Below are 56,606 nucleotides of genomic sequence, written 5' to 3'. Positions count from 1 at the left end.
AATCGCATGAGCTTCAACCTGGCCAGGACGCGGGGCGATCAGCTGTTTCCGGTGTTCAACGTCGCCCAGCTGGATGTCATGCGCCGTTTTGCGTCGGCGTCGCCGAAACGCTTCGGGCCGAACGAGCTGCTTTACGCGGCGGGTGAACGGCAGGCTCCGGTGTTCGTCGTCACCGCCGGCGAGGTGTTGATCCGCCGCCCCCAGGCCAGTGGCAAGGACAATCTGATCGCGTTGCTGCCGGTCGGCGGCATCACCGGCGAGATCAGTCAGCTCGCGGGGCGCGCCACACTGGCCGAGGCGCGCGCCGGCACCAGCGGCTGCGAGGTGCTGACGTTCGATGGCGCCCACCTGCGTGCGCTGATCATCGGTTCGGCCGAGCTGGGCGAGATCGTGATGCGCGCGTTCATCCTGCGTCGCACGGCGCTGATCAGCGAGGGCGCCGGCTCGATCCTGGCCGGACGGGCGGGCGATCCGGCGCTGGTGCGGCTGGAACATTTCCTGTCGCGCAACGGCTATCCCTATTCGGTGCTGGATGTGGCGGGCGACGGCGAAGGCCATGCCCTGGTCGAACGTTTCGGGTTGCGGGACGACGACCTGCCGATCGTGCTGTGCCCCAACGGTGCGCTGCTCAGGCATCCGTCGGAAGTCGAGGTGGCGGCCTGCGTGGGCATCACGCCGGAACTGGATCCGCAGCGGATGTTCGACGTGGCCGTGGTCGGCGCCGGCCCGGCCGGCCTGGCCACCGCGGTGTATGCGGCGTCGGAGGGGCTGTCGGTACTGGTGCTCGATGCCCGATCGTTCGGCGGGCAGGCCGGTGCCTCGGCGCGGATCGAGAATTACCTGGGCTTTCCCACCGGCATTTCCGGCCATGCGCTGGCCGCCCGCGCGTTTGTCCAGGCGCAGAAATTCGGTGCGGAGATCGCCATCCCGGTCAGTGTCCTGGCGCTGGAGTGCGCCGGCGACCGGCGCGAACCCGACACGCCGTTCACGCTGCGCCTGGACAACGGTCAGGGCATGCGCGCACGCAGCGTGGTGGTGGCCTCGGGTGCGCGCTACCGCCGGATCGACATCGAGAACCTCGCCATGTTCGAGGGCGCGGGCGTGTCCTACTGGGCCTCGCCGGTGGAGGCAAAACTCTGCGAAGGCGAGGAGATCGCGCTGATCGGCGCCGGCAATTCGGCGGGGCAGGCGGTGGCGTTTCTCTCGCCCCGGGTGAAGCATCTGCATATGGTGGTGCGAGGCGCGGGGCTGGAAGCGTCGATGTCGCGCTATCTGATCGAGCGGATCGCCGCGTTGCCCAATGTCACCCTGCATACGCGCACCGAGGTGACCGCCTTGCGCGGCGATGCCATCAGCGGACTGGCCGGCGCCACGTTTCGCCACCGCGACGGCGGTTCGGAATGGAGCGGGCCACTGCGCCACCTGTTCCTGTTCGTGGGTGCCGAGCCGAACGCGGAATGGCTGCGGGGTTGCGACATCGAGGTCGATGCGCATGGCTTCATCTGTACCGGCCTGGCCGGCCGCGGCCCGCAATGGTCTGCGGCCAAGCGCGAGCCGCTGCCGCTGGAAACCAGCGTGCCGGGCGTGTTCGCGATCGGCGACGTGCGTGCCGGTTCGACCAAGCGCGTGGCCGCCGCGGTGGGCGAGGGTGCCCAGGTCGTCGCCGCGCTGCATCAGATCCTGGCACAGGACCAGCAACACAACGTGCGCAACGCCTGAGCGCACCGACTCGAGCCCGGCGTCGGGCGGTCTCTTGACGTCCTTGCGCGCATGGATGTTGCCGTGCGGCCGGGCGCGCCATCAGGCAAGCTGGCGCTCGACCGGTCGGCGGTCGTGGAAACGGAGATCTCGGATGGGGAAGGGCAGGCTGGAAGCGTTCAGCGATGGGGTCATCGCGATCATCATCACCATCATGGTGCTGGAGCTGAGGGTTCCGACCGGGCACTCGCTGGCATCGTTGCTGCCGCTGGCACCGGTGCTGCTCGGCTACGTGCTGAGCTTCGTGTACGTGGGCATCTACTGGAACAACCACCATCACATGCTTGCCACCAGCCACCGGATCTCGGGTGGCGCCTTGTGGGCCAACCTGCATCTGCTGTTCTGGCTGTCGCTGTTTCCGTTCACCACCGCATGGATGGGCGAAAACCATTTCGCCGCTGTGCCGACGGCGGTCTACGGTGCCGTGCTGCTGATGGCGGCGGTCGCTTACTGGATACTCCAGCAAACGCTGATGGCGGCAGAGGGACCCGGCTCGGTACTCCGGCGCGCGGTCGGGTCGGACTGGAAAGGCAGGCTCTCGCCCGTGCTTTACCTGGGCGGGATCGCGTTGACGTTCTGGCGGCCCTGGGCGGCGCAGTCGGTGTACGCGCTGGGCGCGCTGCTGTGGTTGATCCCCGACCGGCGCCTCGAGAAGGCGATCGAAGGGTCCGCCAGGGAGAGCACGGATCGCTGATCGGGCCGGCCCGGAGCGATCGGCCCGATCCGCTGCCGGCCGTTGTGGGCTACAGCCGGACCTGCTCTATTTGCGGCGCGGCAGTTTCCACTCCGGCCGGATGAAGTGGCAGGTGTAGCCGGTGGGAAACTGTTCGAGGTAATCCTGGTGTTCCGGCTCCGCTTCCCAGAAGTCGCCCGCCGGGGCCAGCTCGGTCACCACCTTGCCGGGCCACAGGCCCGAGGCATCCACGTCGGCGATGGTGTCCTCGGCCACCGCCTTCTGCTCTTCACTGGTGTAGAAGATCGCCGAACGGTAGCTGAGGCCGCGGTCGTTGCCCTGGCGATTGAGCGTGCTCGGGTCGTGGATCTGGAAGAAGAACTCCAGCAGGGTCCGGTAGCTGATCGCCTGCGGGTCGTAGGTGATCTCGATGGCCTCGGCATGCGTGCCGTGGTTGCGATAGGTGGCATGGGGCACGTCGCCGCCGGAATAGCCCACGCGCGTGGAAAGCACGCCCGGCTGGCGGCGGATCAGGTCCTGCATACCCCAGAAGCAGCCGCCGGCAAGGATGGCGCGTTCGGTGGATTCGGTCATGGAGTCAACTCCTGGAGATGGGTTTCTGATAATCGCTGATCGTTCGCCAGGCGTCGCTTTCGCCGGAATGATCCGGAGCATGGGCGCGTTGGCGTCCGGACCTACATGGGGCCAGCCGGCGGCGGCCCAAGGGAAGCTCGCCGGAGGGGAAGGGCGCGGCGTGCCTGCCGTGGACTTGCGGGCAAAAAATGCCGGACGCCGAGGCGTCCGGCATTTACGCTGGATCAGTCAGGCAGACTCATGCCAGCGCGGGTCGTGTTGCGCGACCACGCAAGCCGTCCAGGCTGTAGGCGCCGGCACCCAGTGCCACGACCTGCAGCAGGCCGCCGGCGATCGCGACGTTCTTCAGGAAATGGATCATCTGGTTCTGGTCGCCGAAATGGGCGTGGAAGGCGAACGCGGTGGCAAGCGTAAACACCGCCATGATCGCGGCCACCGCGCGGGTGCGATAACCGAGCACCAGGGCCAGGCCAAAGCCGACCTCGACCACCACGGCCAGCAGATAGGCCAGATCCGGCACGGGCAGGCCGGCCGACACGATATACGCCTTGGTGGCGGCGGGAGCGACGAGCTTGCCGAAGCCGCTGACGAGAAACAGGCCGGCCAACAGAACGCGGCCAACCAGAGCTGAGGATGAAACGGCGGAATGGTTCATGAGGAGCCTCCAGGAAAGTGATCGGTCGGCACCATGGCTGACCGTGGCGCGCACTTTAATGTCTACTCAGAAGCCGATAAACAGCCTACGATGCGTAACATCGTCGCCATTTGATTGACAATGAGCCAGCTCGAAGATATGCGCCTTTTCGTGGCCACGCTCGACACCGGCAGCTTCACGGCGGCGGCGGAGCGGCTGGGATTGTCCAAGCAGTTCATCAGCAAACGGCTGATCGCGCTGGAGGCCCAGCTGGGCGTGCGCCTGCTGGTGCGGACCACCCGCCATCTGCGGGCGACCGACCTGGGGCGCGCGTACTACGAGCAGGCGCGCACCATCCTGCAGCAGGTCGACGAACTGGAGCAGGCGATGACCGGCGCCAACCGCTCGCCGCGCGGGCGACTGCGCATCACCGCCCCGATGTCGTTCGGCACGATGCACCTCAGTCCGCTGCTGCCGAAATTCCTGGCCGAATTTCCGCAGGTGTCGGTCGAACTGGAACTCAGCGACCGCATGGTCGATCTGCTGGGCGAGGGATACGATCTGGCCGTGCGCATCGGCGAGCTGGCGGACTCCTCGCTGGTGGCGCGCCGGATTGCGCCGGTGCAACTGGTGCTGTGTTGCAGCCCCGACTATCTGAAAGGCCGCGAACCGCCACGCACGCTCGCCGAGCTGGCCGGGCACGACTGCCTGCTGTATGGGCACGGGCCCCACGTGGAATGGGCCTTCGGCGGCGAGGAGAGGAGCAAGGTGGTCACCGGTCGCTACCGCGCCAACAATGGCGAGTTGCTGCGCGACGCGGCGATCCAGGGACTGGGCATCACCCAGTCGCCCACGTTCATCGTCGCGCCCGCGCTGGCCAGCGGCGAACTGGTGACCGTGCTCGACGCCTTCCGGCCCCCTCCGGGGACGGTGCACGCGGTCTACCCGCAGCATCGCCAGTCGTCGATGCTCATCCACGTGTTCGTGGAATTTCTGCAGCGCAGCTTCGCGGCGGCGTGGCACGACGAGGGCTGAAAGACCGAATCCGTCGCGGGGGCTTCGGCAAGGTTGATCCGACTAGACGGCTGCGTCTCACTCGACCGGGTACTGCCGTTCGGCAAAAAGCGCGGTGGCCCAGTCGATGAACACGCGTACCTTGGTGCTCAGCTGCCGGTTGGGCGGATAGACGATGTAGACGTCCTGCGCGGCGGGTCGCCATTCCTTGAGGACGGCGACCAGTTCGCCGCGTTCGATATGCGCCCGCACCATGAAGTCGAGCGTATGCACCAGGCCGAGTCCGGCTAGCGCGGTAGCGACGTGGGCGTTGCTCTCGTTGACGCTGACGCGGTTGTGCGCCTCGACCTCGAACGGCTTGCCCGCGTCGAGGAAATGCAGCGCCTGGGTACGGCCGGTGCGCGCCAGGAAATAGCCGACCACGGTGTGATCGTCGCTGGCGATCTGTCGCGGATGGGAAGGTGAGCCGTGTCGGGCCAGGTAGTCGGGACTGGCGCAGGTGGTCCACTCCAGCGCGCCGATCCGGTGCGCCACCATGGCGGGATCATTCGCACTGCTGCGGATCGCGCAGTCGATGTTTTCGCCGATCAGATCCAGCGTGCGGTCGGTGACGCCCAGCTGGATGTCGATGTCCGGATAGCGCGTGCAGAATGTCTGCAGCGACGGAATCAGGATGCCACTGGCGACCGAGCCACCGGTATCCACCCGCAGCCGGCCGCGGGGACTGGCGTGGGCGCGGCCCAGCGTGGCCTCGACGTCGTCCAGTTCGTCGAGCAACTGGCGCATGCGCTGATAGTAGGCGGCACCATCCTCGGTGACGCTGACCCGGCGGGTGGTGCGTTCGAGCAGTTTTACGCGCAGCCGTTTCTCCAGCGCCTGGATCGACTTGCTGAGCGTGGCATAGGGTATCTGCAGCGATTCCGACGCGCGGATGAAGCTGCCCGCTTCCACGACCCGTACAAAGGCCCGGATGGCCTGCAGATGATCCATGGTCGCCGCACTTTTGGGGTTCGCCAGATTATCTCCCTGTGGAGATAAAGAAACCACAAAAGCCGTATTTATCATGAATATGTCGGCAAATAGACTTTGCTTCAATCCGCGATATTCGATCGCGCCCTGGAGACATCCAATGGATACGCCCACCAACATTCACAGCACCAGACACGCCGGCAAGATCGCCCTGGTCACCGGCGGCAGCTCGGGCCTGGGCCTGGCCACTGCGGAGCGCCTGGTGCGCGAAGGTGCCACCGTCTATATCACCGGCCGGCGACAGGTGGAGCTGGACGCCGCGGCCACCCAGATCGGCCCCGGTGCGATTGCGATTCGCAGCGACATCTCCGTGGCGGACGATCTCGATCGCATCTTTACCGTCATCCGCGAGCGTCATGGACGGCTCGACATCCTGTTCGCCAATGCGGGCGGCGGCGAGTTCGCGCCGCTGGGTGCGATCACCGAAGCGCAGTTCGACAAGTACTTCAACATCAACGTCAAGGGCACCCTGTTCACCGTGCAGAAGGCCCTGCCGCTGATGAAGGCCGGGTCCGCCATCGTGATCACCGGTTCGATCGTGTCGATCAAGGGCGCACCTGCATTCGGCGTGTACGCGGCGACCAAGGCGGCGCTGCGCTCGTTCGCGCGCACCTGGGCGTCGGACCTGAAGGGCACCGGGATTCGCGTCAACGTCGTCTCACCCGGCACGGTGGTGACGCCGGCCTACAAGAGCGAACTGGGCCTGAGCGACGAGCAGATCGAACAGTTCAGCGCGCAGGCTGCCGCCATCACGCCACTGGGTCGCACCGGTACGCCCGACGAGATCGCCGGCGCGGTGTCCTTCCTTGCCTCGGACGACGCCAGCTTCATCACCGGCATCGAGCTGTTCGTGGATGGCGGGCAAGCACAGATCTGAGTTGGAAATACGCGCTCGAACCGGAGGGCGAGTGATCGTCCCTGGTGCCGGAAGAATCGGGCTTCGCGGTTGCCGTGCCGGTGGCGACGAAAGCCGGCTTCCCGCGATCGGTGGGGAGGCCGGCATCGCCGGTGCACAACCGTTGCGACCGACCTGCGTGCTGCGCAGGCCGGTCGACAGCGATCAACGCAACTGCCTCACTTGATCGGTGCCATCAGGTGCTGGTACGGCGTGTCCGCCCACATCACGTACGGAGCGGAGGTATCCGGCTCGGCGCTCTTCGGGTACATGTCATAGAAACTCTGGTCCGCGCCCACGATCATGAAATGTGGTCCGGTCTTGATCCAGTGGTTGCCCGCTTCCGGTTTCGTCGCGTACGGATCGGTATTGCTTGCATCCGTGCCGCCTTGAAGCATGTACATCACGCCGAGCTTGCCGGCCGGCGGAGGCTGGTGCGCTATCCACGCATTCGCCCATGCCATGGCGTTGGCGTCCATGCACATGGGGTCGGGGCCCGGCGTGGCCGGGCTGTCCGGCATGCAGGTGAAACCGTTGCTGCCCTTGCGCAGCGTGCGCATCTTGCCGTCCGCACCTATTGCCACGATCGTCGCGTTCCTGGCCACGTGTGCGGGTGCGGCGTGCATCGCACTTGCGATCATTTGTGCGTCCGTCGGCGCCTTCTTGCCGGCGGCCTGAAGGCCACCGGCAGCGACCAGCATGGTGGTGGCGACGGTGAATCGGATGATCAGATCTCTTGTTTGCATGACAGCCTCCCCGCGTTGATGCAAGACGGCTCCCGGGCTCCCGTGTGGCAGTTTCCGCCTCTGTCCGGGTGCGGTCAATCGACCGGCTCACGAGCGTCGATCGGGGGAGAGCAGGGTCGACATCCCGTGTCGAATCCCGTTGATCACGCTGCCGATCGGCCTGCTCATCGGCGGCTTGTTGTTCGTGCGGTTCAAGAAGGCGTGAGCGAACGACAACCCTCGCTCGGCACGTTCCCGACGGCTGGACGATCGTCGCAGGCGCCAGCATCCGAGCGGCAGATTCCCAGCGGCAGAAGCCGCTGCCGCAGCGGGTCTGGCCAGCCCACTACAATCAACGGCTTTGGTCGCATTGTCGTGGCGGCCACGATCCGCTGCCGGGAGTCCGCCGATGTCCATCCAAGCCCCGCCTTCACCCGCCGACACGCCGGGCGACAATGGCTGCGTAAGCGTGCGCGGGGCGCGCGAGCACAACCTGGCGAATATCGATCTGGATATCCCGCGCGATGCGCTGGTGGTGTTCACCGGGGTGTCCGGTTCGGGCAAGTCGTCGCTGGCGTTCGGCACGGTGTATGCCGAGGCGCAGCGGCGCTACTTCGAGTCGGTGGCACCGTATGCGCGGCGGCTGATCGAGCAGGCCGGTGTCCCCGATGTCGATGCGATCGACGGCCTGCCGCCAGCGGTGGCCCTGCAGCAGAGTCGTGGCGGGGGCAGCGCGCGCTCCAGCGTGGGCAGCCTCAGCACCATCTCCAATGCCTTGCGCATGCTGTATTCGCGTGCCGGCGATTACCCGGCGGGGCGGGCGTTGCTGGAGTCCGACGCGTTCTCGCCGAATACCCCGGCGGGTGCCTGCCCGGACTGTCACGGGCTGGGCAAGGTGTTCGATGCAACCGAGGCCTCGCTGGTGCCCGATCCCGCGCTGAGCATCCGCGAGCGCGCCATCGCCGCCTGGCCGCAAGGCTGGCAGGGCAAGAACTACCGCGACATCCTGGTGACCCTGGGCTACGACGTGGACTGCCCGTGGCGCGAACTGCCGCAGGCGGAGCGCGACTGGATCCTGTTCACCACCGAGCAGCCCGTGGTGCCGGTGTACCGCGACGTGGCCCCCGAGGTAGCGCGGGCTGCATATGCGCACGGCGAGCCCGGCAACTACAAGGGTACCTATGTCGGCGCCCGCGAATACGTGATGCACACCTTTGCGCACAGCGAGAGCGCCGCCATCAAGCAGCGCGTGGCGCGCTACATGGTGGCCAGCGCGTGCCCCACCTGCGCTGGCAAGCGGTTGCGACGCGAGGCGCTGGCGGTGACCTTCGGCGGGATCGACATCGCCTCCGCCTCGCGGTTGCCGCTGCGCCAGCTCGCCGCGCGGTTGCGTGCGGCAGCCGAAGGCGCGGGCGTGGACGATGCGGCGCATCCGGAGAAGGCGCTGGTGGCGCGTCGCGTCGCGGCGGACGTGTGCGCGCGGATCGATACGCTGGCGGACCTGGGGCTGGGTTACCTGTCGCTGGATCGCAGCACGCCCACGTTGTCGCCCGGCGAGCTGCAGCGGTTGCGCCTGGCGACGCAGTTGCGGGCGCAGCTGTTCGGTGTGGTCTATGTGCTGGACGAACCCTCGGCCGGCCTGCATCCGGCGGATACTGAGGCGCTGCTGCGCGCACTGGCACGACTCAAGGCGGGCGGCAATTCGGTGTTCGTGGTCGAGCACGCGCTGGACGTGATCCGCGCCGCCGAGTGGATCGTCGACATCGGCCCCGAGGCGGGCGAGCAGGGCGGGCGGGTGCTCTACAGCGGTCCGCTCGCGGGCCTGCAGAATTGTGCCGCTTCGCATACCCGTCGCTACCTGTTCGAGGCGATGGGGCCGTCGCCGCGCACGCCGCGCGAGCCGCTCGGCTGGCTGCGGCTGGAAGGCATCGAGCGCAACAACGTGCAGGGTCTGGACACGGCCTTTCCGCTGGGCGCGATGACCACGGTCAGCGGTGTTTCCGGTGCGGGCAAGTCCAGCCTGGTCAGCCAGGCCCTGGTGGAGCTGGTCAGCGCCCACCTGGGCATGCGCCACGTCGCGGACGACGAGGGCGATGAGCTGCCCGGCGGGGAGGCGCCGGCACCGGCCGGCGGCCGCATCGTGGCGGGGATGGAGATCGTCACGCGGCTGGTGCAGGTGGACCAGAAGCCGATCGGCCGAACGCCGCGGTCCAACCTGGCCACCTATACCGGTCTGTTCGACCAGGTGCGCAAGCTGTTCGCGGCCACGATCGAGGCGCGCCGGCGCAAGTACGACATCGGCCGGTTTTCATTCAACGTGGCCAAGGGCCGCTGCGCCACCTGCGAGGGCGAGGGCTTCGTGTCGGTCGGCCTGCTGTTCCTGCCGTCGGTGTATGCGCCGTGCCCGACTTGCCACGGCGCGCGCTACAACGACGACACGCTGGCGATCCGTTGGCGCGAAAAGAATATTGCCCAGGTGCTGGCCCTGACCGTGGATGCCGCGGCCGACTTCTTCGGCGACGAGGTGCCGGCGTTGGCGCGCGCGCTGTCGACGCTGCGCCAGGTGGGGCTGGGCTACCTGCGACTGGGCCAGCCTGCCACCGAGTTGTCCGGTGGCGAGGCGCAGCGGATCAAGCTGGCCACCGAGCTGCAGCGTCAGCAGCGTGGCCACACCCTGTATGTGCTGGACGAACCGACCAACGGCCTGCATCCGGCCGATGTCGATCGGCTGATGACGCAGCTCCATGGCCTGGTCGACGCCGGCCACACGGTGATCCTGGTCGAGCACGACCTGCGCGTGATCGGCGCCGGCGACTGGGTCATCGACATGGGCCCGGGCGCCGGCGACGAAGGCGGTCGACTGGTGGTGCAGGGCACCCCCGCGCAGGTGGCGGCCTCGGGGCTGGGGGTGACCTCGGGCTATCTGTCGCAGGCCTCCTGAGGTGACAGGCGCATGCCTTCAGGCTCCGGCGCCGTCGCGCCGCATCAGTCGTTCGGCGTGTGCCGCAGCGTGCTGACGTCGGCCGGGGTGACCGCCGGTGCCTTGTTCGACCAGGATTGGCGGATGTAGCTGACGACGTCGGCGACGTCCTGATCGCTCAGCGGCCCGGCGTAGGGCGGCATCGAATAGGGCCGTCGATTGCCTGCGGTGACGGGCGGGAAGCCGCCGAGCAGCACGGTGCGGATCGCGTTGATGCCGGTCGGCTCGTTCACCGAGGTGTTGCCGTTGAGCGGCGGATAGATGCCGGCCACGCCGTTGCCATCCGTGCCATGGCAGTCCGCACAATGCCGCGCGTAGATTCTCTGGCCGTTGCGGGCACTCGTCGCGGACAAGGGCGTGACCGGGGCGGCTGCGGCCGGGGCCGGTGGCGGCAGCGATTGCAGGTAGATCGCCATCGCGTGCAGGTCCGCGTCGGTCAGGTGCTGGGTGCTCTGGCTCACCACGTTGGCCATCGGCCCGAACGCCGCTCCCCTGGCCGACTGGCCGCGCTTGAGCAGGTCGACGATATCCTGTTCGCTCCAGCCTTCCAGGCCACCGCCCTTGCGGGTGCTGAGGTCCGGCGCGTACCAGCCCTGCTGCGGGATACGGCCGCCGCTCAGCTGTCCATCGTTTTCGATGCCGCCGAGCGCATTGCGTGCGGCGTGGCATTCGTTGCAGTGGCCCAGGCCCTCGACCAGGTAGGCGCCCCGATTCCACGTGGCCGACCTGGCCGGATCGGGCCGAAACACGCCCGGCTTGAAGTACAGCGCGCGCCATGCGATTAGGCTGCTGCGCACGTTGTAGGGAAACTCCAGGCCCAGCGGCGTGGCTGGCTGTGGCGTCGCGGGCAACGACTGCAGATAGGCAAAGATCGCCAGCGCATCGTCGCGGGTGACGCGGGTGAACGAGGTGTACGAAAACACCGGATACAGCAGTTCGCCATGGCGACCCCTGCCTTCGTGCAGGGCCTGCCAGAAATCCTCGAAGCTCCACTTGCCGAGCCCGGTGTCCGGGTCCGGTGTGATGTTCGGTGCCGGCACGTCGCCGAACGGCGTGGTCAAGGCACGCCCACCGGCGTAGCGCGGGCCGCCCTGCATCGTGTGACAGGCGGCACAATCGCCGACCGTGGCCAGGTATGCGCCGCGGGCGATGCGTTCGGGATCGTGCAACGTGGCGGTCTCGGCCTGGCGTAGCGCCGGCGACGGTTGCTGCGGCCTGGCGCCGCCAGCGTAGTGACGCCACAGCAGCAGCGCCAGGGCAAGCAGCACCAGCAGCAGGACGGCTCGACGCAGCATCTTCATGGGTCCACTCCACTCTCGCCCATCACGCACCATCCCGGCAGCGGTTCGGTCTGTGCGCTGGCCGGGATCGGGTGCATGTCGGCGGGCGGCTCGCGGCTGGCCAGCCACGCGGCCACCGCGGCGACGTCCGTCTCGCGCATGCGATTGGCGACGATGCCCATGCAATAGGGCTCCTTGGCGGCGCGGGTATTCGTGCGCCACGACGTCAGTTCGGTGGCGATGTAGTCGTAGGACAGGCCCATCAGGCCCGGCATCATCGGCTGCACGCCAGTGAGCCGGCTGCCGTGACAGCTGGTGCACGCCGGCACCCCGATGCCCGGATCGCCATGTTCGACCAGTCGCTGTCCCCGTTGCAGCGTCTGTGCGGAGACCGCCGGGACCGGCTGCGGGCGGTAAGGCACCTGCTGGCTGGAAAAGTACTCGGCGAGCTCGCGCAAGTAGGCCAGGTCGAGCTGGCGCACCACGTATTCCATCGCCGCATGCTTGCGCTGGCCTTTCTGGAAGTAGCGCAATTGCTCGAGCAGGTAGCCGGCCGGTTTGCCGGCCAGGCGCGGCGCACCCTCGCTGCCGGCGGAACCCTCGCCATGCACGCCATGGCAGCTGGTACAGGCCATGGCGCGTTGCTGGATCGTGTCGGGAACCGGTGGATGGGTGGCGACGGCGGCCTGGGCTTCCATCGCCGATGCCGTCGGGCCGCCCAGGCCGCACGCCAGCAGGAGGGCAGCCGCCGGTGATGCAAGCCGGCGCAATGGGGATGACGTGGTCATCATTGCATTGTATGCCCGCCAGACAGGCGGCTCTGCGGCGAACCGGCTTCAAAGAGGCTGTCGCGACAACCTGCCGCATCAGCAACTGCGGCATGGAAGCGCAGGTACTGGACGGCAGCAGCGCGGCAAGTTAGCGCACGGGGGAGGATGAGTGCGCGGGGTTGCACCGACGGTGACGCTGCCCGATCTTTGCCACATCTTCGGCGTCGAAAGGTCCGCGGCAGTCGCCAGGATACGGTGGTTGGCGCACGCCGTGCGCCGTCATTCCCCGCTGCTGAAAAGGTGACCCGATGAATCGCCGCGACCTGCTGAAAACCGCCTTGACGGGTGCCTCGATGCTGGCCCTCGGCCCCGTGTTTGCAATGACGGTCGAGGCCGACGACGCGGTCACGCGGCTGACCGCGCTGGAGCGCCGCCACGGTGGGCGGCTTGGCGTGGCGATACTCGATAGTGGCAGCGGGCGTCGCATCGCGCATCGTGGCGATCAGCGTTTCCTGATGTGCAGCACGTTCAAGCTGCTGGCGGTGGCCGCGGTGCTGGCGCGCGTCGATCGTGGGGCAGAGCATCCGGATCGGCACATCGTGTTCGGACCGGACGCGCTGCTGGCCTATGCGCCGGTGACCCGTCGCCGCGTCGGTGCGCCCGGCATGCGCGTGGACGAGCTGTGCCAGGCGGCGATCACGCTGAGCGACAACACCGCCGCCAACCTGCTGCTGGCCAGTCTGGGTGGCCCGGCCGCGTTGACGGCATTCGTGCGTAGCCTGGGCGATCCGGTGACCCGGCTCGATCGCATCGAGCCCGATCTCAACATGGGCAGCCCCGGAGACCTCCGCGACACCACCACGCCGAACGCCATGCTCGACACCATGCAACGGCTGCTGCTGGACGGTGTGCTGTCTCCGGCCTCGCGCGCGCAGCTGCTCGCATGGCTGCGTGGCTGCAGCACCGGCAGCACCCAGCTGCGCGCCGGGGTGCCGGCCGGCTGGACGGGGGGCGACAAGACCGGCAGTGGCGCCCACGGCGAGACCAACGACGTCGCGATCCTGTGGCCGCCGCAGCGCAAGCCGTTGCTGGTGACGGCGTACTACGCGGAATCGCCGGCCGATGCCGACGGACGCCATGCCGTGCTGGCCGAGGTCGGGCGCATCGCCGCGTCGATCCAGGCCGGGCCGGGTGGTGCCCGCGTCGGTGCCATCAGCTCGTGACCGGCGGATCCGCCGGATGGAGAAACGCCAGCGTCTGGTCGCAGGGCGCGTCGATCTTCAGGGTGAGCAGTGGATCGGCGCGGGTGCGCCCGAGGGTCACCGCCGCCACCGGCTTGCCCGCGCGCGCCGCGGCGTTCACGAAGCGGTAGCCGGAATAGACCATCAGCGAGGAACCCAGCACCAGCACCGCGTCGGCCGCCTGCCACGCGCGTGTCGCTGCATCCACTCGCTCGCGCGGCACGTTCTCGCCGAAGAACACCACGTCCGGCTTCACGATGCCGCCGCAGAACGGGCAGGGCGGCACATCGAAATCCGCAAAGTCCGCGTGCTCCAGATCCGCGTCGCCGTCGGGTGCGGCGGCCGCGTCCAGGTGCAACCAGGCCGGGTTGCGTTCGATCAGCAGGTGCTGGAAATCGTGGCGGCCGAGCCGCCAGACGCAGTTCATGCAGCGCACCTCGTCGAGGCGCCCGTGCAGGTCGATCACCCGTTCGCTGCCGGCACGCTGGTGCAGGCGGTCCACATTCTGGGTGACCAGCAGTTCGACCTGGCCACGCTGCTCCAGCCGGACCAGCGCGCGATGCGTCGCGTTGGGCCGGGCGCCGCCGATGCGTCGCCAGCCGATCATGCTGCGCGCCCAGTAACGTCGGCGGGTGGCCGGCTCGTGCATGAAGGCGAGGTAGTTCACCGGCGGCGCGCGTTTCCACTCACCGTCCCGATCGCGATAGTCCGGGATGCCGGAGTCGGTGCTGCAACCGGCGCCGGTCAACACGAACAGGCGCGGGTGGGCCTGGATGAATTGCTGCAGTGGGCTCATGGGAGACGGATATGCCGGCGATGGCGACGAAACCCAAGAGCCGCATGCGCGGAACGGCTATCGCGATCATCGCGAGATCCCGTCCTGGTCGCTGCGCCGTGTCACGCACCCGCGCCCGTGCCCGGCGCGCCGGGATCCGGGTACGGGGCAGCGGGCTGCGCAGTCGCTCAGGCGGCTTCGGCTTCCGCCTCCGCGGTTTCGGCCAGCGGTAGCGGACTGCGGATCAGGTGGTCGAATGCGCTCAGCGCGGCGGTGGAGCCGGCGCCCATCGCGATCACGATCTGCTTGTACGGCACGGTGGTGGCATCGCCGGCGGCGAACACGCCGGGCAGCGAGGTCTGTCCGCGATCGTCGATGATGATCTCGCCGCGTGCGGACAGCTCCAGCGTGCCCTTCAGCCACTCGGTGTTGGGCAGCAGGCCGATCTGCACGAAGATGCCTTCGAGTTCGACGTGCCCGGTGCCGCCGCCGACGCGATCGGTGTAGAGCAGGCCGTTGACCTTCTGGCCGTCACCAAGCACCTCGCTGGTCTGCGCACTGAGGATGATGCTGACGTTGTGCAGGCTGCGCAGCTTGCGCTGCAGGACTTCGTCCGCACGCAGCTTGCTGTCGAACTCGATCAGGGTGACGTGGCTGACGATGCCGGCCAGGTCGATCGCCGCTTCCACGCCGGAGTTGCCGCCGCCGATCACCGCCACGCGCTTGCCCTTGAACAGCGGGCCATCGCAATGCGGGCAATAGGCCACACCCTTGTTGCGGTATTGCTCTTCGCCGGGCACGTTCATCTGGCGCCAGCGCGCGCCGGTGGAGAGGATCACGCTCTTCGATTTCAGCGAGGCGCCATTGGCGAGCTGGATCTCGATCAGCTCGCCGGGACCTTTCGCCGGCAGCAGCCGGTCGGCGCGCTGCAGGTTCATGATGTCGACGTCGTAGTCCCTGACATGCTGCTCCAGTGCCGCGGCCAGCTTCGGCCCCTCGGTGTGCTGCACCGAAATGAAGTTCTCGATGCCCATGGTGTCCAGCACCTGGCCACCGAAACGCTCGGCGGCCACGCCGGTGCGGATACCCTTGCGCGCGGCATAGATCGCCGCCGCCGCGCCGGCCGGGCCGCCGCCGACGACGAGTACGTCGAATGCTTCCTTGTTGCGCATCCTGCCGGCTTCACGCTCGGCGCTGCCGTTGTCGATCTTCGCCAGGATCTGCTCCAGGCTCATGCGGCCCTGGTCGAACACTTCGCCGTTGAGGTAGACGGTCGGCACCGACATCACCTGGCGCGCGTCGACCTCGTCCTGATACAGCGCACCGTCGATGGCGACATGCTGGATCCTCGGGTTCAGCACGCTCATCAGGTTCAGCGCCTGCACCACGTCGGGGCAGTTCTGGCAGGACAGCGAGAAATAGGTCTCGAAGCGGTAGTCGCCGTCGAGATTCCTGACCTGCTCGATCACGTCCGCCGCGGCTTTGGACGGATGTCCGCCGACTTGCAGCAGGGCGAGTACGAGCGAGGTGAATTCGTGGCCCATCGGGATACCGGCGAAGCGCACGCCGATGTCGCTGCCGACGCGGTTGATCGCAAACGAGGGCTTGCGCTCGTTGTCATCGCGGCGGACCAGGCTGATCCGTTCGGACAGCGCAGTGATTTCCCCGAGCAGCTCGTTGAGCTCGATCGACTTTGCGCTGTCATCGAGGGACGCAACGATCTCGATCGGCTGGGTAACCTTTTCGAGATAGGCCTTCAACTGGGCGGTGAGGTTGGCATCCAACATGGCGGACTCCGTCGACGGGTTTCTTCAGGGTGAGTTCGGCCAGCACCCGGGAAACCCGGGCGTCGTCTGGCACAGTCTTTGGGAGGGTGCGGGCCCGGGAGAATCCCGGGCCCGCGGCGCATGGCGCGGTGTGACTCAGATCTTGCCGACCAGGTCCAGCGACGGCGCCAGGGTCTTCTCGCCTTCCTTCCACTTGGCCGGGCAGACCTCACCCGGATGGGAGGCGACGTATTGCGCGGCCTTGACCTTGCGCAGCAGCTCGGATGCGTCACGGCCGATACCGCCGGCGTTGAGCTCGACGATCTGGATCTTGCCCTGCGGGTCGATCACGAAGGTGCCGCGATCGGCGAGGCCTGCTTCCTCGATCATCACCTCGAAGTTGCGCGAGATCAGGCCGGTCGGATCGCCGATCATGGTGTAGTTGATCTTGCCGATCGCGTCCGAGGTGTCGTGCCAGGCCTTGTGGGCGAAATGCGTGTCGGTCGACACCGAGTAGATCTCGACGCCCAGCTTCTGGAACTCCGCGTAGTTGTCCGCCAGGTCTTCCAGCTCGGTCGGGCAGACGAAGGTGAAGTCGGCCGGGTAGAAGAACACGACGGACCACTTGCCCTTCAGGTCGGCATCGGAAACTTCGATGAACTGGCCGCTCTTGAGGGCCTGTGCCTTGAACGGCTTGATTTCGGTGTTGATCAGCGACATCGGTGATGTTTTCCTGGGTGGTTGAAAGTGAAACGTGAGGATATGGCGTCCTGTCCGATTAATCTAATTGATTGTCGGCATCGGTTCCATTGGTATTGACTATCGATTGGGCGGAGGGGTGTGCTCCGCGTGGCGCCGCGTTACGGGTGGTGGACAGGGTTACGCCGCGGCGGAGGTGCTGGCGCGGCGTATCCGGTCGTCAACCACGGTGGCGGTGACGATGTCGCTGCCCACGTTGACCGTGGTGCGCAGCATGTCCAGGATGCGGTCCACCCCGATGATGATGCCGATGCCCTCGGGCGGCACGTTGAATGTGGCCAGCAATCCGGCGATCAGGGGCAGCGAGCCGCCGGGAATGCCGGCCACCGCCACGGCGCTGAGCACGGCCAGCAGCATCAGCACCGCTTGCTGGCCCAGCGCGAGATCCACGCCGAACGCCTGCGCCACGAACAGCACCACGCAGCCTTCGAACAGCGCGGTGCCGCTCATGTTCATGGTCGCGCCCAGCGGCAGCACGAAGCCCGCGGTGCTGGGCGACAGCATCAGTTCGTCGTGGGCGGTGGCCAACGCGGCGGGCAGGGTGGCGCTGCTGGAGCTGGTCGAGAAGGCGGTGATCAGCAGCGGACGCACCTGGCGGAAGAAGGTCAGCGGCGAGCGCCGCGCGAGAACGCGCAGCCACAGCGACATCGTGCCGAACAATTGCAGGGCCAACGCTGCAGCACAGCCGATCACGAACACCGACAGGGTCAGCAGGATGTCCAGGCCGACCTTGACGATCACACTGTAGATCATCGCCGGCACGGCATAGGGCGCCAGCCGCAGGGCGAAGTGCACGATCCCGGTCATGACTTCGCTGATGATGTCCAGTCCAGCCTGCACCTTGCGACGCCTGTCCTCGGGCAGGCGGGTGGCGGCGGCGCCGACCAGGATCGCGAACACGATCAGCGGCAGCACGTCGCCCAGCGCACCGCGGTCATTGCCGACGAACGCACCGAAGAGATTGCGTGGCATGAACATCTCGACCACGCTGGCAAAGCTCATGCCCGGCCGGCCGGCCTCCGTCTCGACGGCCTGCAGCGCGCTGCCGCCGTACTGCTGCATCAGCAGCTCCTGCGCGCCCGCAGCCAGGTGGTGGCCGGGCTGCAGCAGATTCATCATCAGCAGACCGATCGCCACGGCGATCAGCATGTTGGCCACGAACAGGGTGAACGTGCGCCCGGCCAGCGGCCCCAGCTTTTCCAGTTGGCCGAGCTGGGCCACACCCGACGCCAGCGAGGCGAACACCAGCGGAATCACCACGAAGAACAGCATGCGCAGGAAGATCTGTCCGAACGGGTCGAATACCGCGACGGAGACCTTGCGCATCAGCTCGAGTACCGGCGGGTGGATCTGGCCGAGACCCAGGGTGACGACGGCCGCGACCACGCCGATGGCGAGGCCCCGCAGGATGCGTGTGGCGAGAGGCGTGGTTTTGCCCATGCTCCCGAATGTACGTGGTGCATTCCGGTTCGTCACCCCGGCACGAGATGGGCAGTGACAGCATGGCCGGGGCCGCAGTGCGCTAAAATGCCGGTTTTACGCGGAGGTGTCATGGCACAGTCAGCATCCCCCGGCGCGCGATTCCGCGCAGCCGTTGTCGAGGAGCAGCCGCTGCAGGTGGTCGGTACGATCACCGCCTATGCGGCGCGCATGGCGCAGCGAACAGGCTTCAAGGCGATCTACCTGTCCGGTGGTGGCGTGGCCGCCAATTCGCTGGGCATGCCCGACCTGGGCATCAGTTCGATGGAAGACGTGCTCACCGACATCCGCCGCATCACCGATGTCTGCGAGCTGCCCTTGCTGGTCGACGTGGATACCGGCTGGGGTGGCGCGTTCAACATCGCGCGTACGGTGCGCTCGCTGATCAAGGCCGGTGCCGGCGCGCTGCACATCGAGGACCAGGTCGCCGCCAAGCGCTGCGGGCATCGGCCGGGCAAGGCGATCGTGTCGAAGGACGAAATGGTCGATCGGGTCAAGGCCGCGGTGGACGCGCGCAGCGACGAGCAGTTCGTGATCATGGCGCGTACCGACTCGATCGCGGTGGAAGGTCTGGAATCGGCGATCGAACGGGCCCAGGCCTGCGTCGAGGCCGGTGCGGACATGATCTTCCCGGAAGCGATCTACACGCTGGAGCAGTATCGCCAGTTCAGGGCCGCGGTGAAGGTGCCGATCCTCGCCAACATCACCGAATTCGGCCAGACCCCGCTGTTCACCCGCGAGGAACTGGCCAGTGCGGACGTCGACATCATCCTGTACTGCTGCGGCGCATACCGGGCGATGAACAAGGCGGCGCTGAATTTCTACGAGACGGTGCGCCGCGACGGCACCCAGAAGGCCGCCGTGCCGACCATGCAGACGCGTGAGGAGTTGTACGACTACCTCGACTACCACGCCTACGAGCGCAAGCTCGACGAGTTGTTTGCCGACGGCAAATCCGACTGATCGACGCGTTCCTTCTCCCCGGGCCGTGCGGGCCTGCCGGATACATCTTCATCGATCGAGGTTCCATCCATGAGCGAAACCACCCAAACCCTGCCCAAGGCGAAGAAATCCGTCGCGCTTTCCGGCGTCGCCGCCGGCAACACCGCGCTGTGCACGGTCGGCCGCAGCGGCAACGACCTGCATTACCGCGGCTACGACATCCACGAGCTGGCCACCAAGGGCTGCTTCGAGGAAGTCGCGCACCTGCTGGTGCATGGCGTGTTGCCGACCTGGGCCGAGCTGAACAATTACCGCGCCAGGCTCAAGCGCCTGCGTGGCTTGCCGGCGCCGGTCAAGGCCGCGCTGGAATTGCTGCCGGCATCGACCCATCCGATGGACGTGCTGCGCACCGGCTGTTCGGTGCTGGGCACGGTGCTGCCGGAAAAGGACGACCACAACGTCACCGGCGCCCGCGAGATCGCGGACCGGCTCATGGCCAGCTTCGGTTCGATGCTGCTGTACTGGTATCACTTCAGCCACAACGGCAAGCGCATCGAGACGCAGACCGATGACGACTCGATCGCCGCGCATTTCCTGCATCTGCTGCACGGTCGCCGGCCCAGCGACCTGCACGCGCAGGCGCTGGACAAGTCGCTGGTGCTTTACGCCGAGCACGAGTTCAACGCCTCGACCTTCGCCGCCCGGGTGATTGCCGGCACCGGCTCGGACATGTATTCGGCGATCACCGGTGCGATCGGTGCATTGCGCGGCCCCAAGCATGGCGGGGCGAACGAGGTGGCGATGGAGATCATCGCGCGCTATCGCAGCGCCGATGCCGCCGAGGCGGACATCCGGGCCCGCGTCGAACGCAAGGAGATCATCATCGGCTTCGGCCATCCGGTCTACACGGTGTCCGATCCGCGCAACGAGATCATCAAGGAGATCTCGCGCAAGTTGTGCACCGACGGTGGCAACCCGACCCTGTTCGAGGTCTCCGAGCGCATCGAGCAGGTGATGGCCCAGGTCAAGAAGATGTTCCCGAACCTCGACTGGTTCTCGGCCAGCGCGTACCACATGATGGGCGTGCCTACCGCGATGTTCACACCGCTGTTCGTGATCGCCCGCACTTCGGGCTGGAGCGCGCACGTGATCGAGCAGCGCCAGGACGGCAAGATCATTCGTCCCAGCGCGAACTACACCGGGCCGGAAGACCAGAGCTACGTGCCGATCGACAAGCGCTGAGCACGCGTGCATTGACAAGAAGAAGGGAGCCGCGAGGCTCCCTTCGTCATTGTCCGGGAAATGATGTCATCAGTTGCGCAATGCGTTCCGGATCATTCGAGTCATTCCCGCAGCCTTCCAGCTGTATCACTTTTGTTACATGTTGCAGCGGGACGCTGCAGGGCCGGTATCTGTGCCGGATCCCCTGATGCCACGCGGATTGGTGAGTCTGCCGCGAGGCCACCATGTTGCGGAGCTGATTCAGTTCGCGGTTTTTCATCATGCGACTCGCCTCATGTTCGCCAGTAAGTAGAGTCTCCAACGGATTGAGTTTCCAGCAAATTGACAGGAATCCGAAAAAGCTCTGCTGGCTGGCGTGAAATTTGCTCTAAATACTTGCTTCACCGCAAAAAAACAGGGGGGTCACCGCATCGTTCCAGGAGAACAACCATGCGAAAGACTCTACTTTTGACAGCGATATGCCTTGGATTGGGGCTTACTCTTCCGGCCTTGGCTGATGACACCCAGACTGGCGGAGCCGGACCTTCGGCGCAGAGACACTCAAGTGCAGTACAGACCAGTGACAGCTCGACACATTCGAACAGCTCCACGCACACCTACACGGATACCTACACGAATAGTGGTACGGGTGACGCGTACGCCGATGGGCAGGGTAGTGCTGCAGCCAACAATGGCGGCACAGCGTCGTCATCGATAGCCAGCTCGTTCAACACAAGCAAGGCGGTTGCGATCAGCCGGCTTGATGGCACCGTGACCGACATCCGTGCACGCGACATCGGCAATGTCGCCAGCAACTGGGGCAATGCCAATGGTGGGCGTGGCGGATCCGGTGGTGACGGCTACGGTGGCGATGGTCATGGCGGTCGTGGCGGATCCGGCGGCGACGGCGGCAATGCCAATGCCCGTAGCGGTCGGGCCGGCGGTAGTGGCGCCTCCAGCGGTGACGCGGTGGGATATGCCAATGCCTGGGGTGGCGACAGCAACGGCGACAATTACGCCGATGCGCGCGCCCGTGCTCGCGGTGCCGGTACCAACACGGGTACGGCGACGGGTGGAAATGGTGACTGGACGGGTGGCGCCGCTTCGGGCGGTACCTCCACTTCGACCAGTGGCAGCGCGACGGCGTCGGGTGGCGCCAGCGGTGCGGCCGACAGCGTGGCTGGTGCCGGCGGAGCCGGTGGCAGCGGTGCATCCGGCACGGGTGGCAACGGTAACGGAGCCGCTGGCGGAGCCGGTGGTGCGGGCGGGTCGAACACGGTGGATGCCGGCACGTTCGACATGTCCAACCACATGGACGGTGCCGCTGCGGCGGCGGCTGGAGTGACGGTCATGGCGCAGAACAGTGGCGTCGGATCGCTGATCCAGCAAAGCGTGAACGTTCAGGCGAATCTCAACGTCGGACCATGAACGGGTAGCAACCGGCCAAGGGGCGCCCGGCGCCTCTTGGCCCTGCTGCTTCGAAATGGGTGCGGCCCGCTTGCCTTGCGCGAGCGGTCGCAGGTTCTGTGTTTCGGTCGGAGGAGACGCAGGAATCAGCCGAGGGAGAATTCGCCATGCGATCAGTCAGTTCTTCTTTGTGTGGGCTGGCATTGTTGGGGCTTGGCTTGACGCCCTGCGAGGTCATCGCCGCTGGGCCAACAGCAGCCACGGCGCCAGTTGATCTTCATACCGGGCTGGTCCGCCCGCCGGGTCAGGTGGAGGGTTTCGGCAGGCGCGTCGACGCCGCTACCTTGGCTCGCTTGAGCGGTGGCAGTGAGGTCGATCAACAGATGACACTCAATGGAACGGTGACGGACACTCATAGCGACCATGTGGTGACCGGATCCAATTCGATCGGTGCGGGCTCGTTCAACGGCGCCTCCGGTTTGCCGATGGTGATCCAGAACACAGGCAATGGCGTGCTCATCCAGAACGCCACCATCCTCAACGTACAGTTTCAGCCATGAAACCGATCTGGCTCGCAGTTCTGCTGCTGGCCTGTCTTCCGCCGGCGTCCATGGCGCGCGCGCCGGTCGTGCTCACTGGCTCATCGGGTGGCACGTTCACCTTGCGCCTGACCAGTTTGCGCGAGGCGCGCTTCAGGAACACGATCCGCCAGAAATACGATTTCAGCTGTGGCTCGGCGGCGGTCGCGACCCTGCTTACCTATCAGTATGACTATCCGGTAAGCGAGCAGGAGGTATTCAGGGAGATGTACGCCCATGGAGACCAGGCGAAGATCAACAAGGAGGGGTTTTCGCTGCTCGACATCAAGCGCTACCTGCAGACCAACGGGTTCGACGCGGATGGCTTCGAAGTGCCACTGGACAAGCTGCGGCAGGAGCATCTGCCGGCGATTGCGCTGATCGACGAACGCGGCTACCACCATTTTGTAGTGATCAAGGGGTTGCGCGACGGCCGGGTGCTGGTGGGCGATCCCGCGCTGGGTACGCGTTCGATCCCGCGAGCCCAGTTCGAAGCCGCATGGAAGACCCGTCTGGTCTTCGTGATCCACAACCGCCGGCTTCTGGCTGTCTTCAACAGTCCGGACGACTGGCGCGTCGCTCCACTGGCCCCGCTGGGCCAGGGTATCGATCGCCGCGGACTGGGCAATCTGGTGATGCCCAAGCGCGGGCCGAATGACATCTGAAGGAGTCGGTCATGGGACAGGCAGCCATCAAGCTGAACTGGATCTGCGTACTGTTTGGCGCGGTGTGTTGCAGCCAGGCGGCGGCACAGCGACCCACCGTCGCGGCGGTACCGATCGCCCGCAATGCTCTGATCGCGATGGCCCCGGCCGAGAGATGGAAGCCGGTGAGCGAAGGCCGTCTGGACGTCATTCGCGGCGGCTTCGACGTGGGTGGCGGGCTGCTGGCGTCGTTCGGGCTGAATCGGCAGATCTATGTCAATGGCTCACGTGTTTCCAGTGCCGGTGTGCAGATTCCCGACATTGGGAACATGACCCGGGAGCAGGCCGGTGCATTGTTGGCGGCCACTGGCAGTGCCAGCGTGTTCCAGCTCGGTCCGGACAACAAATTCGACGCGACCGCATTCACCCAGGCGACTGCAGCGACGGTGATCCAGAACACGCTCGACGGCCAGAACATCCAGAGCTTGACCACGCTCGACATCGTTGTGAATAACGTCGATCTGCTTCATAGCATCAATCTGGCGAACAGCCTGCAGGCGGCGGCGATCGGCACGCAGGGACATTAGCGGGAGGGCCTCGCCTGAACGGCAAAGTCATGTGTTTGCCGGAACCGAAGGTCAGGCGTCCCATCCGGTAAAGCGCCCGTGAGCGACTTCGGGAGAAGTGCGATGAGACACCAAAGATGGCGTGGAACATACATCGCCGGTTGCGCTGGAATCATGCTGATCGGTGGCGTTGCCAAGGCACATGGCGTCGCCGCCGCGCCGGCGGAGGACACTGTCGACACGGGGGCCTCGACCGCGGCGACGAAGGCGAGGAAGGAGCTGGCATCCAGGCAGTTGTCGGAGGCCATCCGGAAAAGCCTGGAAGTCCAGGCCGAACGGCTGGATGCCATGCGCAGCGAAATCGCCATGCAGGATCGGCAGATTGCGGTGATGAAACGCATGCTGGCGGCGCAGGAGGCAGACTATCGCGCTCTGCGGCGGCGGGTCGGACTGGATGTACTGGATCAACAGCGCGGCGGCAACGTCGGTGCCGCCGGTGCCGGCGGTTCGGCCGCACCCATGCCCGCCGTTGCCAGTCAGTCGGATGCCGCGCCGGTAGGTCGGGCTCCTGAGGGCTATGACCGCCCACCGGCGGTTGCGCCGATCTTCGATCAGCCAGGCGTGCTGACTCCGAAGGGGAAACTGGTGGTGGAGCCTTCCTACCAGTTTGGGTATTCGTCGGTCGATCGGGTGGACCTTATCGGCTACACCGTGATCCCGGCGATCCTGATTGGCCTGATCGATGCGCGTCAGGTCAAGACCACCACCCAGACGGCTGCCGTGGCGATGCGTTACGGGTTGACGAACCGGCTGGAGGTCGAACTTCGGGTGCCGTACGTCTATGCCCACACCGATACGGTCAGTCGGGAAATCTTCACTGGCAGCGCCGAGAACAGAGTGTTCACGACCAGTGGTCACGGCCTCGGTGACATCGAGGCGACTGCCCGCTACCAGTTCAACGATGGCGGTGCCGACAAGCCTTATTACGTGGGCTGGCTCCGCTTCAAGTCGCGCACCGGGACGGATCTGTTCGATGTCACCACGGACTGCGTGGCGCGTTGTGTGCAGAACGCGACCGGTACGGGCTTGCCGCTGCAACAACCCACCGGTTCCGGATTCTATTCATTGCAGCCCGGGGTGACCTGGCTGTATCCATCGGATCCGGTGGTATTTTTCGGCAACGTTAGCTACCTGCACAACTTTCCGCGCAACAATGTGAGCCTGACGGTACTGGGCGGCGGCAAGCAGCCGCTGGGACGCGTGAAGCTTGGCGATATTGTCGATGCCAGTGTCGGCATGGGCCTTGCCCTGAACGACAGGGCATCCATCAGCATCGGTTACGACCAGAGCTGGGTGGGCACGACCAGGCAGAACAACCACAGAGTGGCTGGCTCGGCCAAGGCCGTGCTGGGGACGTTGCTGCTGGGCGGTTCCTACAAGCTCAGCGACAAGCGCACGTTGAATTTCACGCTCGGCGTCGGCGTGACCAGGGACACCCCGGACGCGACCGTCACCGTTCGCATGCCGACCATGTATTGATGATCGCCCGACCCCGCGGTCGAAAATATCGTCCGGTGCCCGACGTAGCCCAGCCTGTCGGGCACGCAGCGTGCTCGCGCGCCGCGCAAGTCGCTGCCCCTTGATCCCGGGGATGGCTTCACGCGCAAGCCGTTCGACCCTGTTCCATCGCCCTTGCCAGTTCGAAGGATCTACACTGCATGCCGATCGACGACGCTGATCGGGTGCCCGCCCTGCAGCGGGCGGCGAGGGGAGGGATGCTGCGATGCGGATAGCCGCGCTGGACTGGCTGATGGTGGCGTCAACCGCCGAGACACGCTGGACACAAGGTGTCTACGGCGATTGGGGCGTCAACCTCGCTGTGGTCGTGGTCACCGTCGTGGCCGTTGCCGTGTGCGTGATGATTCATTACGAGGTACTCTCCTGGTTGTCGCGGCGACTGGGACACCTTGATCACGTCGAGGGACAGCGCCGCCGACGGGTGCTGTATGGCATCTTCGGCGTGCTCAGCGTGCACGTTGTCGAGATCTGGATATTCGGGCTTGCCTACTACCTGCTGCAGATCGGCAGTCCCTCGTTCGGTCATATCCAGGGCATCGCGGCCGCATCGCTGGTCGACCACGTCTATTTCTCCGCCGTCACCTTCACGACGGTGGGGTTCGGTGACGTGATCCCGGCCGGCCCGGTACGTTTTCTCGCGGGCACCGAGGCGCTCGCCGGTTTTGTCCTGATTACCTGGTCGGCGTCGTTCACCTATCTCGAGATGAACCGATTCTGGCGTCGTGACTGACTTCCGGCGTCGCATCGTCGACGACATATTCCAGCAGGTCGCCGGGTTGGCATTGCAGCGCCCGGCAGATCGCCTCCAGAGTGGCGAAGCGCACGCCCCTGACCTTGCCTTGTTTGAGCAGGGACAGGTTGGCTTCGCTGATGCCGATGATGCTGGCCAGATCCTTCGATTTCATCTTGCGCCGCGCCAGCATCACATCCAGTGCCACCACGATAGGCATCAGATGAACTCCCGGTTTTCCTGGTTGGCGCGGGCTCCTTCGTCGACGAGATCCGATACGGCGTAGGCCAGCAGGGCGGCGATCAGCGTGCCCCAGAAGCCGATGCCGATGGTGAGCCGATATTGCGGGATCTGGCTGCTGGCCAGCCACGAGACAACGCCGCTGATGATGATATTGCCGACCAGCGCATGGGCCAGCCAGCGGAACCGGTGCGCGACGGCGAAGCTCAGGGGCGATTCCAGATGCGTCGGGAGCTGACCTTGATTGGCATGAGAGTAATACCCGTTTTGGAATGAATAATTATTGTAAAACAATAATTACTTGTCGTTCAACGGAGTTTTTCCGGCGTGCGCGGGTGGGCTCGGTCACGTCGTCGCTGCACCAGCCAGCCGCCACCGCAAATGCCGGCCACCAGCAGTACATCCAGTACGTATTTCACCCAGCCGTGCGCGTCGAACCAGTCACTGAGCCAGAAGTCGTGTGAAATCATCCGGCCGGCGGTGAACGCGATCGCGCCGGCACCGATGTACATGATGACCGGGAAGCGATCGATCAGTTTCAGGATCAGGGTGGAGCCCCATACGACCAGGGGTACGCTGATCAACAGTCCGATGATGACCAGGCTCAGATGCCCTTTCGATGCGCCGGCGATCGCCAGTACATTGTCCATGCCCATCAGGGCGTCGGCGACGATGATCGTGCGCAGGGCGCTCCAGAAGGTATCGCCGGCACTGACCTCGGGATCCTTGTCGTCGTCGTGGCGGAGCAGCTTCCATGCGATCGGCAGCAGCAGCAGGCCGCCGACCAGCATCAGCCCGGGCAACTTGAACAGGTAGACGACGATCGCGGTCAGCGCGAAGCGCACCGTGACGGCACCGAACGTACCCCAGAACACCGCCTTTCCCTGCAGTGTCCGGGGCAGGCGACTGGCGGCCATCGCGATCACGATGGCATTGTCGCCGGCCAGCACCAGATCAAGCAGGATGATGGCCAGCAAGCCGGAGAGAAAGTGCTGGGAAAAGATGTCCATGCAAGGTTCCATGCGCGTCGGACAATGTAGTGGATACGGACGCGCGCGGCCCGTATCCACCACAAAAGTCTCGTTCGCAGCATGGCTGCCGAAGTGACCGGAGCGAAGCGTCGCTCGTGTTGACGATCACTGCACCGAGGCCGGCGTACCCGCCTCGGGAACTACTCCCCTCTGGGGTGTGTTGACCAATTGTCGGGGGGCGATCTGTTGCGGTCAAGCGGCGCTCCGGACGCCAGTCGGCTAAAATGGTGGTTTTCCCTGTTGCGAGATCCGTCATGAGTGCGCACGACATCCGTTCCGCCGTCCGTCCCGATCCCGATCAGCCGCTGGTCGATATCGCCGATTACGTGATCGACTACCAGATCGACTCGAAGGAGGCCTACGATACCGCGCGCTACATGCTGCTCGATTCGCTCGGCACCGCGATGCTGGCGATGAAATTTCCCGAGTGCACCAAACATCTCGGTCCGCTGGTTCCCGGGGCGACCTTGCCGGGCGGTGCCCGCGTGCCGGGTACGAGCCATGAGCTTGACCCGGTGCAGGCTGCGTTCGCGATCGGCACGCAGATCCGCTGGCTGGATTTCAACGACACCTGGCTGGCAGCGGAGTGGGGTCATCCATCGGACAATCTCGGCAGCATCCTCGCCGTCGGCGATTACCTGAGCCGCAAGGCCGAGCGTGAGGGCGGCCAGCCGCTGACCGTGCGTGACGTACTCGGTTATGCAATCAAGGCGCATGAAATCCAGGGTTGCTATGCGCTGCTGAACAGTTTCAACCGGGTTGGCCAGGATCATGTGATCCTGGTGCGGCTGGCTTCCACCGCGGTCGCCACCGCGATGCTCGGCGGCGACAAGGAGCAGATCACCAGCGCCGTGTCGCACAGCTGGATCGACAACGGTGCGCTGCGCACCTATCGCCACGCGCCGAACACCGGTCCACGCAAGAGCTGGGCGGCGGGCGATGCCTGCCGCCGTGCGGTGACCCATGCGATCAATGCGGTCTACCGTGGCGTGGTTGGCTATCCGTCGGCGCTGTCCGCCAGGACCTGGGGTTTCTACGACGTGGCGTTCAACGGCAAGCCGTTCGAGTTCGAGCGTGCGTTCGGCAGCTATGTGATGGAGAACGTGCTGTTCAAGATCAGCTTTCCGGCCGAGTTCCACGCGCAGACCGCGGTGGAATGCGCGATGCAGCTGCACGGTGAAGTGGCTGGCCGGATCGATCAGGTCGAAAGGATCGTCATCGAGACGCAGGAAGCCGGTTGCCGCATCATCGACAAGACCGGTCCGCTGGCGAACTACGCGGATCGCGACCACTGCATCCAGTACATGGTGGCGGTACCGCTGATCTTCGGTCGCCTGGTGGCCAGTGATTACAACGACGACGTCGCCGCCGATCCGCGCATTGACGCCTTGCGCGACAAGATGACGGTAGTCGAAAACCCGCAGTTCACCCGGGACTACTTCGACCCCGCCAAGCGTTACATCGGCAACTCGGTGCAGGTGTTCTTCAAGGACGGCAGCAGCACCGAAAAGGTTTCGATCGACTATCCGATCGGCCACCGCAAGCGTCGTGCCGAGGGCATTCCGGTGTTGCTGCAGAAGTTCGAGGCGGCCATGCGGGGCCATCTGCCGGCGCACCGGGTCAAGGCGATCATGGCGGCGACGAAAGATCCGGTTCAACTCGATGCCATGCCGTTGCAGCAGTTCCTTGCGCTCTTCACGTTGTAAAGACGGCGTGAGTGGAATATTAAGCGTCAGGGTGAAACCGGGGCCGGTGTGAAGGTCGCAGCAGGGCATTGGGAAGGCCTGCAATTCGGTTTTGTGCTTTCCGAATGGCTTTCCTGAACGAAGGCTCACCGGGATTTAGTTTCATTGGTGTTAAAACGCTACCCACTTAACGATTTTGCTACACTCTCCGCCGCTTGTCGCAGTAACGCCAAGTGGGGGCTACCAAAGCTCTGAATGACGTATTCAGTTCTGAATCACGCGGCTTCCGGTTGGGGTTGAACGGACGCGAAAACCTAACAAATGAGGAGACACCTGATGAAACGTAAGGGCTTGTACTTTCTGATTGCGCTGGCCCTGGGCGGCGTAGGTGCCGTTCATGCGCAGGACACCACTGCCGCTCCCGCCGATAGCTCCAGCACCGGCATGGCCACTTCTTCCTACGATGGTCGTTGGTATATCGCCCCGACCGTGGGTGCCTACTTCAACGATCACAAGCGCAATACCAACAGCCGCCAGATCTATTACGGGCTGGGTTTTGGTCGTTTCTTCGCGCCGAACTTCTCAGTCGATGCATTCATCGATCGCACCAAGCGCAAGATGGATAACGGCATTGCCGGTGGTGGCGGCCATAGCAACAATTCCTGGGCCAGCACCAATATCGGTGCGACGGCTCGTTTCTATGCGGGTGACTGGAACGCATGGCGGCCTTACCTGTTGGGCGGTGTGATGGGCAGCCATCACCAGAATATGTCGGACAATGGCTGGTCGCCGGCTGCCGAGCTTGGTGGTGGTGTGTCCAAGACGGTTTCCGACAGCTCGGACATTCGTCTGGAAGCCGGTTATCGCTACGATTGGGACAACAGCACCCAGCCGAGCAAGAGCGGTTATGGCGACTGGTTCCTGGGCTTCAGCGTAGTTACCCGCTTCGGCGCCCCGGCAGCTGCCCCGGCTCCAGTGGCTGCTGCCACGCCGCCGCCGGTCGACTGCTCGACCCTCGATAGCGACAAGGATGGCGTGAACGACTGCGACGACAAGTGCCCGGCAACCGCCGCTGGCACGATCGTCGGTCCGGACGGCTGCCCGCAGAAGGTCGTGATCGATCTGCGCGGCGTGAACTTCAAGTACGATCGTCCGAGGAAGGGCGAGACCGACATTGCCAAGTCGCTGGCTGAGCCGACCGCTGATTCGCTCTCGGTCCTGAACCAGGCTGTCGATACCCTGCAGCGCTATCCGCAGGTGCACGTGACCGTCGCCGGTTATACCGATTCGAAGGGCACCGACGAGTACAACCAGAAGCTGTCCGAGCGTCGCGCCTCGATCGTGTACGACTACCTGACCAGCCACGGTATCGATGCAAGCCGTCTGGAAGGGCCGATCGGCCACGGCGAGAACGATCCGATTGGCGACAACGCCACGGATGCCGGTCGCGCACAGAACCGTCGCACGGAGTTGCAGGTTCAGCAGTAATCGAACCTGAGTAGCAGAAAATAAAGAACCCGGCTTCGGCCGGGTTTTTTTTTGCCTGGAGGAAACGGATTGGGGGGGGCTGGTTGGCCCCGGCCCCTGTCCCGCCATGGTGACTTTGCTTGTGGCGTCGTGGCTTCGGCCTATACGCTAGCCCCATGCCACGCCAGATTCCCCGATCCTTGCTTGCCGCTACAACCCGGCCGACACCACGGCATGGGTTGGCGCGAGTGCTGTCCAAGCTGGGCGCCTGTTCACGCAGCCAGGCCGAACAGTGGGTGCGCGAGGGGCGTGTGAGCCTGGATGGCCGGATCATTCGCGACCCGTATCATCCGACGATGCTCGATCAACAGCTGGTGGCCGTCGATGGCAAGCCGGTGAGGGCCGTCGAGCATGTCTACGTGATGTTCAACAAGCCGCGCGGACTGATCGTGAGTGCTGCCGATGAGCGCGGACGCGCCACGGTCTACAGCGCATTGGCGCAGGCCGGTTTGCCCTGGCTGGGGCCGGTGGGACGACTGGACAAGGCCAGCGAGGGGCTGTTGCTGCTCAGCAACGATACGACCTGGGCGGCGGGCATCACCGATCCGGTCACGCACACGGACAAGACCTATCACGTGCAGGTGGCTGGACAGCCGGATGCTGCGACGTTGCAGGCGATGCGGGTGGGGATCGACGATGCCGGTGACACGTTGAAGGTCAGGCGGGTGAGCGTGCTGCGCGCCGGCGACAAGAACGCCTGGCTGGAGGTGGTGCTGGATGAAGGTCGCAACCGGCATATTCGTCGTTTGCTGGCCGCGCTGGGTTTCGACGTGCTCCGTTTGATCCGGGTCGCGATCGGTCCACTGGCTCTGGGCGAGCTGGCCAAGGGACAGTGGCGCCAGCTCGATGTGGACGAGGTTCGTGCGCTCGAAACCCGCGGCAAGGGCGAGAAGACACCGGCGCGGAACTGAGCCGCCGCGCCGCCGCGCCGGCACCCGGCGAATCAGGCGCCGATCACCCCCAGCTGCCGGCCGACCCTGGTGAATGCGTCGATCGCATGGTCGAGATGCTCGCGGGTATGCGCCGCGCTCATCTGCGTGCGGATCCGTGCCTGGCCCTGCGGCACCACCGGGAAAAAGAATCCGGTGACATAGATGCCCTCGTCGAGCAGTGCGCTGGCCATCGCCTGCGCCTTCTTTGCATCATGGATCATCACCGGCACGATCGGATGCACGCCCGGCTTGATGTCGAAACCGGCCCCGCTCATCCGCTCGCGGAAATAGCGCGTGTTTTCCTTCAGCTTCTCGCGCAGGTCGCCGGCACCGGCGAGCATGTCGAATACCTTGATTCCCGCGGCGACCACGTGCGGCGGCAACGAGTTGGAAAACAGGTAGGGACGCGAACGCTGGCGCAGCAACTCGATGACTTCCCTGCGGCCCGTGGTGAAACCGCCCACTGCGCCGCCGAGCGCCTTGCCCAGGGTGCCGGTGAAAATGTCGATCTTGTCCATCACGCCGTGCACCTCGGCCGCACCACGACCGCTGTCACCGAGAAAGCCGGTGCAGTGACATTCGTCGATATGCACCATGGCGTTGTACTTTTCGGCCAGTGCCGTGATCTGGTCTAACGGCGCGATGAAACCGTCCATCGAGAACGTACCGTCGGAGGTGATCAGCTTGGTCCGTACGCCGGCCGCATCGGCCGCCTGCAGCTGTTTCTCCAGGTCGGCCATGTCGCTGTTGGCATAGCGGAAGCGCCTGGCCTTGCACAGGCGGATGCCATCGATGATCGAGGCGTGGTTCAGCGCGTCGGAGATGACCGCATCCTCTTCGCCCAGCAAGGGCTCGAACAGGCCGCCATTCGCGTCGAAGCAGGCCGCGTAGAGGATGGTGTCCTCGGTGCCGAAGAATGCGGCGATCTTCGCCTCGAGCTGCTTGTGCAGGTCCTGCGTGCCGCAGATGAAACGCACGCTGGCCATGCCGAAACCATGGGTGTCCAGGGCGTCCTTGGCGGCCTGGATCACTTCGGGATGATCGGCCAGGCCGAGGTAGTTGTTGGCACAGAAATTCAATACCTTGCGACCATCCTCCAGTTCGATCTCGGCGGACTGCGGCGAGGTGATGATCCGCTCGGCCTTGAACAGGCCCTGCTCGCGGATGGATTGGAGTTCGCTGGCGTAGCGCGCCTGGGCTGTATAGCTCATGGGAATCCCGACCATTGGATGGCAAAGCGCCATTGTAAGGCGCCGCGCCAGTCGCTGCCTCCTCGATGTGTCGCCGGGGCGTTCAGTGCAGGCCGAAATCCACCCGCGTGGTCTTGCCCTTGTCGTTGATGCCCTTGGCATCGAGCCGGGGCGGATGTACGGAAAGACGTTGCGGGTCGATCTTGCCTTGCAGCCACTGCTGCACGGCCGCGGCGCGGCGATCGGCCAGTTGCCGCAGGGCGGCGGCATCGACCGGCATGTGCGTTTCCAGCAACAGACGCATCTCCTCCGGTGGCTGCGATTTGGTGAAACCGATCAGATTCTTCGGCTTGGGAAACTTCGCGTGCCGGTAGACCCGGGTCAGGTAATGCTCGTATTCATCGGGAGTCAGCTTGAGCGTCGACGGATCGACCTTGTCGCCGTCATGCTCGGCCTTCTCCTTGCGCACGAGGTCCTCGACCATTACCGCGCGCAGGCCCTTCTCGTCCACCGCCGGATCCATCCGCCCGGTGATGTCCAGCTTGAGCGACGGCTTTTGCTGCAGCAGCTTCGCCAACTGGGTAAGGCGCGACAGCGTCGCGTCATTCAGCACGGCGGAGCCCGGCGCGAACTCGACGTAGCCGAGGTCCGGATGCTTGCCGCCGCCGATCGAGGCAAGCAGGCGGAACGGCGCGGTGGCTGCGCGGGCAATAAGGTTCACGAAGGCGTGCCAGATCAGGCCGCCCATGCTGAACTTCGGATCATCCAGCGAACCGGACACTGGAACATGCACGTCGATCTGGCCCTGCGCATTCTTCAGCAAAGCCACCGCCAGCTTGACCGGCAAATGGCTCACGCCGGGCGTAGTGATGCGCTCACCAAAGGTGAGCTGCTCTATGAAGATGTGGTTGTCGGCAGTGAGCTTGCGCTGGTCCAGCATGTAGTGCACGTCGACGTTGAGTACGCCACCGGTGATCGGGTAACCGGCGTATTTGCCGGAGTAGGGCGACAGGCGGGTCAGCTGGACGCCGTCGGCTTTCGCCTTGATGTCGAGAAAGGCCACCGGCGTCAGCGGGTTGATGCTGCCGTTGATGTCCACCGGGGAGTTCTCGTCCAGCTTGCCCTGGAGCACCAGTAGCGCCGGCGATCCCTCGCGGGTGCCGAACGCGCCGATGCTGCCGGCCAGATCGGTGACGTTGGCGGTGTAGTTCGGCTTGATGAAGTTGTCGGTGTAGTTGAGTTGCCCCCGGGCCAGGGTGATCTGGCCAATCCGGATGTCCGGCCGCGGTCCCGCCGGCAATCCGGTCGCGGGCGTGGTCGCCGTCGTCGTGGCGGGGGCGGGAGTCTTCTCGACACGTGTCACCGATACGGCCGCCGCGCCGGCCCCGGTGGCCACGACGTCCTGCAGGTTCAGACGGCCATTGCTGTTGATGATCACCCGGGCATAGAAATCGCTGAGTGCGAGACCGCCGACATCCGCATGTGGCGCACCTTCGCCCAGGCGCACAAGCAGTCCGGTGGCGGCCAGCGAGTGCCAACGCAGGAAATCGTCGCCGGTGACCTTGTCCTGCACGCGCACCCGGCCCAGCGTGGCGGCCCCGCGATAGCTGATGCGGGCATCCGCACTGCCCTGATCGCGATAGCCGAGCCGGCCGTCGAGGCTGAGCAGCGCACTGCCGATGCGTACGTTCAGTGGCACGCTGATCAGCGACTGCAGCGGTGCAATGTCCAGTGCGCGCGTCCTGACCTGAAGATCCGCGACCAGTGGTTGTGGCGTGATCTTGCCGCTGACATCGTAGCGGCCGCGACCGAGTTTTCCGGTCAGCGTCACCGTAAGCGGTAGCTGCAGGTTCGACGAAAGGGTTTCGACACGGTAACGATCGGCATGCAGATCGACCGGCACCGGATGATCGGCAGTGAGGTCCACGAATGCCACATCGCCGTCCTCGACCTTCAGCTCATCGACCTGCCAGTGCCAGGCGGGGACAGTGGCCTGCGGCGCGAGATTCGATGCCGGGGATGGGGTCGTCGTGGCGGTGGCGAGCAGCCCGGCCAGGTCCACCTGGCCGTTGCGCAATCGCTTCACATCCAGTTGCAGTCCCTGTGCGTCGACACTGGCAACCTGGGCGTTGCGCGCGGCGAGGTCGAAGCGGTCCAGCTTCACCTGGACGGACTTCCAGGCCACCGGCGTGACGTCGGTGGCATCGCGCTGCAACACCAGGTTGCTGATGGTGAGCTGCGCTGGCTCCATGTGCAGGTTGATCGGCTTGCCCCAGCTTGCCTGAAGCTGGCCATGGGCATCCAGTTTGCCCCTGGTGATGCGGGCTTGCAGCTGCGGCATCGCCAGCGATTGCAGTGGCGCCAGCGCGACGCCGTCGAGGGCGAGCCTGCCGTCGAAGCGGGCGCCCGCAAGATCGAGCTTGCCGGTGACGCCCAGTCCGCCGCCGTTCAACTGGCCGGACATGACCAGGGTGGCTGCCGGCGCTGCTACCGTGGACAGGCCGCGCAGGCTGCCGCGCAGATTCGTCAGCGTGGCTGTTCCCGCCACGGCGCCACTCGCATCCGTATAGTCGAGTCGACTCCGCTGAAGGTCCAGCGCATGGATCCGCACGTCGTTCGCAGACGCGGCGGGTCCGGTGGGCGGCTTGCCGGTGTCGACTGCGGTCAGCACGTCGAAGTTGCTGTGCCCTTCTGCGCCGAGACGATAGTGCAAGGTGGCCCGGTCCAGCAGCACCCTGCCCAGGCGATAGCGCGAAAGCAGCGGCTGCACGTCGGTCAATTCCGCCGAGCCGTGACCCAGCTCCAGCAGCGCGGCGCCCCCGGGCGTGGTCATGCTGAAGTCGTCCAGCGACAGCTGGCCGTCCAGACGCAACTGGGTATCCGCTTTTGTCGCAACGAAGTGCAGCTCCAGCTTGCCCGACAGCTGTCCGCGCGGAATCGCCACCGGTAGCGCCGCGGGTGCGTAGCCGAGATAGCGGGGCAGGTCGAGGTGATCGAGCTGGAACTCGAGTACGGATTCCCGACTGCTGGCAAACGGCTTGGTCCGACCGTCGATGCGCAGCGGACTGCCGTCGATACGCGCAGCGAACAACGGCTTGACGAAGAGATCGGTGGTGGCGGGCAGGTTGGCCAGGAACGGAATACCCAGTTCGATCCGGTCGATGCGATGGCTGGTGCCCAGCACCTTGTCGTCGAAGCGGATATCGCCGTCGTGCACGCTGATGTTGGCCAGCGCGAAGCGCGCCGGTGCGGCTTTCGGATCCGCAGGTCCGCTCAGGCCGGCCAGCAGATCGGAGAAGTTGAAGCGTTGCGGCCCGAGGCGGACCAGATGCAGCTGCGGGTGCTGCAGCGCGAGTTCGTCGAGCACGGGAGCCCAGCGGAACAACGAGCTCCACGAGGCGTTGACGACAAACCGGTCGACATCGACGAAGGCGGACTGCCGATCGGATTCGCCGACGTGCAGCCGGTCCAGCTCCAGTCGCAGCGTATAGGGATTCAGATGGACCTCGCCGATCGTAACCGGGCGGCCAAGCCGGGTTCCAAGACGCTGCTGCAACTGCGATTTCAGCCATGGCGGTGCCGCGAAGAATCCGAGCAGGCCGAATACCACCAGGGCGATGCCGACGAACAGCAGCCAGCGACGCAGGCGACGGGACCGATACACGTGCCCGGCTTGCGCGCGCGCGCGCAACAGGCGCGGATCACCCAGCAGACGACGATCAAACATGTGGACGGCACTCCATGAACGTCGCGATCCGGCGGTGCCTGGGGCATGCCGCCGGTGACCATCACCAACCACCCGGCATCCCACCGGAGAGACTGCAGTTTACGGACCGGCGGGTCCGCCGCCCAGCTGCCGCATCACATGCCGACGAGCCGGCCGCGAAGCGGCTTCGGGAGATTCAGCCGGTCAGTTCCACGAGCAGACCACCTTGCCGCAGGTGCCGGCGTCCATCAGGTCGAATCCCTTCTGGAAGTCGTCGATGTGGATCTGGTGGGTGAGCACCTTCTGCAGCGGGAATCCGGTCAGCACCATCTGGGTCATCTTGTACCAGGTCTCGTACATGCGTCGACCGTAGATGCCCTGCAGGGTGAGGCCCTTGAAGATCACCTTGTCCCAGTCGATGCCGGCGCCGCGCGGCATGATGCCGAGCATCGCGACCTTGCCGCCGTGGTACATGCATTCGAGCATGTCGTTGAACGCGCGTGGGTTGCCGCTCATCTCCAGGCCCACGTCGAAGCCCTCGATGTGCAGGTCCTTGACCACGTCGCGCAACGACTGGTTGGTGACGTTGACCACCCGGGTGGCGCCCATGTCGGCGGCCAGTTTCAGGCGGTAATCGTTGACGTCGGTGACCACCACGTTGCGCGCACCCACGTGCTTGGCGATGCCCGCGGCGATGATGCCGATCGGGCCGGCGCCGGTGATCAGCACGTCCTCGCCGATCAGGTCGAACTCCAGCGCGCAGTGCGCGGCGTTGCCGTAGGGGTCGAAGAAGGCGGCCAGCTCGGACGGGATCTGGTCGGGGATCGGCCACAGGTTGGACGCCGGCATGCTCATGTACTCGGCGAATGCGCCGTTGCGGTTCACGCCGATGCCGATCGTGTTCGGGCACAGGTGCTGGCGGCCGGCGCGGCAGTTGCGGCAATGGCCGCAGACGATGTGGCCCTCGGCCGAGACGCGGTCGCCGATGGCATAGCCGGTCACGCCCGGGCCGATCTCGGCGATGCGACCGACGAATTCGTGGCCGATGGTGAGGCCGGGCGTGATCGTGCGCTGGCTCCATTCGTCCCACTTGTAGATGTGCAGGTCGGTGCCGCAGATCGCGGTCTTCTCCATCTTGATCAGCACTTCGTTCGGACCGACCTCAGGCATCGGCACCTGTTCCATCCAGATGCCCTGTTCGGGCTTGCGCTTGACCAGGGCTTTCATCGTCTGTGGCATGGGGAGTCCATCGGTTGGCCCATTGAACGGGCGGGGAAACCCCAATTATAGGGCCTGCCGATCCACCGCACGATTGCCGGTGGGCCGGCCTCGACGGGTTGTCGGGCCGTTCGGCTGGCCGCACGGCAGCGCGCCCCCTACACTTTCACGATGCCGATCGACAGCCGCCCCCTTGCCATTTTCCTGATGGGACCGACCGCCTCGGGCAAGACTGCGCTGGCCTGCGAGTTGAGCGAGCGTTTTGCGCTGGATCTGGTCAGCGTGGATTCGGCGCTGGTCTATCGCGGGATGGACATCGGTACGGCCAAGCCGGATGCGCTCACGCTGGCCCGTTACCCGCATGCGCTGGTGGATATCCGCGATCCGTCGCAGCCGTATTCGGCGGCGGACTTTCGCGTCGATGCGTTGAGCGCCATGCAACAGATCGGCGCGCGGGGCAGGGTGCCCTTGCTGGTCGGCGGCACCGGTCTGTATTTTCGCGCCCTGCAGCAGGGGTTGTCCGACCTGCCCGAGGCGGATCCGGCGATACGCTCGCGCCTGGCCAGCGAGGCGGCGCAGATCGGCTGGCCCGCCATGCATGCGCGACTGGCACAACGGGATCCGCTGGCAGCGAGCCGGATCGGGCCCCATGACACCCAGCGCCTGCAGCGTGCGCTGGAAGTGTTCGAATTGACCGGCCGGCCGCTGTCCGAACAACAACGGGGCGGCAGCGGCACCCCTTTCCCGTGGCGGGTGCTCAAGCTGGCGTTGCTGCCGCTCGATCGGAGCGCGTTGCACGAACGCATCGCCCGCCGCTTCGACACCATGCTGGCGGACGGATTCCTCGACGAGGTACGCGGGTTGCATGCCCGCGGCGACCTCCATGCCGAGTTGCCGGCGCTGCGGGCGGTGGGCTACCGCCAGGCGTGGGAGCACCTGGAGGGGTTGACCGGAGCGGGCGAATTCCGTGACCGGGCAATCTTCGCCACCCGTCAGCTGGCCAAGCGCCAGATCACCTGGCTGCGCAGCGATTTCAGTGCGCGCATGTTCGACCCCGACCGGCCGGGGTTGCCGGCTTCCGTTGCCGATGCCGTGCACCGGTTCCTCGGTGCGCCCGGCATCCCGATCGACCGCTGAGGCCCTACTGCGATCCGCGGTAGTCCGTCGCCGCGGCCAATTGCGACTTGCTGCGCGAAAATCTCCTTTCATCAAGCATTTGAAAGCAGTTAACATCCGGGTCATGTTGGTTCGGGGCGTCATTGGCGTTTTTTACCCGGATCCGTTCGAGGCAAGGGGAGAACAAGAAATGTCCAAGGGGCAGTCGTTGCAGGATCCGTTTCTGAATGCGTTGCGGCGCGAGCGCGTGCCGGTGGCCATCTATCTGGTCAATGGCATCAAGTTGCAGGGTACGGTGGAGTCGTTCGATCAATTTGTGGTGTTGCTGCGTAACCAGGTGAGCCAGATGGTCTACAAGCACGCCATTTCGACGGTGGTGCCGAGCCGCAACGTGCGCATCGGCAACGGCCACGATGGCCATGATGGAGCCGATCATCAGTCCGACGCGCCGATCGCGACCGCCGAGGCGGACGCTTGATTGATCGGGTGTTCGCCCGCATGAAGTGGTTCTGCTCCTGAGGATCACCCCCATCCGTGTTTGAAAGAGAAAGGAAAGGCGATCGCGCCCTGCTGGTCTTGCCGCATTCCCGTGGTGAAGGCGATACGGTGCGTCGCGCCGAGGAATTCGCCGAATTGGTGAAGTCCGCCGGAGCCGAGGTGCTGGGCGTCGTCTCCGCCCGGGTCGAGGATCCCAATCCGCGTTTTTACATCGGCAGCGGCAAGGCCAACGAGGTGGCGGAGGCGGCTCGCGCGCTGGAAGCCGACCTGGTCCTGGTCGACCACGAGCTCACGCCGGTGCAGGAACGCAACCTGGAAAAGCATCTGGGCATCCGCGTGGTCGATCGTGCCGGATTGATCCTGGATATCTTCGCCCAGCGTGCGCGCTCGCATGAAGGCAAGCTGGAGGTCGAACTGGCCCAGCTCAAGCATCTGGCCACCCGGCTGGTGCGCGGATGGACCCATCTGGACGCTCAGCGTGGTGGTGCCATCGGCAACCGCGGTCCCGGCGAAACCCAGCTGGAGACCGATCGCCGCCTGATCGGCGAGCGCGTCAAGATGCTCACCAAGCGACTGCAGAAAGTGCAGACCCAGCGCGGTCAGCAGCGTCGCGCGCGGTTGCGCAATACGGTGCCGCGAGTGGCCCTGGTGGGCTACACGAACGCCGGCAAGTCGACGCTTTTCAATTCACTGACCACCGGTGAGGTCTATGCCGCCAACCTGCTGTTCGCCACGCTCGATCCGACCGTGCGCAAGCTGGAGGACCTGAGCTGCGGCCCGGCGGTGCTGGCCGACACGGTGGGCTTCATCCGTGAGCTGCCGCATGACCTGGTGGCAGCATTCCGCGCGACCCTGGCCGAGGCAAGGGATGCCGACCTGCTGCTGCATGTCAGCGATGCCGCCGACGACGAGCGCGAGCGCCTGCATCGCGTGGTCGACAGTGTGCTGGAGGAAATCGACACCGGTGACGTGCCGCAACTGCATGTCATGAACAAGATCGACCTGGCCGGCGCCGAGCCGCGCATCGATCGCGATGCGGCGGGCAAGCCGGTACGAGTCTGGGTGTCTGCTGCCACCGGGGTCGGTCTGGATCTGCTGCGTCAGGCGCTGGGCGAGTTGCTCGGCGGCGAGCGCGTTCAGTCGGCACTGCAGTTGCCGCTATCCGCCGGGCGACTGCACGCGCGGCTGAAGGCCGCCGGCGCGATCAGTGGCGAAACGGTGGACGAGCACGGCTGGCAGTTGCGCATCGATGCGCCGCGCAGCGTGATCGCCCCGCTCAGCGGCGGTGACGCGACCGAAGCCTTGCTGCTGCGTGAGCTGCTGGCCATCGCGGAATGACGCCTTCGGGCTGCGGACGGCATGGTTCGGCTCTGATAGAATGGCCCGCGTTTGTGCAGCCCGTTTGACGGGCCGCTCGCCGTTTGGACAGCTCAGGCTGAATCTCATGTGTAACCCGGTTCAACGTGTGTTCCGGCCGTGGTTGCCGGCCTCCAGAACGCTTCAAGGAGACTGACTCGTGGCATGGAATGAACCCGGCAAAAATGGGCAGAATGATCCGTGGAACAGGAAGCGCCCCTCCGGCAAATCGCCGCTGGATGACCTGCTCAACAAGTTGAAAAGTGGCGGCAACAAGCTGGGGCAGGGGCCTGGCGGCATCCTTACCGGCATCCTGGTGTTGCTCGTGGTCGGGCTGCTGTTCAGCAGCTACACCATCATCGGCGCACGTCAGGCCGGCGTGGTGCTGCGTTTCGGCCAGTATTCACGCACGCTGTCGCCCGGTTTCCACCTGAAGCTGCCGCAGCCGATCGAGTCGGTCACCAAGGTGGAGTCCACGCGGATCCGCTCGGTCAACGACAAGGTGGCCATGCTGACCCGCGACGAGAACATCATCACCATCGACTTCACCGTGCAGTACCAGGTGGACGACTCGCGCAAGTACCTGTTCTCGCTCAATGACCCCGACGGTACCATCGGCGCCGCGGCCGAGGCAGCGGTGCGCGGGGTGATCGGTGGCAGCGACATGGATCAGGTCCTGTCCGCCGCCGGCGCCAACCTGGTCGCCGAGGCGCAGACGGCATTGCAGAAGACCCTGGACGGCTACAACTCCGGGCTGCGCGTGACCGAGGTGAGCTTCCAGAACGTGGCCCCCCCGGACGAGGTGAAAGACGCCTTCGACGACGTGAACAACGCCCGCGAGGACAAGCAGAGCATCGAGAACGGCGCCCTGGCCTACGCCAGCAAGGTGGTGCCCGTGGCCCGTGGCGACGCGGCCCGCATCGCCGCCGAAGCCGCCGGCTACAAAGCCGAGAGGATCGCACGTGCGAAAGGCGACACGGCACGCTTCGACCTCCTGCTGACCCAGTACAAGGCGGCCCCGGAAGTAACCCGCAAGCGCCTGTGGCTGGAGACCATGGAACAGGTGATGGCAGACAACCCGAAGGTGATCGACGGTTCCAACGGCCGCAACATCATCAACCTGCCGGCGCTGCGGGGCGCAGCGGCGACGCCTGAAACCGGTTCCGCCACCGTGGGTGCGATCGTGCCGTCCACGGCTCCTGCCAGTGGCACAGCCGACAAGGGAGCACAGCCATGATGAAGATCTCGACCGCCATCATTGCGGTGGTACTGCTTCTGCTCGGCCTCAACAGCATGTTCGTGGTCAGCGAGGGACACAGCGCGCTGGTGCTGCAATTCGGTCGCATCGTACAGACCGACTATCAGCCGGGCCTGCACTTCAAATTGCCGGTGATCCAGCAGGTGATGCATTTCGACAAGCGCATCTTGTCGCTGGACGCGCCACCGGAGCGCTATTTCACCTCCGAGAAGAAGAGCGTCAACGTCGATTTCTACGTCAAGTGGCGCATCGTCGACAACGCCATGTATTACCGATCCACCGGTGGCGACCAGCTTCAGGCAACCCAGCGATTGACGCCGATCGTGAAGGACGCGCTGCGTTTCGAATTCAATGCGCGTACCTTGCCCGACCTCATCTCTGGTGGGCGCAAGGACATCACCGAACGGGTGCGTGCACAGACCGATGCCTCGGCGCGCAAGAATCTCGGCATAGCCGTCGTCGACGTGCGCATCAAGCGCATCGACCTGCCCAACGAGGTCAGCGAATCGGTGTACAAGCGGATGCGTGCCGAACGCCTGCAACTGGCCAACGAGTTGCGCTTTACCGGTCAGGAGTCGGCGGAAACGATCCAGGCCGATGCGGATCGTCAGGGTCAGGTGCTGCGAGCCGATGCGCGTCGTGATGCGGCGACGATCCGCGGCGAGGGCGATGCCCAGGCCGCGGCGATCTACGCGCAGGCGTATAGCCAGGATCCAGAATTCTTTACGTTCTATCGCAGCCTGGCGGCATACCGCAAATCGTTCGAGGACGGCAGGGGCGTGCTGATCATGAAGCCCGACAACGAATTCCTGCGCTACTTCGACCAGCCCGCACCCAAGCGCTGAGTTGCTTCCTCGACACAGCAGCTGACAGGCACCTTCTGCCTGACGCTTCTGGTCGAGGATTGCGCTGGCAGGCAATGGTGCTCGATTCGCCGCCATGGCCGTCGCACTTCTTGCACCTGTCCGGTGCCGGTGCGATGGTCGTCGGGCCGGTGCCATTGCAGCTGTTTCTTTAGACACGCGTAACCCCATCCGCGGGGCGTCGCAAACCTGAGTGAGAAGATCATGGGCAAGTCAGTCGTAATTCTCGGTGCCCAGTGGGGCGACGAAGGCAAGGGCAAGATCGTCGATCTGCTGACCGAGCGCGTCAGCGCAGTGGCGCGCTTCCAGGGCGGCCACAACGCCGGTCACACGCTGGTGATCAAGGGCAAGAAGACCGTTTTGCACCTGATTCCCTCGGGCATCCTGCGCGACGACGCGCTGTGCCTGATCGGCAACGGCGTGGTGCTGTCGCCGCCGGCATTGATGGAGGAGATTGCCGAACTCGAGGCCAATGGCGTCGAAGTGCGCTCGCGGCTCAAGATCAGCCCGGCGACTCCGTTGATCATGCCGTACCACATTGCTGTCGACCGGGCGCGGGAACTGGCCGCCGGCGGCAAGGCGATCGGTACCACCGGGCGCGGCATCGGTCCGGCCTACGAGGACAAGGTGGCCCGTCGCAGCGTGCGCGTGGCCGACCTGATGTATCCGCATGAATTGCCGGCATTGCTGAAAACCGCGGTCGACTACCACAACTTCATCCTCACCCAGTGGCTGAAGGTCGAGCCGATCGACTACCAGACCGTGCTGGACGACGCGCTGGCGTGGGGCGAATACATCCGCCCGATGGTCGACGACGTCGCGACCATCCTGCATGACGTGCGCAAGGAGGGCGGCAACATCCTGTTCGAGGGCGCGCAGGGCGCGTTGCTCGACATCGACCACGGTACCTATCCCTACGTCACTTCCAGCAACACCACCATCGGTGGTGCGCTGGCCGGGACGGGTGTGGGCGCGGGTGACATCGACTATGTGCTGGGCATCTGCAAGGCCTACGCGACCCGTGTCGGCAGCGGCCCGTTCCCGACCGAACTGAAGGACGAGATGGGCGAGCGCCTGCGCAAGGTCGGCAACGAGTTCGGTGCCAGCACGGGCCGTCCGCGTCGTTGCGGCTGGATCGATCTGGTTGCGCTCAAGCGCGCCACCCAGATCAACGGCATCAACGGGCTGGCGATCACCAAGCTCGACGTGCTCGATGGCCTGGAGACGATCAAGGTCTGCATCGCCTATGAATACCGGGGCAAGCGCCGCGAGTTGGCCCCGCTCGATGCGGACGGCTGGGACGAATGCAAGCCGGTCTACCTGGAGTTCCCCGGCTGGAGCGAGTCCACTGCCGGCATCCGCGACTGGACCAAGCTGCCGCCCGCCGCCCGCGCCTACCTGCGTGCGGTCGAGGAACTCTCCGGTTGCCGCCTGGCGCTGGTTGCCACCGGTGCGGATCGCGAGGACACCATCGTGCTGGATGATCCGTTCGCCTGAGCCGAGTTTGCGTAGACCCAGAAAGAGCCCCGCATTCGCGGGGCTTTTTTTTGTCGCGGCGGGCTCAGACGGCGCGATTGTGCGAGCGCATGGTGCGCTGCTTCTCGATTTGCCAGTCGCGCTGCTTTTCGGTGTTGCGCTTGTCGTGTTCCTGCTTGCCGCGAGCCAGCCCGATCTCGACCTTGACCTTGTTTCCTTTCCAGTACATTGCGGTGGGTACCAGGGTGTAGCCCTTGCGCTCGACCGCGCCGACCAGCTGGTCGATTTCCTTTCGATGCAGCAGCAACTTGCGGGTGCGTCGATCCTCCGCGATCACATGGGAAGATGCACTGATCAACGGCGGAATGGAGGTGCCGACCAGGAAAATCTCGTTGTTCTTGACGATCGCGTAGCTGTCGCCGAAATTGATCCGACCCGCGCGCAGTGCCTTCAACTCCCAGCCTTGCAGGGCGACCCCGGTCTCGTAGCGCTGGTCGATGGCGTATTCGAAACGGGCGCGCTTGTTGAGCGCGATGGTACCGCCTCCCTTGCTGTCTTTATCCTTCGTCTTGGCCATGTCCGTTAAACTCGGGCGCGTTGCCCTGTGATCGGCCCTGTCCCATCTGGAACGGACTCTTTGAAAAGTGCAGCCATGGATGGCTGCTTGTTGATCCTCGCATTCACGGATGAATGCAAAAACCATCGAGGTTGCCGTGATTGAAATTCGCCGCAGCGCACTGGTGAAGTATTCGCCTGCGCAGATGTTCGACCTGGTCAATGATGTTGAAGCATACCCAAAGCGCTTCCCCTGGTGTGTCGGCGCCGAGATTGTCGAGCGCCAGAGCGATGTGCTGGTGGCGCGGCTGGATCTCAAGTTCGCCGGGTTTCGGCAGAGCTTCACCACCCGCAATGCGGTCGAGCCACCCGCTCGTCTGCAAATGAGCCTGGTCGATGGCCCGTTCCGCAGTCTGGAGGGCGTGTGGCACTTCACTGCATTGGGCGAAGCCGGCTGCAAGGTGGCCTTTGCGCTGGATTTCGAGTACGCGGGCCGGCTCGGCGGTGGTGCGTTGAAACTGGGCTTTCAAGGCCTGGCCGGGCGTATGGTGGACGATTTCTGCCGCGAGGCCGAGCGTGTGTATGGATGAGCGCGTCGTCACGGTGGAGGTGGTCCATGCGCAGGCGGGGCGCTCGATCCTGCGGCGCGTCCGGCTGCCCATCGGCAGCACGGTGAGGCAGGCGATCGAGGCGTCCGGGATACTGCAAATGCTTCCGGAGGGTGCCGTCGACTGTCGCCGGACGGGCATTTTCTCGCAAAAGGTGCCGCCGGACCATGTCGTAGAGGAAGGCGACCGGATCGAACTCTACCGGCCGCTCGTGCTCGATCCGATGGAGGCACGTCGCCGCCGGGCTCGCTGAACTCCGATCGGACGGGATGCCTCGATCCTGCCCGATTCAAGCCGGAATATCGGTCAATGACCGGCGTTGTCGCCCTGGCCGAAACCGCCATCGCCCTTGTTGTCATCCGGGGACTTGCTCTTGTCACCCTTCGTTTCGTTGACCGGATAGCCCGCGTTGTATTTCTTGCTGTCCTTGACCAGCTCCTGGGCATCCTGGGCGAAGAAATCGCCCTCGGAGCGCACCAGCGTATCGTTGTTGAAGGTCAGCTTGAGCGTGCGGATCTTGAGTGGGCCGCCACGCTTGGCCAACGTCGACACATAATCCCAGCGGCTCTGGTCGAACGGCGTGGCGACCGAAGGCGTGCCCATCAGCACCAGCACCTGGTGCTTGGTCATGCCCGGCTTGAGCTGATCGACCACTTTCTTGTCCAGCAGATTGCCTTGCTGCACATCGGGCGTATAGACGATATGGCAGCCGGCGAGGGGAAGCGCCAGCATGACGAAAACCAGCAGGGTGATCAGCTTTTGCATGCGTGTTGCGTCCAGGATCGTGAAGGTGACGGATGATACACTACCGGCTTGGAAACGCCGTGTGCGGGGAGGGTGAGTATGGAACAGGAAACCAAGGAATTGCGCCGGGTTGGCCTCAAGGTGACCCACCCACGGATGCGCATCCTGCAGATTTTCGATGAAGAAGGGGTGCAGCACCTCACCGCGGAAGATGTTTACAAAAAGCTGCTCGCCCACCAGGAAGATATCGGCTTGGCGACGGTATATCGCGTGCTGACCCAGTTCGAGGCCGCGGGCATCATCGTCAAGCACAACTTCGAAGGTGGCCAGGCAGTCTACGAGCTCGATCGTGGCAAACATCACGACCACATGATTGATGTGGACAGCGGGAAGGTGATTGAGTTCGTCAGTGAAGAGATCGAGCGCCTGCAGCGCGAAATTGCCGCGCGCCACGGTTATGTGATCGAGGACCACAGTCTGGTCCTGTATGTGCGACCCAAGCCGGGTTCACGCAAAGGCTGATCTGCTGCGTTTGGCTTGCGCCTTCACACCGTCAAGCCTTGGGTCCGGCTGAATGTCAGGCATAAAAAAGCCGCGAGGCGGACTCCTGTCCACCCGCGACTACTCCCCTACCTGTCGGTTGGCACCCGCGAATGGTTCGCGATTGCCGAAATCCCTCGCCAGGTAGCGGCGAAACGGCATCCTGCCGTTTTTTCAGAGCCGCCGTCCCCACGACAACCCTGATCCACCATCTTGCGATGGTGGCTCCCCCACATCGATGAACCGATCGTAACGATGTCTTCACGTTTCCGGTATCGGAAAAATTCCTAGTTTCACTGCCCACCATCCACGTATCCGTTGTTGCTCCGCAGCAAAATACGCAAATGTACGCCGGAGTGGTCCGGGCGCAGGCGAAACTGGCCGCCCAGTGAAGTCACCCGATCCCGCATGCCTTGCAGTCCGCGGCCTCCTCGCGGGAGCCGCCCGGTCAGGCCGACGCCGTCATCGCGCAGATCGAGCAGGGCCAGCGCAATGCCCTGCCGCTCGCCGATGCGCAACCGCAACCTGAATTCACTGGCTTGAGCGTGCTTGACCGCATTGGTGGCGCTCTCCTGAACCAGCCGGTAGATGGCGGTGCGGGTGTCGTCGTCGAGCAGGCGCGGATCGCCGTGAAGCTCGGTTCGGTAAGCCATGCCGGCCGCGCTGAGGAGGTCTCTGATCGGACCTTCGTCGAGTGCACGCAACAGCCCGAACTCATCCAGAACAGCCGGGCGCAAGTCATCCAGCAGGCGATGCAAGGCACGGCGCATATGCGCCAGGATGGAGTTGATCGAGGTACTGATGTCTTCCATGCCCGCCTGCCGCAGGCGGGCCTGCACGAGTTTGACGTGGGTCTGGATGGCGGTGATGTTCTGGCCGAGTTCGTCATGCAGTTCGGCGGCCAGGTGCCGGCGCTGGTTTTCGTCCGCCTGCAGATTGCCACGGGCGGCATCGCGCAGCTGATGGGCAAGCTGATCCAGTCGGCGGTTGACCGCACCCAGATAGACGTTCTGCTCGGCCACCCGCTTGCTGCTCCGGCGCAAGGCATCACTGGCCGAGCCCAGCAGCAATGCACCGGTACCGGCGACCGCCAGAAACAGGTAGGCGGCGGCCGTTGACGGGGCGTGACCGAGATGGCGATCTACCAAGGTCATCCCGAGGCTGGTGGTCAGCATCGCGATGCTGGCTCCGCGCCAGCCGTGGCGGAACGCGAAAAACAGCACAGGTGCGAGGGACAGGACCCGGGCGAATTGCGGTTGGGGCTCGGCCTGCTCGGACAGCAGCAGCAGGATGACCATCGATGGCAACATCACCAACAGACCGTCCATGAACAAGCTGGCCAGTGCCCGGCGATCGATCCGGGTACGCAGCAGCATGATCATCAACGGTACGATCAGCAGGATGCCCAGATAGTGACTGAGCAATTCCTCGCCGAGCACGCCAATCATCAATTCAGGCGAACCCGGCTGGCGCGTGAGCGTCAGCATCGTCGCGTCAACCGCCATGGTGGCAGTTACTACCATCACCACCGAAAGCAGCAGCCGGGTGACCTCCTGCGGATTGTTGAGGCTGGCATGCAGGGTGAAGCGTCGCAGCATCAACAGAACGGCCGCCATGACCAGGGGCTCGGGCATCGAGTTCATGGCGAAACCCGCCCAGCCTAGCGGCAGGCCCTGGACCACGCCGATGCCTGCCGCGGCCGCCAGTTCGGCGCCGAGCAGCCAGCCCCAGTAGCGAACCGGCGTGAGCAACAAGGCGCCGAAACGCAGGCCGTACGGCAGCATCCAGTATGGCTGGACGGTGGGCCATAGCAGCAGCCACAGCAGCAGATAGCCGATGCCCAGCAAGGGGCCGGAGTCGGGCAGATGGAGTGATTTCGCTTGCATGCACGGATGGTACATGTCCACTCCGCACGGATGCTGCCCCCTCCTGTCTTCGAGGAGATGCTTTATGACAGTTGTGCGCAAGGGGCTGGTGAATGTGTAGAGTAGGGGGATGTACAGCATTGTTCTGGTCGATGACCACGCCATCGTTCGTGAGGGATTCAAGCGACTGATCGAGATGGAACCTGATCTCGATGTCGTCGCTGAATGTCGTAGTGCCGACGATGCGGTGGAAGCAGTCAGTCACTGGCGTCCGCACCTGGTGGCGCTGGATTTGTCGCTGCCTGACGGTAGCGGGTTGCCGCTGATCGAGCACCTGCTCAGCGTCTGCTCGGAGACGCACATCGTGGTGCTGAGCATGCACGACGGCGAACCCTATGTGTCCGAGGCCCTGCGACGCGGCGCCAGTGGCTACGTCACCAAGGGTGTCGCACCGGAAGAGCTGGTGGCTGGCCTGCGTGCGGTAATGCATGGCGAGTGCTTCCTCAGCTCGGATCTGCGCCAGCGTCGGGCCGATCGACCGAATGCGGCACTGGATCCGATCAATCGCCTGACTGCGCGCGAACGGGAGGTATTCCTGTTGCTGGCTGGCGGACTCACGCCCAAGCAGGTGGCAGCGGAATTGGGGATTGGCCAGAAAACCGTGTATATCCACCGCGCGAGCCTGATGGGCAAGCTCGGTGCGGGTTCGGAGCTGGATCTTTACCGGATGGCGACCGAGCGCGGCCTGCTCCCGCCTAACGGCTGATCCGAGTCGTACCGAGGCGGATCGTTGTGCTCAGGCAGTCTGGGCCCGATCCAGCATCTGTTTGGCGTGAGCCCGGGTTTCACGGGTGATTTCGACGCCGCCCAACATGCGGGCCAGCTCATCACGACGCCCGCCGGCGTCGAGCTTTTCGATTTGCGTCCGGGTCGAGTCGCCGTCGCTGTGCTTGCTGACGCGCAGGTGCGCGTGCCCCTGTGCAGCCACTTGCGGCAGGTGAGTCACGCACAGGACCTGGCGCAGATCACCCAGCGAGCGCAATTTCTGCCCGACCACTTCGGCCACGGCGCCGCCGATGCCGGTGTCGACCTCGTCGAAAATCATGCTGCCTACCGTGTCCTTGCCCAGCGTGGCGACTTCGATCGCCAGGCTGATGCGTGCCAGTTCACCGCCGGAGGCCACCTTGCGCAGGGGGCGGGGTGGCTGGCCGGGGTTGGCGCTCACCAGAAGCTCGCAGCGTTCCTGGCCTTGCGCATCCGGCTCATCGCCGGTCACCGGTTCCAGTTCGACGCGCAGCACGCCGCCGGCCATGCCCAGTTCCGCCATCAGCACGCTGACTTCCTCGCCCAGGCGCACCGCGGCCGCGCCACGCGCACGGCTCAGTTGGGTCGCTGCGGTGCTGTATTCATGTTGCAGGCGCTGGCGTTGCGCCGCCAACTGTTCCAGGGCATCGCCGGCACCCTCGAGCTCAGCCAGCTCGGTGCGCAGGGAAGCGAGCTTGTCGTGCAATTCACTCACCGGTAGCCGGTGCCGGCGCGACAGCTCATGCAGGCGCGCCAGGTGGTTGTCCACTTCGGTGTAGCGCTCGGGGTCGAGGTCGATATCCTGCGCGTAACGGCCCAGCCCATCGGCGGCTTCGCCCAGTTCGATGCTGGCGTTGTCCAGCAGCTCCAGCAGCGGGGTCAGCTTGTCATCCAGGGCGGCCAGCTTGCCCAACTCCGCATGGGCTCGACCGAGCGCACGACGCAGTGCGAATTCGCTGTCGCCATCAAGCAGCTCTACCACGCCGGCGCTGCCCTCGGCGAGCCGGCCGGCATTGGCCAGTCGCTTGTGATTCGCTTCGAGTTCACCCAGTTCGGTGGTTGGCAGTGCCCACTTTTCCAGCTCGCCGAGTTCGTGGCGCAGCAGTTCGATCCGCTGGTCGCGATCCTCGCCACCGCTGAGCTTGCGCATGCGCAAGCCGAGTTCGCGCCACTGAAGCGAAGCGTCACGTACCTGCACCAGCAGGTCATCGTGACCGGCGTAGGCGTCCAGCAGGGCCAACTGATGCGGTCGCGACAACAGTGCCTGGTGCTCATGCTGGCCATGGATCTCGACCAGCAAGGAGGCCAGTTCACCGAGCTGGCGTGCGTTGGCGGGACGGCCGTTGATCCATGCCCTGGAACTGCCTTCGGCGCGGATCACCCGGCGCAACTGGCAATTGCCGTCCTCGTCCAGTTCTTCGCGCTGCAGCCATTCGCGGGCTTCGGGCAGTCCGGCCAGGTCGAACTCCGCCGCCAGCTCGGCACGATCGCTGCCGGCCCTTACCATGCCACTGTCGGCACGCGCGCCGGCCAGCAGCATCAGGGCATCCACCAGCAGCGACTTGCCGGCGCCGGTTTCGCCGCTGACCACGGTCAGGCCCGGCCCGAAGGCGATCTCGGCAGCCTCGACGACAGCAAAATTACGGACGTAGAGCGAAGTGAGCATGGGCAGGCAAATGATGGGGTGGGTGGATTGTAGCGGCAGCCGGGCGGCGCAAAACACCGCCTCCACTTGCAAGCCGGGCGCGGAGACCTTATTTCTGTCGGGTCTCAAGGATTGCTACAACGCATGATCAACCCGCATGTCCACGATCTCGATGCACGCGCGCGACGCGTACTGCGCACGCTGATCGCCCAGTATCTGGTCGACGGCGAGCCGGTCGGCTCGCGCACGTTGTCGCGTTCGTCCGGCCTGGATGTGAGCCCGGCAACGATCCGCAACATCATGGCGGATCTAGAGGACGCCGGGCTGGTGGCTTCGCCGCACACCTCGGCGGGGCGGGTGCCGACGCCGCGCGGGCTGCGTCTGTTCGTGGACAGCCTGATCGAACTGCAGCCGCTGCCGGATGCGGAGATGGCGCGCCTGCAGAGCGAGTTGCCGCCGGGGCCGACCACCACGCTGGATCTGCTCGGCAATGTGTCGACCCTGCTGTCGGCGATGACCCGCTTCGCCGGTGTGGTGACGGTACCGCGCCAGGCGGATTTCCCGTTGCGCCACATCGATTTCGTGCCGTTGCCGGACGCGCGGGTGCTGGTGATCCTGGTATTCACCGACAACCAGGTGCAGAACCGCATCGTGCAACTGGCAAGACCGCTGGAAGGCCGGGAGCTGGAGCAGGCCGCGAATTACCTCAACAGCCAGTTTGCCGGCTTGCGTGTGGACGACATCCGCCTGCGCCTGCTGGCCGAACTGCGCGAAGCGGGCAGCGAGCTCAACCGATTGCTCGCCAGCACGATGGAGCTCGCCACGGCCTCGTTCGCGCCGCAGGCCGGCGGTAGCGACGTACTGGTCAGCGGGCAGACCAACCTGATGGCCTATTCGGAACTGGCCAACCTGCAGCGCCTGCGCGAGCTGTTTGACGCGTTCCAGCAGAAGAACGAATTGCTGCAGCTGATGGAAGTCTGCGCCAGGGCGCCCGGCGTACGGCTGTTCATTGGCGAGGAATCCGGCTTCGCCGCGCTGGATGGCTGCAGCGTGGTCACGGCCAGTTACGGCGCGCAGGGGCGGGTACTGGGGGCGGTCGGGGTCATTGGCCCGACCCGGATGGCCTACGAAAGGGTGATCCCGGTGGTGCAGGCCACCGCCGGATTGCTCAGTGACGCCTTGAATCGCGCCGCCACGACCCTATAACCGCAGCGGGAGCGGGGTTTCTCGCAAGTCAGTGGACGGTCGGCTTTCCTGCCGGCCACGAATTTTCGTTTGGAGTGATACATGCAGAACAACGATCCGCAGTCGCCCGGTGAGGCGTCGCAGGACCAGGCGGGCGAGTCCTCGACCATCGGCACCGAACTGGAGAGCCTGCAAGCACGCGTGGCGGAACTGGAGGCAAGCAATGCCGAATTGCTCGAGACCGTGTTGCGCGAGAAGGCCGAGCTGGAGAATCAGCGCCGTCGACTGCATCGCGACCTCGAACAGGCTCGCCGCTTCGCCAACGAGAAGCTGCTGAACGAGTTGCTGCCGGTCTACGACGGCCTGGAGAGTGGCCTGGCCGTGGAGGGCGGCGACGTGGCCTCGATGCGCGAAGGCATCAATCTGACCCTGAAGGCCTTGCTGAAAGTCGCTGAAAACAATGGCATGGCGCAGATTGATCCGCTCGGTCAGCCGCTCGATCCGGAGCGCCACCATGCGGTGAGCATGGTCGATGCTCCGGGCAAGGCCGCGGGCACCGTGGTCAACGTGCTGCAGAAGGGCTACGTCCTGAATGATCGTCTGCTTCGCCCCGCGCTGGTCGCGGTGGCAAAAGACTGAGCCGGGACTCGCTGGCGCCTGCCTGAACGGCGCGCCGGCGGATACCACGAAATCGCATCCGGGGCCTTGTCGGCATTGAATCGCCAGCACCGACCCCCATCTGAAAACCATCGCGGCCGCGGGGGCCGCAACAAGATTTGGAGCATACACATGGGCAAGATCATCGGTATCGACCTGGGCACCACCAACTCCTGCGTGGCCATCATGGATGGCAGCACGACCAAGGTCATCGAGAATTCGGAGGGCGATCGCACCACGCCGTCCATCGTCGCCTTCAACAAGGACGGCGAAGTGCTGGTGGGCGCCTCGGCCAAGCGCCAGAGCGTGACCAATCCGAAGAACACCTTCTATGCGGTGAAGCGGCTGATCGGGCGCAAGTTCACCGACGCCGAGGTGCAGAAGGACATTCACATCGTGCCGTACGCCATCGTGGCGCATGACAACGGTGACGCCTGGGTGCAGACCTCCGACGGCAAGAAGATGGCGCCGCAGGAAATCGCCGCCAAGGTGCTGATGAAGATGAAGAAGACCGCCGAGGACTATCTCGGCGAGACGATCACCGAGGCCGTCATCACGGTGCCGGCCTACTTCAACGACAGCCAGCGCCAGGCGACCAAGGACGCCGGCAAGATCGCCGGTCTCGACGTCAAGCGCATCATCAACGAGCCGACCGCGGCCGCGCTGGCCTACGGCATGGACAAGAAGGGCGGCGACCGCAAGATCGCGGTGTACGACCTCGGCGGTGGCACGTTCGACGTGTCGATCATCGAGATCGCCGAAGTCGACGGCGAGAAGCAGTTCGAGGTACTGGCCACCAATGGCGACACCTTCCTCGGTGGCGAGGACTTCGACATGCGCGTCATCGACTACCTGGTCGACGAGTTCAACAAGGAGCAGGGCATCGACCTGCGCAAGGATGCACTCGCCCTGCAGCGCCTGAAGGACGCCGCCGAGCGCGCCAAGATCGAGCTGTCCTCCAATCATCAGACCGACGTCAACCTGCCGTACGTGACGGCCGACGCCTCCGGTCCGAAGCATCTGAACATCAAGCTGACCCGGGCCAAGCTCGAGGCGCTGGTCGAGGATCTGGTCAAGCGCACCATCGAGCCGTGCCGCACGGCGCTGAATGACGCCGGGCTGCGCGTGTCCGACATCGACGACGTGATCCTGGTCGGCGGTCAGACCCGCATGCCCAAGGTGCAGGAATCGGTCAAGGACTTCTTCGGCAAGGAGCCGCGCAAGGACGTCAACCCGGACGAAGCCGTCGCGGTGGGCGCGGCGATCCAGGGCGGCGTGCTGGGCGGTTCGGTCAAGGACGTGCTGCTGCTGGACGTGACCCCGCTGTCGCTCGGCATCGAGACGATGGGTGGCGTGATGACCAAGCTGATCGAGAAGAACACCACGGTGCCGACCAAGGCGGCGCAGACGTTCTCCACGGCCGACGACAACCAGACCGCGGTGACCGTGCACGTGCTGCAGGGCGAGCGCGAGCGTGCCAGTGCCAACAAGTCGCTGGGCAAGTTCGACCTGCAGGGCATCGACGCGGCACCGCGCGGCATGCCGCAGATCGAGGTCACCTTCGACATCGATGCGAACGGCATCCTGCACGTGTCGGCCAAGGACAAGAAGACCGGCAAGGAACAGAAGATCGAGATCAAGGCCGGTTCGGGCCTGTCCGAGGACGAGATCCAGCGCATGGTCGCCGATGCCGAGGCGAACAAGGAAGAGGATCGCAAGTTCCATGAGCTGGTGGCCACCCGCAACAAGGCCGATCAGCTGGTGCATGCCACCCGCAGTGCATTGAAGGAGCACGGCGGCAAGGTGCCGGCCGACCAGCTCAGCACTATCGAGGGCGCGTTGTCCGATCTGGAGAAGGTCAAGGACAGCGAAGACAAGGCGGCGATCGAGTCCAAGGTCGAGAAGCTGGAGCAGGTTTCGCAGGCGTTGCATGCGGCGGCACAGGGCGGCGGCGCGGCCGATGCCGGTGCGCAATCCGCACCGGGCGGCTCGGCCCAGCCGGACGACGTGGTGGATGCCGAGTTCACCGAAGTGAAAGACGACAAGTCATAATCGGCGTCGTTATCGGCACGGCCGATCAACCAGCCCGTGCCAGGAATTCCCTGGCGCGGGCTGTGTGTTGATTGGGTATACGGAACCACGGGTTCCCGCAGGGGCGCGGCAAACAGTGTGGATACATGAATGAGCAAGCGTGACTACTACGAGGTGCTGGGCGTCGAGCGCAGCGTCAGCGAAGTCGATCTGAAGAAGTCCTTTCGACGATTGGCGATGAAATACCATCCGGATCGCTGTCCGGATGATCCCGCCGCGCAGGACAAGTTCAAGGAGGCCAAGGAGGCCTACGAAGTGCTGGCCGACGCGCAGAAGCGCTCGATGTACGACCAGCACGGCCATGCCGCGTTCGAGCATGGCATGGGTGGACGCGGCGGCGCCGGGTTCGGCGACGTCGGCGACATCTTCGGCGACATTTTCGGCGACATTTTCGGCAGGAACGGCGGGGGCCGTGGGCGTCCGCGGCGTGGCTCCGACCTGCGCTACATCATGGAGCTGGATCTGGAGGAGGCCGTGTTCGGCGTCAGCCGCCAGATCGAGGTGCCGACCCAGGTCAATTGCCATCACTGCAACGGCACCGGTTCGGAGGATGGCAAGGTCAGCAAGTGCAAGACCTGCCATGGTCACGGTCAGGTGCGCATGCAGAACGGCATCTTCTCGATCCAGCAGGCCTGCCCGCATTGCGGTGGCACCGGCCAGGCGATCGAGAAGCCCTGCAGGAAGTGCCACGGCGAAGGCCGGATCGAGGAGAGCCGCACGCTGTCGGTGCAGATTCCCGCCGGCGTCGACAACGGCGATCGCATCCGCCTGACCGGCCAGGGCGAGGCCGGCCCGTCCGGAGCGCCGGCCGGCGATCTGTATGTGGAAGTGCATGTGCGTGAGCACGCGATCTTCCAGCGAGAGGGCAACGATCTGTATTGCGAATTGCCGATCCGATTCTCGCAGGCGGCGTTGGGTGCCGAGCTGCCGGTGCCGACGCTGGACGGCGAGGTGCCGATCAGCATTCCACCGGAAACCCAGACCGGAGCCCAGTTCCGCTTGCGTGGGCGGGGCGTCAAGTCGGTACGCAGCAGTCGCCCCGGGGACCTGATCTGCAATGTGGTGGTGGAAACCCCGGTGCGTCTGACCAGGCAGCAACGGGAACTGTTCGAGTCGCTGGAAGCCACGTTTGGCGGCAGCGATGCCGACAAGCACACGCCGCGAGCCAAGGGCTGGGTGGATGGCGTGAAGCAGTTCTGGTCGAAAGTCACCGCGTAAGGTTCGCCTTGCGCGCGGTAGCATGTGCCATTGAAGGCCTTTGACCGGAGCAAGCGGATGACCCGACCTTTACGCCTTGCCATCAGTGGTGCATCCGGCCGCATGGGCGGCACCCTGCTGGGGCTGCTCGGTGGCGACGCGCGTTTCGAGCTGGTGCACGCCGTGGTGGCCGCCGGTTCGGCCCATGACGGTCTGCCGGTATTTGCCGGTTTGACCGACGCTTTGCGTTACGCGCATGACTGGTCCGATGCGCCGCCGCTCGATGTCGTCGTCGACTTCAGCGCGCCCACCGCGTTGGGCGCCACACTGGATCACTGCCTTGCGCACGGCGTCGCGCTGATCAGCGGCACCACGGGCCTCGATGCTTCGCTGGAATCGCGCCTGGCGGCCGCCGGCGACCGCATCGCCGTATTGCGCGCGGCCAATTTCAGTCTGGGCGTGGCGGTGCTGTCGCGGCTGCTGCGTCAGGCGGCGGCTGCGCTGCCTGACTGGGACCTGGAAATCGTCGAGGCACACCATGGCCGCAAGCAGGATGCGCCTTCAGGCACTGCGCTGGCGCT

Annotated in this window: 52 protein-coding genes (1 of these 52 cut by a window edge); 32 read left to right on the top strand and 20 right to left on the bottom strand. The window is 65.1% G+C overall.

From position 1 onward, the window contains the following. Nucleotides 1–6 precede the first annotated feature (6 nt). Both ACFPPA_RS09685 and ACFPPA_RS09680 read left to right on the top strand, forming a co-directional pair. Nucleotides 7–1,719 (top strand): FAD-dependent oxidoreductase, encoded by a 1,713-nt coding sequence (locus ACFPPA_RS09685; RefSeq protein ID WP_377319563.1) that lies wholly within the window; start codon nt 7–9, stop codon nt 1,717–1,719. A gap of 133 nt (nt 1,720–1,852) precedes the next feature. Beyond that, the gene (locus tag ACFPPA_RS09680; RefSeq protein WP_377319562.1) at nt 1,853–2,452 is read left to right on the top strand and encodes a TMEM175 family protein; all 600 of its coding nucleotides are present in this window, start codon (nt 1,853–1,855) and stop codon (nt 2,450–2,452) included. Between the two features lie 66 nt (nt 2,453–2,518). Here the strand turns inward: ACFPPA_RS09680 and msrA are convergent, their stop codons facing one another. Then, on the bottom strand, nt 2,519–3,025 hold the full coding sequence (gene msrA / locus ACFPPA_RS09675) for a peptide-methionine (S)-S-oxide reductase MsrA (protein ID WP_377319561.1): 507 nt from the start codon (nt 3,023–3,025) through the stop codon (nt 2,519–2,521). Nucleotides 3,026–3,263: 238 nt separating this feature from the next. Continuing rightward, nucleotides 3,264–3,680 carry a DoxX family protein gene (locus tag ACFPPA_RS09670; protein ID WP_377319560.1) on the bottom strand — a complete coding sequence of 139 codons (417 nt, stop codon included), beginning with the start codon at nt 3,678–3,680 and terminating at the stop codon, nt 3,264–3,266. A gap of 120 nt (nt 3,681–3,800) precedes the next feature. On the opposite strand from ACFPPA_RS09670, the gene ACFPPA_RS09665 reads away from it, so the two are divergent. Beyond that, on the top strand, nt 3,801–4,694 hold the full coding sequence (locus tag ACFPPA_RS09665; protein ID WP_377319559.1) for a LysR family transcriptional regulator: 894 nt from the start codon (nt 3,801–3,803) through the stop codon (nt 4,692–4,694). Between the two features lie 57 nt (nt 4,695–4,751). On the opposite strand, the gene ACFPPA_RS09660 is transcribed toward ACFPPA_RS09665, so the two are convergent. Beyond that, nucleotides 4,752–5,663, bottom strand: a complete 912-nt coding sequence (locus ACFPPA_RS09660) for a LysR family transcriptional regulator (protein WP_377319558.1) — start codon at nt 5,661–5,663, stop codon at nt 4,752–4,754. A 139-nt stretch (nt 5,664–5,802) separates the two neighbouring features. Here ACFPPA_RS09660 and ACFPPA_RS09655 point away from each other — a divergent pair, with 139 nt between their 5' ends. Further along, nucleotides 5,803–6,579, top strand: a complete 777-nt coding sequence (locus ACFPPA_RS09655) for an SDR family oxidoreductase (protein ID WP_377320665.1) — start codon at nt 5,803–5,805, stop codon at nt 6,577–6,579. Between the two features lie 197 nt (nt 6,580–6,776). On the opposite strand, the gene ACFPPA_RS09650 is transcribed toward ACFPPA_RS09655, so the two are convergent. Then, nucleotides 6,777–7,343, bottom strand: coding sequence for a hypothetical protein (locus tag ACFPPA_RS09650; RefSeq protein ID WP_377319557.1), 567 nt, complete (start codon nt 7,341–7,343; stop codon nt 6,777–6,779). 388 nt (nt 7,344–7,731) lie between these two features. Here ACFPPA_RS09650 and ACFPPA_RS09645 point away from each other — a divergent pair, with 388 nt between their 5' ends. After that, nucleotides 7,732–10,263, top strand: a complete 2,532-nt coding sequence (locus ACFPPA_RS09645) for an excinuclease ABC subunit UvrA (protein ID WP_377319556.1) — start codon at nt 7,732–7,734, stop codon at nt 10,261–10,263. 44 nt (nt 10,264–10,307) lie between these two features. On the opposite strand, the gene ACFPPA_RS09640 is transcribed toward ACFPPA_RS09645, so the two are convergent. Further along, the gene (locus ACFPPA_RS09640) at nt 10,308–11,603 is read right to left on the bottom strand and encodes a c-type cytochrome (protein ID WP_377319555.1); all 1,296 of its coding nucleotides are present in this window, start codon (nt 11,601–11,603) and stop codon (nt 10,308–10,310) included. Next, a complete protein-coding gene (locus ACFPPA_RS09635) occupies nt 11,600–12,280 on the bottom strand; it encodes a c-type cytochrome (RefSeq protein ID WP_377319554.1) in 681 nt (226 codons plus the stop codon). The genes ACFPPA_RS09640 and ACFPPA_RS09635 overlap by 4 nt, the downstream gene beginning before the upstream one ends. A 380-nt stretch (nt 12,281–12,660) precedes the next feature. Between ACFPPA_RS09635 and bla the strand changes: the two genes are divergently transcribed. Further along, a complete protein-coding gene (gene bla / locus ACFPPA_RS09630) occupies nt 12,661–13,575 on the top strand; it encodes a class A beta-lactamase (protein WP_377319553.1) in 915 nt (304 codons plus the stop codon). Here the strand turns inward: bla and ACFPPA_RS09625 are convergent. The 4 genes from ACFPPA_RS09625 to ACFPPA_RS09610 form a co-directional block, all read right to left on the bottom strand. Then, nucleotides 13,565–14,389, bottom strand: a complete 825-nt coding sequence (locus ACFPPA_RS09625; protein ID WP_377319552.1) for an NAD-dependent protein deacetylase — start codon at nt 14,387–14,389, stop codon at nt 13,565–13,567. The two genes, bla and ACFPPA_RS09625, sit on opposite strands and share 11 nt — an antisense overlap. A 167-nt stretch (nt 14,390–14,556) precedes the next feature. Next, the gene (gene ahpF, locus ACFPPA_RS09620) at nt 14,557–16,155 is read right to left on the bottom strand and encodes an alkyl hydroperoxide reductase subunit F (RefSeq protein WP_377319551.1); all 1,599 of its coding nucleotides are present in this window, start codon (nt 16,153–16,155) and stop codon (nt 14,557–14,559) included. Between the two features lie 135 nt (nt 16,156–16,290). Beyond that, on the bottom strand, nt 16,291–16,854 hold the full coding sequence (gene ahpC, locus ACFPPA_RS09615; RefSeq protein ID WP_377319550.1) for an alkyl hydroperoxide reductase subunit C: 564 nt from the start codon (nt 16,852–16,854) through the stop codon (nt 16,291–16,293). 159 nt (nt 16,855–17,013) lie between these two features. Further along, a complete protein-coding gene (locus ACFPPA_RS09610) occupies nt 17,014–18,333 on the bottom strand; it encodes a dicarboxylate/amino acid:cation symporter (protein ID WP_377319549.1) in 1,320 nt (439 codons plus the stop codon). A gap of 111 nt (nt 18,334–18,444) precedes the next feature. Here ACFPPA_RS09610 and prpB point away from each other — a divergent pair, with 111 nt between their 5' ends. The 8 genes from prpB (at nt 18,445) to ACFPPA_RS09570 (ending at nt 26,038) form a co-directional block, all read left to right on the top strand. Then, nucleotides 18,445–19,335, top strand: a complete 891-nt coding sequence (gene prpB / locus ACFPPA_RS09605) for a methylisocitrate lyase (protein ID WP_377319548.1) — start codon at nt 18,445–18,447, stop codon at nt 19,333–19,335. A 69-nt stretch (nt 19,336–19,404) separates the two neighbouring features. After that, nucleotides 19,405–20,556 carry a bifunctional 2-methylcitrate synthase/citrate synthase gene (gene prpC, locus ACFPPA_RS09600; RefSeq protein ID WP_377319547.1) on the top strand — a complete coding sequence of 384 codons (1,152 nt, stop codon included), beginning with the start codon at nt 19,405–19,407 and terminating at the stop codon, nt 20,554–20,556. Nucleotides 20,557–20,985: 429 nt separating this feature from the next. Next, nucleotides 20,986–21,963, top strand: coding sequence for a hypothetical protein (locus ACFPPA_RS09595; RefSeq protein ID WP_377319546.1), 978 nt, complete (start codon nt 20,986–20,988; stop codon nt 21,961–21,963). Nucleotides 21,964–22,109: 146 nt separating this feature from the next. Then, on the top strand, nt 22,110–22,502 hold the full coding sequence (locus ACFPPA_RS09590) for a hypothetical protein (RefSeq protein ID WP_377319545.1): 393 nt from the start codon (nt 22,110–22,112) through the stop codon (nt 22,500–22,502). Continuing rightward, the gene (locus ACFPPA_RS09585; protein WP_377319544.1) at nt 22,499–23,185 is read left to right on the top strand and encodes a C39 family peptidase; all 687 of its coding nucleotides are present in this window, start codon (nt 22,499–22,501) and stop codon (nt 23,183–23,185) included. The genes ACFPPA_RS09590 and ACFPPA_RS09585 overlap by 4 nt, the downstream gene beginning before the upstream one ends. 11 nt (nt 23,186–23,196) lie before the next feature. Further along, nucleotides 23,197–23,751, top strand: coding sequence for a hypothetical protein (locus tag ACFPPA_RS09580; RefSeq protein ID WP_377319543.1), 555 nt, complete (start codon nt 23,197–23,199; stop codon nt 23,749–23,751). A gap of 153 nt (nt 23,752–23,904) precedes the next feature. Continuing rightward, nucleotides 23,905–25,269 (top strand): acetate kinase, encoded by a 1,365-nt coding sequence (locus ACFPPA_RS09575; protein ID WP_377319542.1) that lies wholly within the window; start codon nt 23,905–23,907, stop codon nt 25,267–25,269. A gap of 244 nt (nt 25,270–25,513) precedes the next feature. Further along, nucleotides 25,514–26,038, top strand: coding sequence for a potassium channel family protein (locus tag ACFPPA_RS09570; protein ID WP_377319541.1), 525 nt, complete (start codon nt 25,514–25,516; stop codon nt 26,036–26,038). Here the strand turns inward: ACFPPA_RS09570 and ACFPPA_RS09565 are convergent. From ACFPPA_RS09565 to ACFPPA_RS09555, 3 genes are read right to left on the bottom strand one after another with little or no spacing between them, the layout of a single operon-like run. Next, complete coding sequence (locus ACFPPA_RS09565; protein ID WP_377319540.1) at nt 25,998–26,258, bottom strand: helix-turn-helix domain-containing protein; 261 nt, start codon at nt 26,256–26,258, stop codon at nt 25,998–26,000. The two genes, ACFPPA_RS09570 and ACFPPA_RS09565, sit on opposite strands and share 41 nt — an antisense overlap. Further along, entirely contained in the window at nt 26,258–26,572 is a 315-nt protein-coding gene (locus tag ACFPPA_RS09560; protein WP_377319539.1) for a hypothetical protein, read from the bottom strand. Before ACFPPA_RS09560 ends, ACFPPA_RS09565 begins: the two co-directional genes overlap by 1 nt. A 14-nt stretch (nt 26,573–26,586) precedes the next feature. Continuing rightward, entirely contained in the window at nt 26,587–27,288 is a 702-nt protein-coding gene (locus ACFPPA_RS09555; protein WP_377319538.1) for a TerC family protein, read from the bottom strand. A 275-nt stretch (nt 27,289–27,563) separates the two neighbouring features. Between ACFPPA_RS09555 and ACFPPA_RS09550 the strand changes: the two genes are divergently transcribed. From ACFPPA_RS09550 to ACFPPA_RS09540, 3 genes are all read left to right on the top strand, one after another. Then, on the top strand, nt 27,564–29,015 hold the full coding sequence (locus ACFPPA_RS09550; protein ID WP_377319537.1) for a bifunctional 2-methylcitrate dehydratase/aconitate hydratase: 1,452 nt from the start codon (nt 27,564–27,566) through the stop codon (nt 29,013–29,015). A gap of 315 nt (nt 29,016–29,330) precedes the next feature. Continuing rightward, nucleotides 29,331–30,482 carry an OmpA family protein gene (locus ACFPPA_RS09545; protein WP_377319536.1) on the top strand — a complete coding sequence of 384 codons (1,152 nt, stop codon included), beginning with the start codon at nt 29,331–29,333 and terminating at the stop codon, nt 30,480–30,482. Between the two features lie 218 nt (nt 30,483–30,700). Beyond that, complete coding sequence (locus ACFPPA_RS09540; protein ID WP_377320663.1) at nt 30,701–31,432, top strand: pseudouridine synthase; 732 nt, start codon at nt 30,701–30,703, stop codon at nt 31,430–31,432. Between the two features lie 32 nt (nt 31,433–31,464). On the opposite strand, the gene kbl is transcribed toward ACFPPA_RS09540, so the two are convergent. From kbl to tdh, 3 genes are all read right to left on the bottom strand, one after another. Beyond that, complete coding sequence (kbl, locus tag ACFPPA_RS09535; protein WP_377319535.1) at nt 31,465–32,664, bottom strand: glycine C-acetyltransferase; 1,200 nt, start codon at nt 32,662–32,664, stop codon at nt 31,465–31,467. Nucleotides 32,665–32,746: 82 nt separating this feature from the next. Next, on the bottom strand, nt 32,747–36,370 hold the full coding sequence (locus ACFPPA_RS09530) for a DUF748 domain-containing protein (RefSeq protein WP_377319534.1): 3,624 nt from the start codon (nt 36,368–36,370) through the stop codon (nt 32,747–32,749). A gap of 183 nt (nt 36,371–36,553) precedes the next feature. After that, on the bottom strand, nt 36,554–37,588 hold the full coding sequence (tdh, locus tag ACFPPA_RS09525; RefSeq protein WP_377319533.1) for an L-threonine 3-dehydrogenase: 1,035 nt from the start codon (nt 37,586–37,588) through the stop codon (nt 36,554–36,556). Nucleotides 37,589–37,738: 150 nt separating this feature from the next. Between tdh and miaA the strand changes: the two genes are divergently transcribed. From miaA to ACFPPA_RS09495, 6 genes are all read left to right on the top strand, one after another. Then, nucleotides 37,739–38,704: a tRNA (adenosine(37)-N6)-dimethylallyltransferase MiaA gene (gene miaA, locus ACFPPA_RS09520; protein WP_377319532.1), complete on the top strand. Its 966-nt coding sequence runs from the start codon at nt 37,739–37,741 to the stop codon at nt 38,702–38,704. 169 nt (nt 38,705–38,873) lie between these two features. Continuing rightward, nucleotides 38,874–39,161, top strand: a complete 288-nt coding sequence (gene hfq, locus ACFPPA_RS09515; RefSeq protein WP_377320661.1) for an RNA chaperone Hfq — start codon at nt 38,874–38,876, stop codon at nt 39,159–39,161. A 56-nt stretch (nt 39,162–39,217) separates the two neighbouring features. Further along, entirely contained in the window at nt 39,218–40,519 is a 1,302-nt protein-coding gene (gene hflX, locus ACFPPA_RS09510) for a ribosome rescue GTPase HflX (protein ID WP_377319531.1), read from the top strand. Between the two features lie 178 nt (nt 40,520–40,697). Next, on the top strand, nt 40,698–41,774 hold the full coding sequence (gene hflK, locus ACFPPA_RS09505) for an FtsH protease activity modulator HflK (RefSeq protein WP_377319530.1): 1,077 nt from the start codon (nt 40,698–40,700) through the stop codon (nt 41,772–41,774). Then, on the top strand, nt 41,774–42,640 hold the full coding sequence (gene hflC, locus ACFPPA_RS09500) for a protease modulator HflC (RefSeq protein WP_377320659.1): 867 nt from the start codon (nt 41,774–41,776) through the stop codon (nt 42,638–42,640). Before hflK ends, hflC begins: the two co-directional genes overlap by 1 nt. Before the next feature lie 222 nt (nt 42,641–42,862). Beyond that, nucleotides 42,863–44,155: an adenylosuccinate synthase gene (locus ACFPPA_RS09495; RefSeq protein ID WP_377319529.1), complete on the top strand. Its 1,293-nt coding sequence runs from the start codon at nt 42,863–42,865 to the stop codon at nt 44,153–44,155. Between the two features lie 64 nt (nt 44,156–44,219). Here ACFPPA_RS09495 and smpB read toward each other — a convergent pair whose 3' ends face one another. Further along, the gene (gene smpB / locus ACFPPA_RS09490) at nt 44,220–44,711 is read right to left on the bottom strand and encodes an SsrA-binding protein SmpB (protein ID WP_377319528.1); all 492 of its coding nucleotides are present in this window, start codon (nt 44,709–44,711) and stop codon (nt 44,220–44,222) included. 136 nt (nt 44,712–44,847) lie between these two features. On the opposite strand from smpB, the gene ACFPPA_RS09485 reads away from it, so the two are divergent. Together ACFPPA_RS09485 and ACFPPA_RS09480 are read left to right on the top strand one after the other, a co-directional pair. Then, on the top strand, nt 44,848–45,279 hold the full coding sequence (locus ACFPPA_RS09485) for a type II toxin-antitoxin system RatA family toxin (RefSeq protein WP_377320657.1): 432 nt from the start codon (nt 44,848–44,850) through the stop codon (nt 45,277–45,279). Beyond that, nucleotides 45,272–45,550, top strand: coding sequence for an RnfH family protein (locus ACFPPA_RS09480; protein ID WP_377319527.1), 279 nt, complete (start codon nt 45,272–45,274; stop codon nt 45,548–45,550). The genes ACFPPA_RS09485 and ACFPPA_RS09480 overlap by 8 nt, the downstream gene beginning before the upstream one ends. A gap of 53 nt (nt 45,551–45,603) precedes the next feature. Here ACFPPA_RS09480 and ACFPPA_RS09475 read toward each other — a convergent pair whose 3' ends face one another. After that, complete coding sequence (locus ACFPPA_RS09475; RefSeq protein WP_377319526.1) at nt 45,604–46,062, bottom strand: outer membrane protein assembly factor BamE; 459 nt, start codon at nt 46,060–46,062, stop codon at nt 45,604–45,606. 78 nt (nt 46,063–46,140) lie between these two features. Here ACFPPA_RS09475 and fur point away from each other — a divergent pair, with 78 nt between their 5' ends. Beyond that, entirely contained in the window at nt 46,141–46,563 is a 423-nt protein-coding gene (gene fur / locus ACFPPA_RS09470; protein ID WP_377319525.1) for a ferric iron uptake transcriptional regulator, read from the top strand. Nucleotides 46,564–46,874: 311 nt separating this feature from the next. Here fur and ACFPPA_RS09465 read toward each other — a convergent pair whose 3' ends face one another. After that, nucleotides 46,875–48,467, bottom strand: a complete 1,593-nt coding sequence (locus ACFPPA_RS09465) for an MASE1 domain-containing sensor histidine kinase (protein ID WP_377320655.1) — start codon at nt 48,465–48,467, stop codon at nt 46,875–46,877. 109 nt (nt 48,468–48,576) lie between these two features. Between ACFPPA_RS09465 and ACFPPA_RS09460 the strand changes: the two genes are divergently transcribed. Beyond that, nucleotides 48,577–49,212 (top strand): response regulator, encoded by a 636-nt coding sequence (locus ACFPPA_RS09460; protein WP_377319524.1) that lies wholly within the window; start codon nt 48,577–48,579, stop codon nt 49,210–49,212. Nucleotides 49,213–49,242: 30 nt separating this feature from the next. Here the strand turns inward: ACFPPA_RS09460 and recN are convergent, their stop codons facing one another. Then, nucleotides 49,243–50,916: a DNA repair protein RecN gene (recN, locus tag ACFPPA_RS09455; protein ID WP_377319523.1), complete on the bottom strand. Its 1,674-nt coding sequence runs from the start codon at nt 50,914–50,916 to the stop codon at nt 49,243–49,245. 123 nt (nt 50,917–51,039) lie between these two features. Here recN and hrcA point away from each other — a divergent pair, with 123 nt between their 5' ends. From hrcA to dapB, 5 genes are all read left to right on the top strand, one after another. Continuing rightward, entirely contained in the window at nt 51,040–52,101 is a 1,062-nt protein-coding gene (gene hrcA / locus ACFPPA_RS09450; protein ID WP_377319522.1) for a heat-inducible transcriptional repressor HrcA, read from the top strand. An 81-nt stretch (nt 52,102–52,182) separates the two neighbouring features. Further along, nucleotides 52,183–52,719 carry a nucleotide exchange factor GrpE gene (gene grpE, locus ACFPPA_RS09445; RefSeq protein ID WP_377319521.1) on the top strand — a complete coding sequence of 179 codons (537 nt, stop codon included), beginning with the start codon at nt 52,183–52,185 and terminating at the stop codon, nt 52,717–52,719. Nucleotides 52,720–52,869: 150 nt separating this feature from the next. Next, nucleotides 52,870–54,789 (top strand): molecular chaperone DnaK, encoded by a 1,920-nt coding sequence (gene dnaK / locus ACFPPA_RS09440; RefSeq protein WP_377319520.1) that lies wholly within the window; start codon nt 52,870–52,872, stop codon nt 54,787–54,789. 129 nt (nt 54,790–54,918) lie between these two features. Continuing rightward, on the top strand, nt 54,919–56,046 hold the full coding sequence (dnaJ, locus tag ACFPPA_RS09435) for a molecular chaperone DnaJ (RefSeq protein WP_377319519.1): 1,128 nt from the start codon (nt 54,919–54,921) through the stop codon (nt 56,044–56,046). A 57-nt stretch (nt 56,047–56,103) separates the two neighbouring features. Further along, nucleotides 56,104–56,606, top strand: the 5' portion of a protein-coding gene (dapB, locus tag ACFPPA_RS09430; protein ID WP_377319518.1) for a 4-hydroxy-tetrahydrodipicolinate reductase. Its footprint extends 298 nt past the window's final position; only the first 503 of its 801 coding nucleotides appear in the window; it begins with the start codon at nt 56,104–56,106; its stop codon lies off the right edge, out of view.

It is taken from the genome of Rhodanobacter ginsengisoli (assembly GCF_042657065.1).
In the GTDB taxonomy this organism is placed as follows: domain Bacteria; phylum Pseudomonadota; class Gammaproteobacteria; order Xanthomonadales; family Rhodanobacteraceae; genus Rhodanobacter; species Rhodanobacter ginsengisoli.
Note: the sequence above shows the minus strand (reverse complement) of the source record. Positions and strands in the feature narration are given on the sequence as shown.

Bases quoted from the DNA above. Each gene is read 5' to 3' on its own strand.
- ACFPPA_RS09575 (WP_377319542.1), top strand. From the start codon at position 23,905: ATGCTGATCGGTGGCGTTGCCAAGGCACATGGCGTCGCCGCCGCGCCG.
- ACFPPA_RS09595 (WP_377319546.1), top strand. From the start codon at position 20,986: ATGCGAAAGACTCTACTTTTGACAGCGATATGCCTTGGATTGGGGCTT.
- prpB (WP_377319548.1), top strand. From the start codon at position 18,445: ATGGCACAGTCAGCATCCCCCGGCGCGCGATTCCGCGCAGCCGTTGTC.
- tdh (WP_377319533.1), bottom strand. From the start codon at position 37,588: ATGCCACAGACGATGAAAGCCCTGGTCAAGCGCAAGCCCGAACAGGGC.
- ACFPPA_RS09645 (WP_377319556.1), top strand. From the start codon at position 7,732: ATGTCCATCCAAGCCCCGCCTTCACCCGCCGACACGCCGGGCGACAAT.
- msrA (WP_377319561.1), bottom strand. From the start codon at position 3,025: ATGACCGAATCCACCGAACGCGCCATCCTTGCCGGCGGCTGCTTCTGG.
- ACFPPA_RS09480 (WP_377319527.1), top strand. From the start codon at position 45,272: ATGGATGAGCGCGTCGTCACGGTGGAGGTGGTCCATGCGCAGGCGGGG.
- ahpF (WP_377319551.1), bottom strand. From the start codon at position 16,155: ATGTTGGATGCCAACCTCACCGCCCAGTTGAAGGCCTATCTCGAAAAG.
- dnaJ (WP_377319519.1), top strand. From the start codon at position 54,919: ATGAGCAAGCGTGACTACTACGAGGTGCTGGGCGTCGAGCGCAGCGTC.
- miaA (WP_377319532.1), top strand. From the start codon at position 37,739: ATGCCGATCGACAGCCGCCCCCTTGCCATTTTCCTGATGGGACCGACC.
- ahpC (WP_377319550.1), bottom strand. From the start codon at position 16,854: ATGTCGCTGATCAACACCGAAATCAAGCCGTTCAAGGCACAGGCCCTC.
- ACFPPA_RS09610 (WP_377319549.1), bottom strand. From the start codon at position 18,333: ATGGGCAAAACCACGCCTCTCGCCACACGCATCCTGCGGGGCCTCGCC.
- fur (WP_377319525.1), top strand. From the start codon at position 46,141: ATGGAACAGGAAACCAAGGAATTGCGCCGGGTTGGCCTCAAGGTGACC.
- ACFPPA_RS09585 (WP_377319544.1), top strand. From the start codon at position 22,499: ATGAAACCGATCTGGCTCGCAGTTCTGCTGCTGGCCTGTCTTCCGCCG.
- ACFPPA_RS09625 (WP_377319552.1), bottom strand. From the start codon at position 14,389: ATGAGCCCACTGCAGCAATTCATCCAGGCCCACCCGCGCCTGTTCGTG.
- ACFPPA_RS09530 (WP_377319534.1), bottom strand. From the start codon at position 36,370: ATGTTTGATCGTCGTCTGCTGGGTGATCCGCGCCTGTTGCGCGCGCGC.
- hfq (WP_377320661.1), top strand. From the start codon at position 38,874: ATGTCCAAGGGGCAGTCGTTGCAGGATCCGTTTCTGAATGCGTTGCGG.
- bla (WP_377319553.1), top strand. From the start codon at position 12,661: ATGAATCGCCGCGACCTGCTGAAAACCGCCTTGACGGGTGCCTCGATG.
- ACFPPA_RS09670 (WP_377319560.1), bottom strand. From the start codon at position 3,680: ATGAACCATTCCGCCGTTTCATCCTCAGCTCTGGTTGGCCGCGTTCTG.
- ACFPPA_RS09565 (WP_377319540.1), bottom strand. From the start codon at position 26,258: ATGCCTATCGTGGTGGCACTGGATGTGATGCTGGCGCGGCGCAAGATG.
- dnaK (WP_377319520.1), top strand. From the start codon at position 52,870: ATGGGCAAGATCATCGGTATCGACCTGGGCACCACCAACTCCTGCGTG.
- prpC (WP_377319547.1), top strand. From the start codon at position 19,405: ATGAGCGAAACCACCCAAACCCTGCCCAAGGCGAAGAAATCCGTCGCG.
- ACFPPA_RS09545 (WP_377319536.1), top strand. From the start codon at position 29,331: ATGAAACGTAAGGGCTTGTACTTTCTGATTGCGCTGGCCCTGGGCGGC.
- ACFPPA_RS09685 (WP_377319563.1), top strand. From the start codon at position 7: ATGAGCTTCAACCTGGCCAGGACGCGGGGCGATCAGCTGTTTCCGGTG.
- ACFPPA_RS09665 (WP_377319559.1), top strand. From the start codon at position 3,801: ATGAGCCAGCTCGAAGATATGCGCCTTTTCGTGGCCACGCTCGACACC.
- ACFPPA_RS09660 (WP_377319558.1), bottom strand. From the start codon at position 5,663: ATGGATCATCTGCAGGCCATCCGGGCCTTTGTACGGGTCGTGGAAGCG.
- ACFPPA_RS09495 (WP_377319529.1), top strand. From the start codon at position 42,863: ATGGGCAAGTCAGTCGTAATTCTCGGTGCCCAGTGGGGCGACGAAGGC.
- ACFPPA_RS09475 (WP_377319526.1), bottom strand. From the start codon at position 46,062: ATGCAAAAGCTGATCACCCTGCTGGTTTTCGTCATGCTGGCGCTTCCC.
- smpB (WP_377319528.1), bottom strand. From the start codon at position 44,711: ATGGCCAAGACGAAGGATAAAGACAGCAAGGGAGGCGGTACCATCGCG.
- ACFPPA_RS09635 (WP_377319554.1), bottom strand. From the start codon at position 12,280: ATGGAAGCCCAGGCCGCCGTCGCCACCCATCCACCGGTTCCCGACACG.
- hrcA (WP_377319522.1), top strand. From the start codon at position 51,040: ATGATCAACCCGCATGTCCACGATCTCGATGCACGCGCGCGACGCGTA.
- ACFPPA_RS09580 (WP_377319543.1), top strand. From the start codon at position 23,197: ATGGGACAGGCAGCCATCAAGCTGAACTGGATCTGCGTACTGTTTGGC.
- recN (WP_377319523.1), bottom strand. From the start codon at position 50,916: ATGCTCACTTCGCTCTACGTCCGTAATTTTGCTGTCGTCGAGGCTGCC.
- kbl (WP_377319535.1), bottom strand. From the start codon at position 32,664: ATGAGCTATACAGCCCAGGCGCGCTACGCCAGCGAACTCCAATCCATC.
- ACFPPA_RS09460 (WP_377319524.1), top strand. From the start codon at position 48,577: ATGTACAGCATTGTTCTGGTCGATGACCACGCCATCGTTCGTGAGGGA.
- ACFPPA_RS09680 (WP_377319562.1), top strand. From the start codon at position 1,853: ATGGGGAAGGGCAGGCTGGAAGCGTTCAGCGATGGGGTCATCGCGATC.
- ACFPPA_RS09655 (WP_377320665.1), top strand. From the start codon at position 5,803: ATGGATACGCCCACCAACATTCACAGCACCAGACACGCCGGCAAGATC.
- ACFPPA_RS09590 (WP_377319545.1), top strand. From the start codon at position 22,110: ATGCGATCAGTCAGTTCTTCTTTGTGTGGGCTGGCATTGTTGGGGCTT.
- ACFPPA_RS09650 (WP_377319557.1), bottom strand. From the start codon at position 7,343: ATGCAAACAAGAGATCTGATCATCCGATTCACCGTCGCCACCACCATG.
- grpE (WP_377319521.1), top strand. From the start codon at position 52,183: ATGCAGAACAACGATCCGCAGTCGCCCGGTGAGGCGTCGCAGGACCAG.
- ACFPPA_RS09570 (WP_377319541.1), top strand. From the start codon at position 25,514: ATGCGGATAGCCGCGCTGGACTGGCTGATGGTGGCGTCAACCGCCGAG.
- ACFPPA_RS09555 (WP_377319538.1), bottom strand. From the start codon at position 27,288: ATGGACATCTTTTCCCAGCACTTTCTCTCCGGCTTGCTGGCCATCATC.
- ACFPPA_RS09550 (WP_377319537.1), top strand. From the start codon at position 27,564: ATGAGTGCGCACGACATCCGTTCCGCCGTCCGTCCCGATCCCGATCAG.
- ACFPPA_RS09640 (WP_377319555.1), bottom strand. From the start codon at position 11,603: ATGAAGATGCTGCGTCGAGCCGTCCTGCTGCTGGTGCTGCTTGCCCTG.
- hflC (WP_377320659.1), top strand. From the start codon at position 41,774: ATGAAGATCTCGACCGCCATCATTGCGGTGGTACTGCTTCTGCTCGGC.
- ACFPPA_RS09465 (WP_377320655.1), bottom strand. From the start codon at position 48,467: ATGCAAGCGAAATCACTCCATCTGCCCGACTCCGGCCCCTTGCTGGGC.